Source organism: Microbacterium sp. (assembly GCF_047606385.1).
Classification (GTDB): domain Bacteria; phylum Actinomycetota; class Actinomycetes; order Actinomycetales; family Microbacteriaceae; genus Microbacterium.
On record NZ_JASGEL010000020.1, the window covers coordinates 1 to 57049 of the forward strand.

The window sequence follows — 57049 nt, forward strand, 5'->3', positions numbered from 1 at the left end:
CGTCGGCGCCGCCGTCGTGGCCGTGCGGGTTCGCCCCGCCGTCGGCCGGACCCTCGCCGCCGGCCGCGCCGGTGGTGGTGATGTCGTCGTCATTGATGCTCATACGGACCTCCCGAGGTATGGATGCGGCGCAACTGCGTCGTGGCCCACCATACGAGCGCATCGACGGCACCGGCCAGACCTTGACATCGCATCGCGACACCCGCGCGGCCGCCGCCGGCGGCGGCCCGACCTGCAGCGTCTAGAGTGCCCCTGTGAGCGATGAGCAGGCGCCGCCGTCCGAACGCGGCGAGAACGCCCGCACCCGGCGGTGGGAGCGGATGACCTACTGGCCGCTCACCGTCGCGGCCCTGGTCTTCCTCATCGTCTACACCGTGCACGTCATCGGCGACGTGCACGGGCTTGCGGCGGTCGTGACCCGCACGGTCATCACGATCATCTGGGTGATGTTCATCGTCGACTACCTGGTGCGGCTGCTGCTGGCCTCGCCCCCGCGCCGTCGGTGGGCGCTCCATCACCTGTTCGACCTCGCCGTCGTGCTCGTCCCCGCGCTGCGCCCGGTTCGGCTGCTCGGGGTGCTCACGCACGTCCGCGCGTTCACCCGGACCGCCGCGAGCTCGCTGCGCACCCGCCTGCTGATCTACGGCATCGGGGCGGCGATGCTGCTGATCTGGGACATCTCGCTGAGCGTGCTGCAGGCAGAGCGTCACGCCCCGGGCGCCTCGATCACCTCGTTCGGGGACGCCGTGTGGTGGGCGTTCTGCACCGTCACCACGGTCGGCTACGGGGATTACGTGCCGGTCACGGCGCAGGGCCGGGTCCTCGCGGTGCTCCTCATGGTCGGCGGCGTCGTGCTCGTCGGGATGATCGTCGCGACGTTCTCCTCCTGGGTCCTCGAGCGCGCGACGCGCGGGCACACGGACCAGCTGCCCGCGACCCGCGCGGACGTGGAGCGGCTGCTCCAGATGCTGAACGAGACGCCGCGCCGGAGCGATCCCCCGAGCGAGTGATCCGCGCCGGTCAGGCGGGCGGCAGCCGCAGCACCTCGGCCGCCTCGCCGATCGGGAGGTCGTCCACGACCCGCAGGGTGCGGGCGATCCGCTCCACGGGCTCGAGCACCGTGCCGAACCGCTCCCGATCGCCGCCGACGGCCTGCAGGTTCACGAGGTGGGAGCCGATGTCCCAGGTGTAGGTCGCGAACGGCGGGGTGGCGGGATTCGGCGGCAGGTCGACGACGAGCTTCTCGCCCGCGCCCAGGTGCGGGTTGCGGAACTCCTCGGTGTCGTCGAACCGCATCGGCATCATCGCGCGCGCCGCTCGCAGCTGCGGCGTGGCCTCCTGCAGCTGCGCCATCACGACCACGAGCGTCGGATCCGCCTGCCACATCCAGGCGAGCACCCGGCCGTCCGCTCGGCGCATGAGGAACGGCAGCGCCTGACTGGCCGCCCACGCGGTGAGCCCGCCGCCGCGAGCCTCACCGCCCATGGCGGCGTTCGCGCCGGCCAGCAGCATCCCGATCGCCTTGCGACGGTGCCGGCGTCCGCGCAAGCCCAGCGAGCCGGTGACCGCGATCCACTGGTCGGGGGAGGCGTCGGCCTGCAGTCGCAGCATGCTGCCAGGGTACGGCCGCGGCGCCGTGTGCAGGTTTACCTTGCACCCCGGACGCTCCTCGGGCGCGCCCGCGGCGGATAGCGTCGGGAGGTCGCCCGCGGCCGGAAGTGAAGGTGGAGAGCCCCATGCGCATCGCGAAGATCGCCCCCGAGGAGATGACCCCCCGTCAGAAGGAGGTCGCAGATCGCATCGCCGGCGGCCGTGGACGCCTCGGCGCCCCGTTCCAGGTGTGGCTGCAGAGCCCGGAGCTGTGCGACCGCGTCGAGCAGCTCGGCGCCTACCTGCGCTGGGACTCCAGTCTGCCGCTGCGCCTGCGCGAGCTCTCGCTGCTGATCGCCGCCCGCTACGTCGACGCCCAGTACTCGTGGAACGCGCACGTCGACGTCGCCGTCCGTGAGGGCATCTCGCCGGAGGCCGTCGACCAGCTCGCCCGCCACGAGCGCCCGATCCTCGAGCCCGAGGAGGACCAGGTCTTCTTCGACTTCTGCGACCAGGTTCTCCGCGAGCACTTCGTCTCGCAGGAGCTGTTCGACGCGATGGTGGCGCACTTCGGCGAGGTCGGCGTCGTCGACACGATCGCCTCGCTCGGCAACTTCACGATGCTCGGGATGCTGCTGAACAGCTTCGAGGTCGATCTGCAGGCCGATCGTCGCCCGCCGTACCCGGACATCCGCGGCTATCAGCGCGTCTCGCCCGTCGACGCGTGAGTCGCGGAGGGCTCGCGCGGGGCCTCGGGTAGACTCATGCTGCCGTATCGCGCGACCCTCCCCGCCGCACAGACAGGCTGACACCATCCCGTGACCCCCGACACGACGACCGACGATTCCGCCGAGCGCGCCGTGCCGAAGCGGCCCCTCACCGTCGTCATGGCGTGCGACACCTTCGCCCCGGACGTCAACGGCGCCTCGCGGTTCGCCGAGCGCCTCGCCGCAGGTCTCACCGCCCGCGGCCACGACGTGCACATCGTCACGCCCAGCGTCGGGCACCGCAACGGAGGCACCTTCACCGAGCAGATCGAGGGCGTCCCGCTCACCGTGCACCGCATCCCGGCCGTGCGCTGGAAGCCCCACGACTGGCTGCGCTTCGTCTGGCCGTGGCGGGCGAAGCACTACGCCCGCCAGGTGCTCGACGCGGTGCCCGCCGACGTGGTGCACAGCCAGTCGCACATCGTCCTCGGGCGAGCGCTCACCCGCATCGCACGAGCGCGCGGCATCCCGGTCGTGGCCACCAATCACGTGATGGCCGAGAACATCATCGACTTCACCACCCTGCCGCCGCTGCTGGACAAGATCTTCGTCAAGCTGGCGTGGGACGACGCGCGCCGCACGTTCCGCCTGTCGCGGGCGGTGACCACGCCCACCCGCAAGGCGGCGGAGTTCCTCGAGGCCACGATCGACATCCACGGGGTCATCGCGGTCAGCTGCGGCATCGACGCCGGCAACTACCGTCCCGACCTCACCCCGCGCGAGCAGAAGCGGGTGCTGTTCGTCGGGCGCCTCACGACCGAGAAGCACGTGAACGTGGTGCTGCAGGCCGTCGCGAAGCTCGCCCCCGAGCACGATCTCACCTTCGACGTGGTCGGCGGCGGCGACCAGCTCCACAACCTGCAGCAGCTGGCCGCCGAGCTCGGCATCGACGACCGCGTCACCTTCCACGGCCGCACGTCCGAGGAGGATCTGCGCGAGTTCCTCTCGCGCGCGAGCGTGTTCGCGATCGCCTCGATCGCCGAGCTGCAGTCGATCGCGACGATGGAGGCCATGGCGTCCGGCCTGCCGGTCGTGGCGGCGGACGCCGTCGCGCTGCCGCACCTCGTGCGCGACGGCGAGAACGGCTACCTGTTCGAGCCCGGCAACGCCGACGACCTCGCCGACAAGCTGGAGCTCGTGCTCACGGCGTCCCCCGAGGAGTACCGGCGGATGCAGCAGGCCTCGCTCGACGGCGTGAAGATCCACGACATCGAGCGCACCCTGGACACCTTCGAGAAGCTGTACCGCGGAGAGCCGCTCGAGGACTGACGATGCGGCTGTTCTTCGACGCACGCTACATCCGCACCGACTTCCACGACGGGATCAGCCGTTACTCGCAGGAGCTCGCCCACGCGGTCGCGGCTGCGGCCGCCGCGGACGTCGAGCTGACCTTCCTCATCCACGACCCGGCGCAGGCCCCCCTGCTGCCCGAGGGCGCTCGCACCCTGCTGCTGCACGCGCCGACCTCGGTGAGGGAGCCGTTCACCGCCCGCATCCTGAACCGCCATCGCCCCGACGTCGTCTACACGCCGATGCAGACGATGGGCTCGGCCGGACGCCGCTTCCGCCTGATCCTGACGCTGCACGACACGATCTACTACCGGCATCGCACCCCGCCGCGGAGCCTCTCCTGGCCGGTGCGGCTGGGTTGGCGGCTGTTCCACCTGTCGTACCTGCCGCAGCGGCTGACGCTGAACGCGGCCGATCTGGTCGTCACCGTCAGCGAGACCAGCAGACGGCAGTTCGCGGCCGCGCGGCTCACCGAGCGCCCGGTCGTGGTGGTGCCCAACGCCCCGCAACGGCTCGCCGATCTGCTGCCGGCGGGTGCGGTGACCGGCGGCGCGCCGCGGCACGTCGTCTACATGGGCTCGTTCATGGCGTACAAGAACGTCGAGACGATCGTGCGCGCCATGGCGGAGCTGCCCGGCCGCACGCTCCACCTGCTCAGCCGCATCGCGCCCGGCCGGCGCGCCGAGCTGCAGGCCCTCGCGCCGGCCGGCGCCGACATCGTGTTCCACGACGGGGTGACGGACGCCGAGTACGCCGCGCTGCTGGCCGACGACGGTGTGCTCGCCACGCTGAGCCTCGACGAGGGCTACGGCCTGCCGATCGCGGAGGCGCTCGCCCTCGGCGTCCCGGCCGTGGTCAGCGACCTGGAGATCTTCCACGAGGTCGCGGGCCTCGGCGCGGAGTACGTGCCGGCGACGGACGCCGCGGCCTTCGCGGCCGCGGTGCGAGCCCTCGACGACGACCGGACGCGCGCAGCCGTCATCGCCGCGGGGCGCGCGCACATCGCCCGGTTCACGTGGGCGCGCTCCGCCGGCATCCTGCTCGACGCCGTCGGGTCGCTCGCCGGGTGACGCCGCCGGCCGCGTGCGGTCAGCAGATCGGATCGGTGCCCAGCGTGCGCCGCGTGCGCCCCTGCTCGGCGTCGGCGTCCTCTCCGGCCGGCCGGGCCGGCTCGACGGAACGGGTCGGGCCGGGGTCGTCGCGCTCGCGGACGCGGCTCCAGTCGGTGGCGACCGAGCCGTAGCCGTCGGTGCGCACCGCGACGACGGTGGCGGCGACGCCGATCAGCGCCAGGACGCCGAGGATGCTGAGGAACACGACCATGGCAGAAAAGCTACGGCTAGGGGAAAAGCGCCACGAGTGGCAGAATGGACATGTATCAACGGATATCTGCCAAGTCCGTCTCGCGGAGGTCTCATGAGAAGCGTCGCCGTCGTCGTCCAGCCGGGCTTCGCGCCGTTCGAGTTCGGGGTCGCGTGCGAGGCGTTCGGCCTCGACCGCTCCGACGACGGCGTGCCCGGCTTCGAGTTCCACGTGTGCGCCGCCCAGCCGGGGGCCGTCGTCTCCAGCCTCGGCTTCTCCATCAACGTCGGCGAGGATCTCGCCGTCGCCGACGAGGCCGATCTCGTGGTGATCACGCCCGTGCCGCGCGAGTCGTGGACGCGGGTCGACACCCGGGTCGCTCGGGTCATCCGTGAGGCCGTGGCGCGCGACGCCTGGGTGCTCACGGTCTGCAGCGGCGCCTTCGTGGTGGCCGCGGCGGGCGTGCTCGACGGTCGGCGAGCCACGACGCACTGGAAGTACACCGACGCGATGGCGCGGATGTACCCCGCGATCGAGGTCGATCCCGATGTGCTCTACGTGCAGGACGGCAAGATCATCACGAGCGCCGGCACGGCCGCCGGCATCGACGCCTGCCTGCACCTGCTGCGGCAGGAGATCGGTGCCGAGCTCACCAACAAGGTCGCGCGCCGGATGGTGGTCCCGCCGCAGCGCGACGGCGGTCAGGCGCAGTTCATCGCCACGCCGATCGCGCAGACGGCATCGCTCTCGCTCGCGCCGGTGACCGACTGGATGGTGCAGAACCTCCGCCGTGAGCTCACGATCGCTCAGCTCGCGGCCAGGGCGCACATGTCGCCGCGCACGTTCGCGCGCCGGTTCAAGGCGGACCTCGGCATGACCCCCGCGGCATGGCTGAACCGCCAGCGCGTGCTCCATGCGCAGCGGATGCTGGAGCTGAGCGATCACGGCCTCGATCGCATCGCGCAGGAGTGCGGGTTCGGGTCGGCGGGCGTGCTGCGCCAGAGCTTCGTGCGCGTGCTCGGAACGACCCCCACCGCCTACCGCGCGCGCTTCGGCTGCGTCGCGGGCGACGGGGTCGACGCGTCCGCATCCGTCCCCGCCGCCTGAACGCCGGGCGCGTCCGGCCGCGCGCCTGGTCGCAGAATCACGCGAATGTCGCAGAGATCCGCCGGAATCCTGCGACCGTGGCGTGATCCTGCGACGTTCGTGCGCGCGTAGCAGTGCGCCCGACCGTGCCACGCGGCTCTTGCCCACGGCGCGAAGGCTTGCTAAACTTGAGCCTATAAGACTCAAGTTTGAGTCACCGAGATTTCAGGAGAACCATGAACGCCACGCAGCAGCCCGGGCAGGAGGAAGCGCAGAGCGCCCTCGAACAGTTCGGCATCAACCTCACCGAGCGTGCCCGAGCGGGCAAGCTCGACCCCGTCATCGGGCGCGACAACGAGATCCGGCGGGTCAGCCAGGTCCTGACCCGCCGCACCAAGAACAACCCCGTCCTGATCGGCGAGCCCGGCGTGGGCAAGACCGCCGTCGTCGAGGGCCTGGCGCAGCGCATCGTCGCCGGCGACGTCGCCGAGTCGCTCAAGAACAAGGAGCTCGTCTCGCTCGACATCTCCGCCCTGGTCGCCGGTGCCATGTACCGCGGCCAGTTCGAGGAGCGCCTCAAGAGCGTGCTCAAGGAGATCACCGAGTCCGAGGGCCGCATCATCACCTTCATCGACGAGCTGCACGTGCTCATGGGCGCGGGCGGCGGCGAGGGGTCGGTCGCGGCGTCCAACATGCTCAAGCCCATGCTCGCCCGCGGCGAGCTGCGCCTGATCGGCGCCACCACGCTCGACGAGTACCGCGAGTTCATCGAGAAGGACGCCGCGCTGGAGCGCCGCTTCCAGCAGGTCTACGTCGGCGAGCCGAGCGTCGAGGACACCATCGCGATCCTCCGCGGCCTCAAGGGCCGCTACGAGGCGCACCACGGCGTCACGATCAGCGACGGCGCGCTGGTGGCCGCGGCGGCCCTCTCGAACCGCTACATCCCGAGCCGCCAGCTGCCGGACAAGGCCATCGACCTGATCGACGAGGCCATGAGCCGCCTCAAGATGGAGATCGACTCCAGCCCGGTCGAGATCGACCAGCTCCGGCGCCAGGTGGACCGGATGCGCCTCGAGGACCTCGCCCTCAAGAAGGAGAAGGACGACGCGTCCCGGGAGCGTCGCGCCAAGCTGCGCGAGCAGATGGATGCCGCGGAGGCCGAGCTGAAGGGCCTCGAGGCCCGGTGGGAGCGGGAGCGGGCGGGCCTGAACCGCGTCGGCGAGCTGAAGAAGCAGTACGACGAGGCGGTCACCGAGCGCGACCGTGCCCTGCGCGAGGCCGACTACGCGCGCGCGTCCCGGCTCGAGTACGAGACCATCAAGCGCCTCCAGCGCGAGATCGACGAGGCCGAGCGGGCGGAGGCGAACCCTGCGGGCGAGCGCATGGTCAACGAGCAGGTCACCGACGAGGACATCGCGGCCGTCATCGCGGCGTGGACCGGCATCCCCGTCGGACGTCTGCTGCAGGGCGAGACCGAGAAGCTCGTGCACCTCGAGTCCGAGCTGGGCAAGCGCCTGATCGGGCAGAAGGATGCCGTCCGTGCCGTCGCCGACGCCGTGCGCCGCTCGCGTGCGGGCATCAGCGACCCGAACCGGCCGACCGGCTCGTTCCTGTTCCTCGGCCCCACCGGTGTCGGCAAGACCGAGCTGGCGAAGGCCCTCGCGGAGTTCCTGTTCGACGACGAGCGCGCCATGGTGCGCATCGACATGAGCGAGTACGGCGAGAAGCACTCCGTCGCGCGCCTGGTCGGCGCCCCTCCGGGCTACATCGGCTACGAGCAGGGCGGACAGCTGACCGAGGCCGTGCGCCGTCGCCCGTACTCGGTGGTGCTGCTCGACGAGGTCGAGAAGGCCCACCCCGAGGTGTTCGACATCCTGTTGCAGGTGCTCGACGACGGCCGGCTGACCGACGGTCAGGGCCGCACGGTGGACTTCACGAACACGATCCTGATCCTCACGAGCAACATCGGCTCGCCGATCCTCATCGACCCGACGCTGTCCCCCGACCAGAAGCGGGAGCAGGTGCAGGCGCTGCTGCGGCAGGTGTTCCGGCCCGAGTTCCTCAACCGGCTCGACGACATCGTCATGTTCCAGGCGCTGAGCGAGGACGACCTCGCCCAGATCGTGGAGCTGTCGGTCGACGCGCTGCAGCGCCGGCTCAAGGACCGTCGGCTCACGCTCGCGGTCACCCCGGACGCCCGGGCCTGGCTCGCCGAGCGCGGCTACGACCCGGTGTTCGGCGCGCGGCCGCTGCGCCGGCTCATCCAGAGCGAGATCCAGGACCGCCTCGCGATGGCGATCCTCTCCGGCGGCGTGCACGACGGCGACGTCGTGCGGGTCGACGTGGATGCCGCGGGGTCGCAGCTCGTGCTCACCAGCCAGGGACCCGTCTCGGAGCCCGGGTCCGGCTCCGATGAGGACGACGTCATCGAGGCGGAGCTGCTGGACGACTAGCGTCGGAGGGTGCCCACCGCTCTCCGCGTCGTCCGGGGCCTGTGGGCGTCCGCGCACCCGGGCCCGACGGCGGTGGTGACGGTCCTCGCCGTCGCCCTCGGGCTCGCCGCGGGGCTGCCGCCCTGGCAGCTGGCGCTGCTGGCGACCGCGGTCTTCACCGGGCAGCTGTCGGTCGGCATCTCGAACGACGCGATCGACGTCGTCCGCGACCGTGCCGTCGGCCGAGTCGACAAGCCGCTGGCTCGCGGCGAGGTGGCCGTGCGCACGGCCTGGGCGGCGGCGCTCGCGGCGCTCGTCGTCGCGCTCGCGGTCAGCGCCGTGCTCGGGCTCGGGATGCTGGTCGCTCACGCGATCGCCCTGGCCTCGGCGTGGGCCTACAACGGCGGCGTGAAGGCGACGCCGTTCTCGGTCGTGCCGTTCGTGGTGAGCTTCGGGCTGTTCCCGTCGCTCGCGACGCTCTCGGCATCCGACCCCGGCGTCGCGCCGTGGTGGGCGTGCCTCGCCGGAGCCGCGCTCGGCGCGGCGGTGCACCTCACGAACGTGCTCCCCGACCTCGACGACGACCGGCGCACCGGGATCCGCGGTCTGCCGCACCGCCTCGGTGCACGGCCGAGCGCCGTCGTCGCGGCGGCCGCGGTCGAAGCCGGCGCGGTCGCGGTGCTGCTCGGCGCGACCGGCGGCATCGGCGTCCTGTCGCTGGTCTTCTTCGTCGCGGTGACGGCGGTGGCGCTCGTCGCGGCCGTGCTCGTGGTGCGGGGCACGTCGGGGCGGATCGTGTTCCGGCTCGTCATGCTGGCGGCGCTGCTGCTGGCGGCGCAGCTCGTGGCGACGGGCGCCGCCCTCACCGCCTGACGCCGGGGGTTCCGAACTCCCGCCCTCACCGCGCGCGGCCGCGGGTTCAGAACTCAGGACGACAGGCCCGATCACTGCGACCGAGAGGCCGGGATGCGGCGTGTCGCCGAGGGCGTCCTGAGTTCTGCGCCCGCGAGGCGGTGTGCGTCATGTGGCGGTCCGCCGCCCGCAGATCAGGCGTCGCGGTCGAATCCCATCGCGTAGGCGTGCGCGAGCAGGCGCGCTGCGAGGGGCGTGAGCGCCGCGCGCAGCGCGTGTCGGCGCATCGCGTCCGCCGGCGTCGGCAGGGGACGGCCGATCGCCGTGTTCGCCGCAGCGATGACGGCAGCGATCCGGGCCGAGGCGACCCGGCGCCGTTCCCAGCGGCGCAGCTCGACCTCGCGCGGCTCGCCGCCGCGGACCCAGGCCGCCACGATCGGCGCGAGCGTGACGGCGTCGAGCAGCCCGAGGTTCATCCCCTGTCCGCCGATGGGGCTGATCTCGTGGGCCGCGTCGCCGACCACGATCAGGCGATCGCGGCGCAGCCGCGGCGCGACGGCGCGGCGCACCGCGAAGCCGGTCGCGGCGGTGATGCGCTCCGCTGCCTCCGCGAGACCGTGCGCCGCCACGGTCTCGCGCAATCGCTCCCGCCGAGAGGCCGGATCGTCCTCGTGCGGCCGGTGGTCCCAGGCGACGAACCGGCGCCGGCCGTGGGGAAGCGGGAAGGACTCCAGCACGCCCCCGTGCGCCAGGCGCACGGCCGCCACCGGGGAGTCGTCGCCGACGTCGGCATCGGTCATCAGATACCGGTCGCGGTAGCGCCGTGCTCTCACGGCGTCCTGCCGGTAGGCGAGGGCGCGTCCCGCCGCGCCGCCGGCGACCACGACGATCCGTGAGGCGACGTCGCCGTGTGCGGTGCGCACCAGCATCCCCTCGCCCCGTCGCCGCACTGCGGCGACCTCGACGCCGCGCCGCGCCGGCGGCGCCTCCAGGGCCAGCGCCGCCTCCGTGGCCGCCTGCGGCAGGGTGGCCACGAACGGGAAGCGCACGTCGAGCCGGTCGAAGCGCACGGTCCCGATCAGTCGGCGGCCGGCCCACGCCTCGCCGCGCGGCACCCGCACGGCGTCCGCCAGCAGGCGCTCGGTGAGCCCGGACGCCTCCAGCGCGGCCAGCACGGGGGCGTGGATGCCGATGGCTCGCGTGCCGCCGCCGGCCTGCGCGCGCCGCTCCAGCAGCAGCACGTCGATCCCGCGACGGCCCAGCTCCGCGCCGAGCAGCAGTCCCACCGGGCCCGCCCCGACCACGACGACCTCGGCGCTCGCCGGCAGTGCGGCACCCTCGTGCTCAGCCACGGCCGGCCGCCGCGGCGAGCAGGCGGAACGGGGCCGGCCGCGACACCGTCCAGCGGCCGCTCGGGGCCAGTGCGGCGGCGAGCTCGCCCGCCCGATAGCTGCGGCGGATCGAACGCAGCCCGTCGGTGCGCAGGAACGTGCCCCGGGCGAACGGGGTGATGCCCACCGCGTACAGGCCGTAGGCGAGCGCGCTGCGTTCGATGTCGGCGTGCAGCACGATGCCGGTGGCCAGGTGCAACGAGTCCTGGGCGAACCGGTGCAGCTCCCTGTCGCCGAGATGGTGCAGCACATGGTTGGAGAGCACGACGTCGAAGCGCTCGCCGCGCTCGGTCAGCGCGGTCGAGTCGGTGCAGCGGAACGTCACGTCCGAGCTCGCCCGCCGCTGCGCCACCGCGATGGCCCGGGGGTCCGGGTCGGCGCCCACCCATTCGGCGGGGATGCCGTCGGCGGCCGCGAGCGCGGCGAGCCGGGCGAGGACGTCCCCGCCGCCGCATCCGAGGTCGAGCACGCGCGCCGCGCGCGGCCGATCGCGCAACACGGGGCGCAGGATGCCGCGGTAGACGCGGCCCCAGCCCGAGACGAGCCGGTTGACCTCTCCGAACCTCTCGTAGGTGCTCGCCAGCCGCGCCGGGTCGCAGCCGGGATCGTCCATCAGCTCCCGCAGGACGACGTCCCGCCGGCGCAGGTTCATGCCGCATCCCGGGCCCGGCGGACCAGTCGAGCGGACTCCACCGTGAGACCGGGCCCGAACGCGAGCGCACCCACCGTCGCCCCGTCGGGCAGTCCGTCGTCGGCCAGCAGGTCGCGCAGGATGAACAGGATCGTCGCGCTGGACATGTTGCCGTAGTCGCGCAGCACGCGGCGCGACGGCGTCATGGCCTTCTCGTCGAGGGCCATCGCCTGCGCGACGCGGTCGAGGATGCTCCGTCCGCCGGGGTGCACCGCCCAGGCGTCCGACCCGGCGAGATGCGCCGCCGCCTCGCGCACCTCGCGGCCGACGAGGCGGGGGACCTCCGCCGAGAGCACCATGTCGAATCCGGCGTCGCCCACCGTCCAGGTCATCGCCTGCTCGCCCTCGGGGACCAGCACCGTGCCGAACCCCTGCAGCTCGAGGGCCCGGCGGTGCTCGTGCGTCCCACTCACGACGGCTGCGGCGGCGCCGTCGGCGAAGACGGAGGCCGCGACGATCTGCTGCGGGTCGTCCGAGACGCGGATGTGCAGCGAGCACAGCTCCGCGCACACCACGAGCACGACGGCATCCGGCTGTGCGGCGACGAGGCGAGAGGCGGCGCGCAGCGCAGGCAGCGCGGCCGCGCATCCCACGAACCCGTGGTGGTAGCGCTCGACGCGCGGGTCCAGGCCGAGGTCGCGCACGAGCAGCACGTCGGGGCCGGGCGCGAACACGCCGGTGCACGAGACGGTGATGACGTGCGTGACGGCGGCTGCGGACACGGCGGCTTCGCGCAGAGCCTGTCGTGCCGCATCGGCGAAGAGCCCGGGCGCGAGTCGCCGGTACTCGGCGCTTCGGGCGGCTGTTCCCGGGGAGAGGAGGACGCCGTCGGGCGCGCGGATGACGAGCGCGTCGTCGTCCGCATCGGCGCCGGCGAGTCCCCGCAGCACCGTGTGCCGGTGGTCGATGGCGGCGGCGTCGAACGCGGCATGCACGAGGCGGCGGGTGCGCCGGTCCAGGCCCGGCTGTGCCGCGAAGATGTCGCGGACCTGCTGCTGGTCGAGTCGTGTCGTGGGCACGGCGGTGCCGATCCCCACGATGCGGGGCACGACCGAGCTGGCGGGCATGCTTCACCCTAGGCAGATCGCGCCGTCACGGGGAGCGGCTGGTGATCCGTCCCGGCGCCGCCTAGAGTGCGGTCGTCTCAGTCGGCGGCGATGATCGTCTCGTCGAGGGGACGCCGGGTGCGCGGGGTCAGCTCGCGCTCGCGGATCTTCTCGGGAGCCTGCTCGGGGTCGCCGAGGGCGCCCACCGCCATGACGGCCAGCGGCTGCACGTGCTCGGGAAGGCCGAAGGCCTCGGCCAGCTGCTCGCGCTCGAACCCGCCCATCTGGTGGGTGAACAGGCCGCCGGCGTGCGCCTGCACGGTGAAGAACGCGGCGGCCTGGCCGGTGTCGTAGACCGCCCAGGGCAGCGGCTCGCCGTCCTCGCGTCGGGTGTCGGCGAGGAAGACGACGAGGGCGCCGGCGTCTCCGGCCCATGCCTGGTTGAAACCCATCAGCGCATCGAAGACCTTCTCGTGGGTGGCTGTGCCGCGGCGGCCGACGATGAGCCGCCAGGGCTGCGTGTTGCTGGCCGACGGCGCCCAGCGAGCGGCCTCGAGGGCACTCGCGAACGCCTCCTCGTCCAGCGGTGCGGCGGCATCGAACACGCGGGTGGACCAGCGCTCGGCGAACACGTCGAGCACGGGGACGTCGGTCACGGCATAACGGTCGGCGACGGCGAACATGGGGACTCCTTCAACGGCGGATCACGGCACGGGACGCCATCGGCCCGAGGGCTGCAACGCTACTCGCGCGGGCTGTGTTCCCGCTCTGGGCGCTGCGGTCGTCTCGCGATTCCGAGGAGATCCGGGTTGCTGAGGACATATGCCGCGCCGAGTCGCCTCGGCATCCGGGATCTCCTCGAGATCGAGGACGCCGGACCACCGCGGGCAGGACGATCCGTCGCGGTCAGGGCAGGGCGGGCCAGGATGGCCCCTCGGTGCCGGCCGCGTAGTGGTCCAGCGGAACCTCGCCGCGGTGCCACGCGTCCAGCACCGGCTGCACGATGCGCCAGCACTGCTCCGCGGCGTCGCCGCGCACCGCGAGCGCGGCGTCGCCGTCCAGGATGTTCGCGAGGACGTCCGCGTACGCCCGCAGCGCGCCGGTGCCGAGGTCCGAGGTCATCGTCGAGCGCGTCAGCTCGAGCGGATCCTCGCCGCCGTTGACGTTCAGCTCGAGCGACATCGTGTCGGGGCCGAGCGAGAACCGCAGGACGGAGCCGGGCGCGTCGCCCGTGAACCCGTCGGGCAGGTGCCGCACCGGTCGGAAGCGCAGCACGATCTCGTGCGTCGCCGCGCCGAGCGCCTTCCCGGACCGCAGTGTGAACGGCACGCCCGCCCAGCGCGTGGTCCGCACCTCGAACGCGGCCTGCGCGAGGGTCTCGGTGTGCCGCCGGGGATCCACGCCCGGCTCGTCGGCGTAGGCGGGCAGGTGCTCGCCGCCGGCATCGCCCGCCGTGTACTGCGCCCGCCACGAGAAGTGCACGGGGTTGTCCTCCCACACGTGCGTCGCGCGCAGCGCCGCCGTCGTGGCATCCCGGATGTCGACCTCGTGCAGAGTCGCCGGCTCCTCCATCGCGACGATCGCGAGCACCTGCAGCAGATGGCTCTGGATCATGTCGGCCAGCGCGCCGGCCCTGTCGTAGTAGCCGGCGCGGCCCTCCAGGCCGAGCGACTCGTCGTAGCGGATGAGCACGGACTCGACGTGCTCGGCCTTCCACACCGGTTCGAGCACGCGGTTCGCGAAGCGGACGCCGAGCAGGTTCAGCACCATCGAGCGTCCGAGGAAGTGGTCGACGCGGAAGATCTGGTTCTCCGGCAGCAGCCGCCGCAGCGTCAGGTTCAGCTCGTGGGCGCTGGCCTGGTCCGATCCGAACGGCTTCTCCAGCGCGAGGATCGTGCCCTCCGGCAGGTCGTCCGGCGACAGCGCCTCGCAGGCCGCCTGCGCGATGGCCGGAGGCACCGCGAAGTACAGCACGGGGCGGCCGGTGGCCTCGGCCAGCAGCGCCTTCAGGTCGGCCGGGTGCGTGATGTCCGTGCGTCGGTAGATCGTCGACGTGGCGATCTCGATCGCGCGCGGGCCGGCATCCGACCCGAACGCCTCTCCCACGTGCGAGCGCCACTTCGCGGTCGAGACCTCGTCGACGCCTGCGCCGATCAGCCGCACGGCCCGATCCGGCTCGTCGTCGAGCAGCTGGCCGAGGGCCGGGAGGAGCAGCCGGGAGGTGAGATCCCCCGTCGCTCCGAGGATCACGAGCGTCGCGTCGTCCGTCACGCTCTCACCGTAGCCCGCACCCCGTCCGCCGGCTCTGTTCGGAGATAAACGCCGGGCGAGACCTGTGGCACGGCACAATCGGATGGTGAGCGCCGCCATCGGGGACTATGCCGTCATCAGCGACTGCCGCACGGCCGCGCTCGTCTCCCGCTCCGGCAGCATCGACTGGTTCTGCGCGCCGCGCTACGACTCGGCGTCCCTGTTCGGGGGGCTGCTCGGCACCGACGAGCAGGGATGCTGGCGGCTCGCGCCGAGCGACCCGGATGCCGCGCCCACCCGCCGCTACGACGGCGACACGATGATCCTCGTGACGCGGTGGGAGACCGCATCCGGCATCGCCGAGGTGCACGAGTTCATGCCGACCTCGGGCGGCCGCGTCGACATCGTGCGGCGCATCGTCGGGGTCTCCGGCGAGGTCGAGTTCGCGACCGAGCTGCGGATGCGGTTCGACTACGCCCGCTCGATCCCGTGGGTGCGCCAGATCGGGGACGCCGACGCCCCCGCGCTGCGCGCGACCGCCGGCCCGGACACGCTCATCGTGCGCGGCATCCGTCTGCATCCGGCCGACCACGCCCACCGCGGCACCGTCGCCGTGCATGCCGGCGACGTCGTCGATGTGACCGCGACGTGGTTCCACTCCTACCGTCCAGACCCGGACCCGCTCGATGTCGGCGAGGCGCTGGCCGCCACGCGCGAGTGGTGGACGAGCTGGGTCGCGCAGCTCGACCACAGCGGCCCGCATCACGACGAGGTCGTGCGGTCGCTCCTCGTGCTGCGCGCGCTCACGCACGAGGACACCGGCGGCATCGTCGCGGCCGCGACCACCTCGCTGCCCGAGGAGTTCGGCGGGGAACGCAACTGGGACTATCGCTACGTCTGGCTGCGCGATGCGGCCTTGACCCTGGAGGCCCTGGTCGACCACGGGTTCCTCCGCGTCGCCGAGCATTGGCGCACCTGGCTGCTGCGAGCGATCGCCGGGGATCCCGGGCAGATGCAGATCATGTACGGGCTGGCGGGGGAGCGCGACCTCGCCGAGCGCGAGCTGAAGAGCCTGCCGGGCTATCAGGGCGCCGCGCCGGTGCGCGTGGGCAACGGCGCGGTCGACCAGTACCAGGCCGATGTCATCGGCGAGGTGCTCGTCGCGCTGGAGGCGGCACGACTGGCGGGGCTCGACGAGGACGACTTCTCGTGGGCGCTGCAGCGGGCCCTGCTCGACCGGGTCGAGCGGACCTTCGACCGGCCCGACAACGGCATCTGGGAGGTGCGCGGCCGGCAGCGCATGTTCACGCAGTCCCGCGCCATGATGTGGGCCGCGTTCGACCGCGGCATCCGCGCCGCGGAACGCTGGGGCATGGACGGCCCGGTCGAGCGATGGAAGCAGCTGCGCGCCCGGGTCGCCGCGGAGATCCACGAGCACGGCGTCGACCCCGAGCACGGCTTCTTCACGCAGTACTACGGCTCGCACGAGGTGGACGCCTCGCTCCTGCTGCTGCCGCAGGTGGGCTTCTGCGCGCCCGACGATCCCCGCATGCTCGCGACCGTCGCGGAGATCGAGCGCACGCTCATGCCGCACGGCATCGTGCATCGGTACCGCGTCTCGACCGGCGTCGACGGGGTCTCGGGCGGCGAGAACGCCTTCATCGCCTGCACGTTCTGGCTCGTCGAGCAGTACGCCTGCACAGGCCGCCACGAGGATGCCGCGGCCCTCATGGCCCGCGCGTGCGCGGCCGCGAACGACGTCGGGCTGATCGCCGAGGAGTACGACCCCCAGACCCGGCAGCAGGCGGGAAACATGCCGCAGGCGCTGTCCCACCTCGCGCTCGTGCGCGCGGCGGACGCGCTCGCCGGACACCCGGGACGCGCCGCACACCGCCGGCGCTGAGCCGACCGGTCCCGCCTGCGCGACGGGGCCTCTGGCCGTCCCCGTTCCGGTTCCGGTTCCGGAGGCAATCAGGTGGAAGCCCGCTTTCAACGCGTTCACGATCACCTTCGCGGGCCGGTTCGAGAAGAACCACTCACTGAAACCGTCGGGCGCCACACATTGTTTAACTGACAGACCCTTTCGTGGCCGAACCGGGGCAACTGCACGTCGTATGGTCTTGGTGTAACGTCGCCGCAGCGGTGCGTCGGGGTCGGGGCAGAGCAAATGTCCGCGATCGGCTCCTGATTTCCCGCGGGCGCGTGCAACTCGTCTTAGTGTGGGGGTATGAGCGATAGCACCCTGCTGGACGCGATCGCGATCCTTGCCGACTGGCGGCGGATTCGCGCGTTCTCCTGCATTGCTCTCTTACGGATGGGCGAAGACGCAGCGACGGAGTATGACCTTCACGCCGAGCCGAACCATTCTTCGTATCTGTGTGTTGAGCGGATCACTGGTCGACGTTTCTCCTACGACGACTACGCGCGCACTCGAGAGACAGCCGGGCTCCCGGACGCCGCAGTCCCGTACCAGTTCAATTCGGAGATGTGGGCGGCACGGCTAGCTTTCCCGATGTCACTGAATATATGGGGCCGCCCCGGCGACACCTATCGGATGGTCGAAGCCAGCAGGACGGATGACCTTATCCACGTGCGTCTGGAGGCTCCGTCTCATCCCGGTCTAGAAGGGATCCTGATCGTGGACGAGAAGCACGGTATCGCGCGGGAGTTGGATACTCCGGAACTGTCCTTGCAGTACCGGAATATCCAACAGCCCGTTCCGAATCGGTTCTGGCCCCGCTCCTAAAGCCCTGCTTCCTGGCCGTCCGGGTAATAGCAGCGTTCTTGCTCCGAATCGCATGTGAATCGCGGAGTGGTCATGCCATCGACGTTCACGGTCGCGTCGAAGGAGTAGTCGTAGTCAGTGACTTTCAGATCGGCATAGCGCACCGAATGAGATCCATCCGAACTGACGTTTCCGACGAGCCAATCGGTCTCGGCAAAGCCGGAGCGGAGTTCGACTACTGACGAGCTAATAGCAGACGGAGGGAGAATACCGTTTTGCTTTTGGAGGGTGAGCGTGCCCCACAGGATCACGCCACTCGCGTAAGCTGAAATAGTTCGCAGCCGGTTTTGCACGGACGGGTAACCCGGGTAAGACGTCCACTCGACGCTGAGGCTGCGAGCCCAACTACCGTTGACCGGGTCACCGTTCTGACCGTAGATGATGCAGAAGTCGATGTTCACCTGGAGCTCACTCACAATCGTCCGGGTCGGCTCGCTCTCCAAGTTGCAGGATTCGGCGGCGATGGACATCGTGTCATCGGTTGCGGCGCTGGACACAATACCTGAGTAGGTTTCAGTCGAGCCGTCTGCGTTGTTCACGCTGACGACCACCGAGCCAGCCGAACAAGTGAAGTCGTAGCCTTCATCGGCGGTCACTTGCTCCTGCGACAGCAGCGCACTCGCTGCTGTTGCGCACGTCCCGTCAGATGACTGCACAGTCGGCGATTCGTCCTCATCGGCCGCATGCGCCGCCGGAGAAATCCCTAGGACAAGCACGGCGCTGAGGGCCAGGAACGACAGAAACTTTGGTGTGGATCTCATGCGATATGCCTCTCATAGATTGCCCTCAGCTTTCTCCACCGTCTACGGATTCTTCTAGTGAGATTTCTCTCATCATCGGACCAGAAAGGTGGAGAATCGACGCGTGTCACAATTGGCCTGAAGCCTTACGTGAGGCCGCCGAGGAGTACGACCCCCAGACCCGGCAGCAGGCGGGAAACATGCCGCAGGCGCTGTCCCACCTCGCGCTCGTGCGCGCGGCGGACGCGCTCGCCGGACACCCAGGACGCGCCGCACACCGCCGGCGCTGAGCCGACCGGAGCGCGGCAAGACATTGACACGGTGCCCGATGTCGGGGAGCGTCGGATGCGGACGGTGGCTGCGCCGTCGGCATCCGATGGAGGAGGCGTGATGATCCGCACCAGGACGACGGTCGCGTCATGACCGGCCGGATCACGATCGACATCTTCACCACGCTCGACGGTGTCGCACAGGCCCCGGGCGGTCCCGAGGAGGACACGTCCGGCGGCTTCCGGTTCGGCGGCTGGCAGGCGCCGTTCACGGACGAGGTCAGCGGCACGCAGATCGTCGAGGGCATCCGGGGCCTGGACGCGCTGCTGCTCGGCCGGCGGACCTATGACATCTTCGCGGCCTACTGGCCGAGCCATGTCGGCCAGGACGACGTGATCGCCGAGGTGTTCAACCGGGTGCCGAAGTACGTGGCGTCACGGGGCGCCCCCGTGCTCGACTGGGCCGGGTCGTCGCTGCTGGGCCCGGACCTCGCGGCCGACATCGCCGCACTCCGCGCCCGGCATCGAGACATCCACGTCATCGGCAGCATCGACTTCGCGCACACGCTGCTGGACTCGGGGCTGTACGACGAGCTGAACCTCTGGGTCTACCCCCTCGTGCTCGGCCGCGGCAAGCGCGTGTTCCCCGAGGGACTCGTCCCGGCGACCCTGCGGCTGGTCGCTCCGCCGGTCGCCTCCACGACCGGCGCGATCCGGATGCGCTACGCGCCGGCCGGCGACGTCCGCCTCGGCGACATGACCCGCGACGACCGCGGCCGCTGATCACGGCGCCCCGCACGAACAGGAGAACTCAGGTGAGCGACTACACCATCGGCTACATCGTCGGCAGCATCTCGAGCACATCGATCAACCGACGTCTCGCCCGGGCGCTCGTCGCAGTCGCACCCGCCGGGGTCGACATGGTGGAGATCCCGATCGAGCAGCTGCCGTTCTACCGCCAGGACTTCGACGAGGACTATCCGCAGGTCGGCCGTGATTTCAAACAGGCCATCGAGGATGCCGACGGCGTGGTCATCGTGACACCCGAGTACAGCCGGTCGATCCCCGGGGTGCTCAAGAACGCGCTGGACTGGGCGGCGCGCCCCCACGGGCAGGGCGCGTTCCAGGGGAAGCCGACCGCGATGATCGGCACCTCGCGCGGCGCGGTGTCGACCGCGGCGGCGCAGCAGCACCTGCGCGACATCCTCGGCACGCTCGATGCGCCCACGCTCGGCCAGCCCGAGGGCTTCATCCGCACGACGCCCGGCCTGTTCGGCGAGGACGGCGAGATCGGCGACGAGGGCACGGCGGCGTTCCTGCGGTCCTACCTGGAGGCGTTCCTCGCGCTCGTCGACCGCTACCGCCCCTGATCCCCGTCCCCCTGCGCCCGACCCTTCTCCGCGAGCCCGTATTCCCGCCGCGAGCCCGTGCTCGATTTGCGTGAATGCGATACGGGGTCGCGTATCGAACACGGGTTCGCGGGCGGGGGGTCAGCCGAAGATCATCGGGCGGTCGTCGTCGTCCGGGCCCGAGAGGTCGAGGTCGACGACGACGGGCACGTGGTCGCTCGGCACCTCGCCCTTGCGCTCGTCGCGGTGGATCGCCGCTCCCGCGACCGCTTCCGCGAACGCGTGCGAGCCGAGCACGAAGTCGATGCGCATCCCCTCGTTGCGCGGGAAACGCAGCTGCTTGTAGTCCCAGTACGTGTACCCGGTCGGCACGAGGGGGCGCACGGCGTCCGCGAGCCCGGCATCCAGCAGCGCGGCGAACGCCTCGCGCTCCGGCGGCGAGACGTGGGTCGTGACGCCCTCGATCACGGACGGGTCGCCGTTGTCGGCATCCGTCGGCGCGATGTTGAAGTCGCCGGCCAGCGCGAGGGCGAGGTCGGGGTCGGTCCTCAGCGCGCCGCGGGTGTACTCGGCCAGCGCCGAGAGCCAGTCGAGCTTGTACACGTAGTGCGGGTCGTCGAGCCCGCGCCCGTTGGGCACGTACAGGCTCCACACCTTCACCCCGCCGACCGTGGCGCCGATGGCGCGCGCCTCCTGCGGGGCGCCCGGGCCGTCATGGCCCTTCAGGAACCCGGGCATGCCGGGGAAGGCCAGCTCGACGTCCTCGATCGGCTCGCGGCTGGCGATCGCGACGCCGTTCCACTGATTGAGGCCGTGCGCGACGACGTGATAGCCGGCGTCCTCGAACGGCCCGTAGGGGAACTGCTCCGGCTTGCACTTGATCTCCTGCATCGCGAGCACGTCGACGCTCTCGCGCACGCAGAAATCGACGGTGCGCACGACCCGGGCGCGGATCGAGTTGACGTTCCAGGTGGCAAGCCGCATGGGATCAGCCTAGGACGGCGCGCCGACGTGGAGCCCCGGCGTCGCCCCCCGGGCGGGATGTCGCCGTGTTAGCGTGTGCTCGTCCCGACTCGGAGGGGAGGCCAGCGTGCTCGCGTCGGTGCTGCAGCTGCTCGCCGCCCTCGGGTTGTTCGCCGTCCCGCCCGAGCCCGCGGGGCTCGCGCTCGCCCTCGTCGTCGTCGCGGTCGCGGCGCTGGCGCTCGTCCGGTTCTCGTGCGCCGCGCGTACCGAGGCGTCCTCGCACGCGCGGCAGCGCGGGGCAGTCGACGTCTCCGTCCCGCTGACGCAGAGCGACCCGGACGCGGCGGGCCACCAGCGCCCGCGAGCCCCGGGTCGCGCGATCCCGGCCGCCTAGGGCCGCGGTCGCGCCGCTCCGTTGCGACGGAGGCGGTGCCGTTCCGCGTCCGTTCGGCCGATCCGAGATCGCCACCCGACATCGAGAACGGACACCCCATGGACATCTACGCCTTCCCACCCGTCGCCGCGCTTCTGGACGCGGCCTCCCGCGGTCTGCTCTGGCTCGCGGCATCCCTCGAGCCCGTCACCGGCGCGGCCTCGGCCGCAGCGGCCATCGTGCTCGTCACCCTGCTGGTGCGTGCGGCGCTGATCCCGGTCGGGATCTCGCAGGCCCGCGCCGACCAGGCCCGCGCCCGGCTCGCGCCCCGGCTGCGCGCGTTGCGGGACCGCCACGGCGCGGACCGCGAGCGGCTGCAGCGCGAGACCATGAAGCTCTACGCCGACGAGAACGTCTCGCCGTTCGCAGGATGCCTGCCGATGCTGCTGCAGGCGCCGATCGTCGGCGTCATCTACGCGCTGTTCCTGCACGCGACGGTCGCCGGGCACCCGAATCCGCTCCTGGATCACGCGCTCGGCGGCGCGTCCCTGGGCACGAGCCTCGTGAGCGCGCTCGCCCACGGCCCGTACGACGTGGCGGCGCTCGGCGTCCCCGCCGCGATCGTCGTGCTGATCGCCGTCGTCGCAAAGCTCACGCGGCGCACGCTCCGGCCGGCCCTCGCGGCGGATGCGGGCGAGTCGTCCGGCACGGCGGGCGGCGTCGTCGGGGGGCCGTGGGTGCAGCGGACGCTCGGCCTGCTGCAGTTCGCCTCCGCGGTCTTCGCGGCGTTCGTGCCGCTGGCGGCGTCGCTGTACGTCGCCGTGACCGTGACGTGGACGCTCGCCCAGCGGCTGATCCTCCGCCGCCACTACCCGCTGCCGGGGTGAGTCGTGACGTGCGGGGCGGCCCGTGACGGACCGGCCCGCCTGTGACACGGCCCGCGTCCGTCCTTCGCGTGCCGCCGCCTCGTTAGCGTGGCGGTATGGATGCCGCACCCGCGATCGCCCGGTGGCCGGGCATCGCCCTCCAGCCCGTCGCGTGGTTCAACCTGGTGTCGGCGTCCGTCGGCATGGTGGGGCTGACGCTCGGCGGCGGCATGGGGATCCCGGCGGACTGGCTCGACGGATCGATCTTCGACTCGTACCTCTGGCCGGGCGTGATCCTCGGCGTCGTGGTCGGCGGCACGCAGGCGCTCGCGCTGATCGCTCAGTACCGCCGGTTCGACCTCGCCTGGGGCCTGCACGCCGCCGCCGGCCTGGTCATGATGATCTGGATCTTCGTCGAGATCGCGATCATGCTCGTGTGGTCGCCGCTGCACGGCGTGTACTTCGCGACGGGGCTCGCCCAGACGGTGCTGGCCGTCCTCGCGCTGGGCGCCTGGCCGCGGCCGTTCCTCCGGCGTACCCGGCGTCCGTAGACTCGTCGTCGTGACCGCCGCATCCACACCCGAGATCGAAGCCGACCGCCAGGCCCTCATCGCCCTCATCACGGACGAGGCCGTGTTCCACGGCGACTTCACCCTGGCCAGCGGCAAGCACGCCACGTACTACGTCGACATGCGCAAGCTCACCCTCGACCATCGCGCCGCGCCCGCGATCGGGCGCATCGTGCTCGACCTCATCCGCGACATCGACGGCGTCGCCGCGGTCGGTGGGTTGACGCTCGGCGCCGACCCCATCGCCAACGCCGTGCTGCACGAGTCGGTGCGCGCCGGCACCCCGCTCGACGCGTTCGTCGTGCGCAAGGAGCCGAAGGACCACGGCCGGGGCCGGCAGATCGAGGGCGCCGACGTCGTGGGCAAGCGGGTCGTCGTCGTCGAGGACACCTCGACGACCGGCGGCTCGCCGCTGAAGGCGGTCGAGGTGCTGCGCGCGGCCGGGGCCGAGCCGGTCGCGGTGGTGTCGATCGTCGACCGCAGGACGGGCGCCCAGGCGGCGGTCGAGGCTGAGGGGCTGCGCTGGCTCGCGGCGATCGACCTCGACGACCTGGGCCTGGACCCGCAGTAGCCCCCGCGCGCGGCCCCCGGCCGCACTGGCCGTGCCCCGTCCCGCCCCCTCGCGCGCCCCGCTCCTGCTCGCGCGCTCCCGAGCTCACACGTCTGAGACGATTTCGTGCAATACGCAGCCATATATGCGGCGCGATTACACGAAATCGTCGCGGACATGGTGGGGGATGCCGGGGCGGCGATGCCGACCGCTGGCCCGCGCGGACCCGGGTCAGCGGCGCACGAGGTCGGCGACCGATTCGAGCACCTCGTCGGGGCGGAACGGGTAGCGCTCGATCTCGGAGCGGTCGCTGATCCCGGTCATCACCAGCACGGTGTGCAGGCCCGCCTCGATGCCGGCCACCACGTCGGTGTCCATCCGGTCGCCGATCATGCCGGTGGTCTCGGAGTGCGCGCCGATGCGGTTGAGCGCCGACCGGAACATCATCGGATTCGGCTTGCCCACGACGTAGGGCGACTTGCCCGTCGCGTGGGTGATCATCGCGGCGAACGACCCGGTGGCCGGGACGATGCCGGACGGCGTCGGGCCGGTGGCGTCCGGGTTGGTGACGATGAAGCGGGCGCCCGCGTCGATGAACCGGATCGCCTGCGTGATCGCCTCGAAGGAGTAGTGCCGCGTCTCGCCGACGACCACGTAGTCGGGCTGGGTCTCGGTCATGATGATCCCGGCCTCGTACAGTGCCGTCGTCAGCCCCGCCTCGCCGATGACGAACGCCGAGGATCCGGGCATCTGCGAGTCCAGGAACTGCGCCGTCGCCAGCGCCGAGGTCCAGATCCGCTCCTCCGGCACGTCGAGGCCGGAACGGGCGAGCCGGGCGCTCAGATCCCGCGGCGTGAAGATCGGGTTGTTCGTCAGGACGAGGAACGGCGTGCCGGCGTCGCGCCACTGCGTGAGCAGCTCCGCGGCTCCGGGGATCGGCCGGTTCTCGTGGACGAGCACGCCATCCATGTCGGTCAGCCAGCACTCGATGTCCTCGCGGGTGCGCATGCGCCCACCCTACGCGCGAGGGGTGGACGGCGCGGGTCTAGGCTCGACGCGTGAGCGCTCGCGCGGCGGACTGGAATCCGCGCCACCTTCCCGATCTGAACGGCCGCACCTACCTCGTCACGGGCGCCAACCGCGGTCTCGGTTACTTCGCCTCGGAGCAGCTGGTCGCCGCCGGCGCACACGTCATCATGACCGGCCGCAACCCCAACCGGCTCGCCGCCGCGCGCGCCGCGGCGACCGCGCGGCTGGTGGACAACGACCGCGTTCTCGGCGGGCTCGAGACGCTGCTGCTCGACACCAGCAATCTCGGCTCGGTGCGCGCGGCCGCCGCCACGGTCCGTCAGCGCGGCCGGCTCGACGGCATCCTGCTCAACGCCGGTGTGGTCCACCCGCCCGCGCATCGCGAGACGACCCGCGACGGGAACGAGGTCGTGTTCGCGACGAACGTGCTGGGGCACTTCGCCCTCGCCGGCGCGCTGTTGACGGCCCTCGCCGCCGCGCGGGGACGGATGGTGTGGCTCGGCAGCATGGCGATCTCGCTCGCCCGCGTCGACCCGGTGGATCCCCAGCTGGTCGAGGGGTACTCGGCCTGGCGCGCCTATGTGCAGTCGAAGATCGCGACGACCGCCCTCGGCCTGGAGGCCGACCGGCGGCTCCGCGCGGCACGGGTGCCCGTCGCGAGCGTGGTCGCCCATCCCGGATACTCGACGAGCGGCCGCACCCGCGGCATCCAGGGGGTGAACGAGCCGACCCGGCTGGGTCGGTTCGCGGACAACCTGCAGTCGCCGATCACGCAGTCCAAGGAGCACGGGGCCTGGTCGCTCGTACGCGCGCTCGCCGACCCCGCGGTCGCCGGCGGGGAGATGTGGGGACCGCGATACGTCGCGCACGGCACGCCGCGTCGCGCGACGCCTTCCCGCACCTCGCGCGACGAGGCGGTGGGCGAGCGCCTGTGGGTCACGTGCGAGAACGCGACCCGGATGCGGTGGCCGTTCGAGGCCGCGCGGCGCTGAGCAGCGGCCGGGGGCTCAGGCCGTCAGCCACACGGCGTCGGCGGTTCCGGGGGGCAGCGTCACGCTGTGTTCGTCCAGCCGCAGGGTGGCGCCGTCCACGACGCGCACCTCGCGGCCGACGTCGACGCCGAGCTGGTCCAGGTCCCGCAGCAGGTCGGGATCGCGGTCGTCGACCCGCAGGATGCGGCCGGCATGGCCGGGCGCGGCATCCCGCAGCCGCACGAACGGCACGCGCTCGGTGGAGCCGTCCGCCGCCGGGATCGCGTCGCCGTGGGGATCGAACCGCGGGTGGCCGAGCCGCTCGTCGATGCGGGCGAGCAGCCGGTCGCTGAGCGCGTGCTCGAGCACCTCGGCCTCGTCGTGCACCTCGTCCCAGGTGTAGCCGTACTCGCGCACGAGCCACGTCTCGATGAGCCGGTGCCGGCGCACGATGGCCGCCGCACGCTGCTGCCCCTCGATCGTCAACGAGATGGGCCCGTACCGGCGGTGGCTGACCAGCCCCTGGGTCGCGAGCTTCTGCACCATCTCGGTCACGCTCGAGGGCGCGAGCCCCAGCTCGGTCGCCAGTTGCGACGGGGTGATGCGCTCGTCCTGCCACTCGGTGTGGTGGTAGATCGACTTCAGGTAGTCGTCGACGACGGCGGAGGTGGCCACCGGCCCAGGCTACCCGCCGGTGACGACGAGCCCGATGAGAACGACGTTGAGCGCGACCAGCGCCGCCGCCACCAGGACGGCCACGACGGTGGTCGGCCGACGGTTGCGGAACGCGCCCAGCACCTCCCGCCGCGCCGTCAGCCACACCAGGGGCACCAGCGCGAACGGGATGCCGAAGCTCAGCACGACCTGGCTGAGCACGAGCGCCTGCGTGGGATCGGCGCCGACCGCCAGCAGCGCGATCGCGGGCACGAGCGTGACGACCCGCCGGGCGAGCGGGGGGAAGCGCGGCCGCAGCAGCCCGGCCATGATCTCCGACCCGGCATAGGCGCCGACGGCGGTGGAGGCCAGGCCGCTCGCGAGCAGGCCCAGAGCGAACAGCGTCGCGATGACCGGGCCCAGACCCTGGCGCAGCGCGGTGTAGGCGCCCTCGAGCGTGTCGGTGCCGGGGATCCCGGCGAGGGCGGAGGCCGCCAGCAGCAGCATCACGAGGTTCACGGTGCCGGCGACCGCCATCGCGATGGTGACGTCCCAGCGGGTGGCGCGCAGCAGCCGGCGGACCGGCGGTCCGCCCGTGCGCCCGGCGTCCGGCCCGGGATGGAAGCGGTCGCGCGCGAGCGCCGAGTGCGCGTAGATCGCGTGCGGCATGATCGTCGCGCCGAGGATGGATGCCGCCAGCAGCACCGAGTCGGTGCCTTCGAAGCGCGGCAGCAGGCCGGTCAGGGCGGCAGTCGGCTCGGGCGGCGCGAGGAAGACGCCGGCGCAGAAGCCGATCGTGATGATCAGCAGCATCCCGATCACGATGACCTCGAACGCGCGTGCGCCGCGCCGCGACTGGTAGACCAGCAGCAGGGTGGAGACGACGCCGGTCACCACTGCGCCCCACACCAGCGGCAGCGTGAACAGGAGGTTCAGCGCCACGGCGCCGCCGATCACCTCGGCGACGTCCGTGGCCATCGCGACGACCTCGGCCTGCAGCCAGTACGCCCGCCGGCCCCATGGGCTGCGCATGCGTGCGCCCAGCAGCTGCGGCAGGCTCTGCCCGGTGACGACGCCGAGCTTGGCCGAGAGGTACTGGACGAGCCACGCCGCGAGGTTCGCGGCGACCACGACCCAGACCAGCAGGTAGCCGAACCGGGCGCCCGCGGTCATGTTGCTCGCGACGTTGCCGGGATCGAGGTAGGCGACGCCGGCGACCAGCGCGGGCCCGAGCAGCCAGTACAGCCGTCGCGACCGGGGCGCGGCGGGGCACGGCGGAGCGGCCTCCTCGCGCGCATTTTTCGGCATACCGAAAACCCTACTCGCTTTTCGGGCGCCCGAAATCTCTCTCCCGCGCGGTCTGGCGCCTCTTTCGTACGATGGCTCCTGTTATTCGTGTCGCCATCGCCGGAAAGTGGCGCCAAACCGAGGTGCGGAGGGCGGGGGCGAGGATGCCGGGGCGCGGCTAGTCTGTCTCGGTGAGCGAGCCCCAGTCCGCGGCGGAGCCCGAGGACGACACCGCCCCGGAGCACGGCGTCGGGCCCTGGCCCGGCGGCGCGGCGGCGTGGCCCGACGACCCGCGCTACGACCCGGAGCTGCTCGCCCACGGCGACCGTCGCAACGTGGTCGACCGTTATCGGTACTGGGCCATGCCGGCGATCGTCGCGGACCTCGACGCCCGGCGGCACGGCTTCCACGTCGCCATCGAGAACTGGCAGCACGATCTGAACATCGGCTCGATCGTGCGCAGCGCCAACGCCTTCCTGGCGCAGACCGTGCACATCATCGGACGCCGGCGCTGGAACCGCCGCGGCGCCATGGTGACCGATCGCTATCAGCACGTCCGGCATCACGAGGACGTCGCCGCGTTCGCCTCGTGGGCGGCGGGCGAGCAGCTGCCGGTCATCGCCGTCGACAACCTGCCCGGCGCGGTGCCGGTGGATCGCGCCGACCTGCCCGAGCGATGCGTGCTGCTGTTCGGGCAGGAGGGGCCCGGCCTCTCGGATGCGGCGCTGGCCGCGGCGTCCGGTCACATCGAGATCACCCAGTACGGCTCGACGCGCTCGATCAACGCGGCCGCCGCGGCCGCCATCGTCATGCACGAGTGGTGCCGCCGCTGGGCGTGAGACCGACGCGCGGAGGAGACGCTCACGCCCCGACGGCCAGCCACCGGTCGCCGCGGACGCGCACGCCGAGCGTGGTGAACCGCGCGAGCATGTACACGCCGAAGAATGCGACCGCGAGCCAGGCGAGACCCGCCGCACCCGTCACCCCCGCCGCGGCGACCAGCAGCACCGCGGGCACGAACGGCAGGAGCGTCGCGAATCCGGCGATCCCGAGGTAACGGCCGTCGCCGGCGCCGATGAGCACGCCGTCCAGCACGAACACCGCCCCGCACAGCGGCTGCGCGAGCGCGAGGACGATCAGGGCGGGCTGCGCGAGCGCCGCGATGGCCGTGTCGCTCGTGAACAGGAGGCCGATCACGCCGGACAGGCAGCCGATCACCAGCCCGACGGCCACGCCGAACCACACGCCCCAGCCGAGGGTGCGGCGGAGCACGCGTCGCACCGCCGGCTCGTCGCCCGCGCCGAGGGCGTGCCCGATCAGCGCCTGCGCCGCGATCGCCAGCGCGTCCAGGGCGAACGCGGCGGTGGAGAAGATCGTGTAGGACACCTGCCAACCGGCCAGCTCCACGGTGCCGACGCGGCTCGCGACCGCGACCGTCGTCAGCAGCGCGACCTGCAGCCAGACCGACCGGAGGAACATCCACCCTCCGGCCCGCGCGCTCCCGCCCACGCTCGCGAGGTGCGGGCGGAGGGATGCCGCGTGCCGCCGCGCGAGGCGTCCCACCACGATCACGTAGGCCACGACCATGGCCCACTGCGCGACGACGGTGCCTGCCGCGGACCCCGCGATGCCCCATCCCAGTCCGTAGATGAACAGCGCGTTCAGCCCGGCGTTCGCCGCGAAGCCCGCGACGGCGACCCGCAGCGGGGTGACGGTGTCCTGCATCCCGCGCAACAGCCCGGTGGCGGCGAACACGATGAGCATCGCCGGCAGTCCCCACACCGAGATGCCGAGATAGATCCGTGCCTGCGCGGTCACGTCGGGCGCCGCGGCGAACAGGCTCGCCGCCCACGGTGCCGCGAGGCATCCCGCGACTGCGAGCAGCGCGCCCAGGCCCGCGGCCAGCCACATCCCGTCGATGCCGGCAGACACGGCGCCCCCGTGCTCCCCGGCGCCGAGACGCCGGGCGACCGCCGGGGTCGTCGAGTAGGCGAGGAACACCATCAGGCCGACCACCGTCTGCAGCACCGCCGAGGCGATGCTCATCCCCGCCAGCGGCACGACGCCGAGGTGGCCGACGAGCGCGGCGTCGACGAGGAGGAAGACCGGCTCCGCGATCAGCGCGCCCAGCGCCGGCACCGCCAGGCGCAGGATCTGCCGGTTCAGATCCTGCGCGTTCGCCATCCCCCGAGCCTACGAGGGCACGGCGGCATCCGCTCGTGCCGGCGTCGGCGCCCACGCGCTCCCGGCGCAAAGGACAGGACGGCTCGGAGCGACACGCCGCATCGGACGTCCCGGTGAGCGCCCGGACGCCGAATGTCCGGAGAATTGCGCCGCGGCGGGCGTCCGGACGCCCCGCGGGGCGCACCGGCATATCCTGGAGCGCATGACCGATTCCCCCCGCTCCGGTCTGGCGCTCGACGAGCTGAGCGACAGCATCCGCCCGCAGGACGACCTGTTCCGCTACGTCAACGGCAACTGGATCGCCCGCACCGAGATCCCCGACGACAAGGCGCGGTGGGGATCGTTCCACGAGCTGGCCGAGCAGGCCGAGAAGCACGTGCAGGAGATCGTCGAGCAGTCGCAGGATGCCGAGCCCGGCACCGAGGCGCGCAAGATCGGCGACCTGTTCACCAGCTTCATGGACGAGGCCCGCATCGCCGAGCTCGGCGCCGAGCCGTTGCGCGACCAGCTCGCGCGCGTCGACGCGGTCGACTCGATCCCGTCGTTCCTGCGCACCGTGGGCGAGCTCGAGCGCGAGGGCGTCGGCGGCATCATCGACCTCTATGTCGAGCCCGACCCCGGCGACCCGCAGCGGTACGTGCCGTTCCTGCTGCAGTCCGGCCTGTCGATGCCGGACGAGAGCTACTACCGGCTCGAGCCGTTCCAGGAGACGCGCGTCGCCTACCGCGGACACATCGAGCGGATCCTGGGCCTGGCCGGCATCGCCGACGCGGATGCCGCGGCCGACCGCGTCGTCGCGCTCGAGACCGACATCGCCACCCATCACTGGGACAACGTGCGCAGCCGGGACGCCGTGGCCACGTACAACCTGAAGAGCTGGGACGAGGTCGTGGCCCTGGCCGGCGTCGATCTGCAGCCGTGGCGCGAGGGCGTCGCGCCGGATCATGTCGACGCGCTGGCTGAGGTCGTGGTCTCGCAGCCGAGCTTCCTGGAAGGGCTCGGGGCGCTGCTGACCGACGAGCACCTCGACGACTGGAAGGCGTGGCTGCGCTTCAAGGTCGTGCACGGCGCCGCGGCGTTCCTGACCGACGACTTCGTGGCCGAGAACTTCGCGTTCTACGGCACGCAGCTCACCGGCGTTCCCGTCAACCGCGAGCGGTGGAAGCGCGGCGTCAGCCTCGTGCAGGCCGCCCTCGGCGAGGCGGTGGGCAAGGTGTACGTCGAGCGCCATTTCCCGCCGGCGGCCAAGGAGGCCATGGACGCGCTGGTCGCGAACCTCATCGAGGCGTACCGCCGGTCGATCGGCGAGCTCGCGTGGATGAGCCCCGAGACCCGCGAGCGAGCCCTCGCCAAGCTCGACGCGTTCACCCCCAAGATCGGCTATCCCGTGAAATGGCGGGACTACGGCGCGATCGAGGTCGACGCCGCCGACCTGGTCGGCAACGTCCGTCGCGCGCACGTGCACGAGCACGACCGCCAGCTCGGCAAGGTCGGTCAGCCCATCGACCGCGACGAGTGGCACATGACCCCGCAGACGGTCAACGCGTACTACAACCCGCTGATGAACGAGATCGTCTTCCCCGCGGCGATCCTGCAGTACCCCTTCTTCGACGCCGAGCGGGATGCCGCCGCGAACTACGGCGGCATCGGCGCGGTCATCGGGCACGAGATCGGACACGGGTTCGACGACCAGGGGAGCCGCTTCGACGGCGACGGGTCGTTGCGCGACTGGTGGACCGACGACGACCGGGCCGCGTTCGAGGAGCGCACGAAGAGCCTGATCGCCCAGTACGACGCGCTCGTCCCCGAGGGGCTGAGCGCCGAGCACCACGTCAACGGAGCGCTTACGATCGGCGAGAACATCGGCGACCTCGGGGGCCTCGGCATCGCGCTGAAAGCGTACGCGCTGTCCCTCGAGGACGAGCCGGCGCCGGAGATCGACGAGCTCACCGGCATCCAGCGCCTGCTGCTGAGCTGGGCGCAGATCTGGCAGCAGAAGGGACGGGACGCCGAGACGCTGCGGCTGCTGACGATCGACCCGCACTCGCCGAACGAGTTCCGCTGCAACCAGATCGTGCGCAACATCGACGCGTTCTACGACGCGTTCGGCGTGACCGAGGCCGACGGCCTGTGGCTCGCCCCCGACGAGCGCGTCACCATCTGGTAACCCCGCGGCCGATCAGGCGGCGTAGGGTCGCAGGGCTCATCCGCACGACATCGAAGGGACGCATGATGGCAACGCCGTCGGAGCCGACCCGGGGGACGGATGCTGCGCGCCGGGGCCGGCGCGGCGGCACGAGACCCGTCCGCCGGGCCGCCGCGGGCCGGCGCACCTTCACGTCGACGCTGAAGACGCTCGAGGCGCTGGCCTCCTCGGGCGCGCAGGTGTCCGTGCACGTGGCGGACCTCGACGGCGGCTCGGTGGTCGTCGCCGGCGACGACTTCACGAGCGTCCCGATCGCGGGGCTGGGCGTCGTGCCGCTGCTGATCGAGCTCGCCGCCCGTTTCGAGTCCGGCGCGCTGAGCCCGCTGGAGATCGTGGAGCGGTCGTCGCTCGAGCCGGTGACCGTGTCCGGGGTGTGGCGGCACCTGCTGGCTCCCGCGCTGCCGCTGTCCGATCTGGCCGTGCTCGCGGCGTCCGCCGGCGACGCGCTGGCCGCCAACGCCCTGCTGTCGCGGGTGGGGCTGCCCGCGGTGCGGGCCCGGATCGACGCGCTCGGGCTCACCCGGTCGGCGGTGATGGACAGCTTCCGCGACCAGCGTGGCCCGGACGACGCGCCGCACGTCGCGGTGGGCTCGGCCCGCGAGTACGCGCAGCTGTTCGCCGCGCTGGTGAACGCGGAGGCGGTCAGTCCTGCCGTCAGCGCGCAGGTCTCCGAGTGGCTGAGCTTCGGCCACGACCTGTCGCTGGTCGCCTCCGCCACCGGGCTCGACCCGTTCGGGCATGACGACGACGAGCACGGACTGCTGTTCGTGAACAAGACCGGCCGGGCCAGCGGCATCCGCGCCGAGGCCGGCGTGCTCGCGGGGCCCCGCGCCGGCATCGCCTACGCCCTGTTCGTCTGCTTCGACGACCTGTCGATCGCGCATCGGCTGCGCGCGCACGACGCCTTCCGCACCCTCGGCACGGAGCTCATGGAGTTCGTGTTCTGAGAGCGGGCGCGCCGACGGGGACGCGAGCACGTCATAATTGAATCGTTTTCTCGCGACTCAATTGGATTGTTCACGTCCCCACTCGTCGCACCGGAGCCTGATCGCTTAAGGTGCCGTGAAGTCGCCGTAGCACAACGTCGAGGCAGCGCACTTCGCCCTGAACTTGGTGGTCGCTGCGACGTTGCCCCAAGGGACTGAACCGCCGCCGGTATAGTTCTGAGCCGCCGAGGTGAGCCCGTACCACGCCGACCAAGTGCCGAATGAGCTGCCGTTATATCCCACGTAGTAGCCCAACCCTTGCCCCGCGTTCACCTGTGACGTTCCTACGCCAACTGTGAAGGAGTAGTACGCCGTGGCACTCGAATCCCATCCGATCAACGAGCCTCCGGTGTAGGCGCCGGACCACCCCGTCGAAGTTGCGGAATACGAGGACGTCAAGAACGGCGTGACAGTATCACTCGGGGCGATTTCGGTCGTGGAACTCTCCTCGACGCCCGCCCGGCGCTCCGCGACATACGTCTGGAGTTCGCTCTCGGTGATCCCTCCTGGCAGACTGCCATCCGCTTCGGCGATAACGACGAGGGTGTCAGGCGAGATGTTGCCCGTCGGATAGAACGTGCCGTGGTCGGTTTCGACCGCATCCGACGGCCCGACGATGATGTACCCAGCCGCGTCTGCTGCGGCAGCGTCCGGCACCGTCGTAGCGCTCGAGGCGGATGTCTGATCCGGACTGTCCGCGTATGCCATCTCAGTTCCCGCCAGCGACAGCGTCAACACGCCGACGGCGAGGAGCGCGAACTTCTTTCCTGTTTTATTCATTGCCGTAAACCGTTCCGTATGTTCGGTGCGGCAGCATGAACGGCCTTCTTCGTGGATCGTCGTCCTCACTGACGCGTCATCTCGGTACGAGAACATACGCGGGGTTCTCAAAGAATTCAACTAGGTTACTTACTTTAATGAGCTACTGGATGGAGCCAAACCGTGAATGATGGCGAGAACGCCTAAGCCGAGTAATGAGCCCACGCTCGTGAGCGCCGACAGGAACGCAAGCAGCGGCGCCGCCGCGGTCGGATCCGGGTTCGGGATGGCCGCGAATACGCTGTCGATGACGCGCACTGTTGTGATTGCGGCTAGGCACCACGCCGGCGTCCAGTTCCACGGTCGAGGCACGATGCGTGCTCGCCCGATCATGACGACGGCGACCAGTGCGAGGGCGAAGGACACGACGCCATCAGTGATCGAGAATGCCTGCAGTGCCTCTAGCGATCCGCCCAGAACGATCATGACGACGGCCGCGACCGGCGTCCAGACGCCGAGAAGAATGAGAGCGCCCGTGCCGACGGGCCGTCGGGCGGTGATGCTTTCCGTGTCGGAGAATCCCCATGCGAAGACGATGCACGCCGCCCCGAACGCGAGTGGTGAGAGCAGTCCTACCCAGGCGGCGACAGGTTGGAACGACTCGGTCGTGTAGGCGAGGAGAACGGCGGCAAGCAGCAATACGCCGCCGACGACCCAGCTTCTTTGTGTGATTCGAACATCAGTAGTGTCCATGGCCCCATCTTCGCGAGCCGCCCGACCTCGGGCAACCAACCACCGAACACGGACGTCGCGGCGAGCGTGTTCGCGTGCCGGCTCACCGACGTGACACGGACAGCGGCACGACCGTCGCGATCGCGTCGAAGTCGGCGTCGTGGTGGAGCACCGAGGCGCCGCCCCGGACGGCGATCGCAGCGATCAGGCAGTCGACCAGCGTGCGGATCGTCACGCCCTGGCGCCGGCCCGTGCGGTAGATGCGTGCCGCATCCTCCCAGTCGGTCGGTGCGGTGCGCAGCAGTTCGGCGAGGGCTAGACACCGAACATACATCTCCTCGCCTGGTCCGAATCGGGATCCCTCACGTACGCGCGTGCGCGATGGGCCGCGGACGAGCCGCGAGGCGGCACCACGCCGTCGCGAAAACGGCCAGCGCCAGGCCGTAGGTGAGCCAGCTCACGAACGACCCGGGTGCGCCTCCGAGCAGGAGGCCCGCCAGGGCGGACCCGACCCATGCGAGCACGACGACCAGGACGTTGGCGAGCCCGAGCAGCGCCGACCTGCCCGGATGCCGGCGCAGCAGGCGCAGTCCGTCCCGCATCCCGCCGGCGGCGAGCGCCGGGCAGCCGGCCGCGGCGAGCACGACCGCGATCGGCGGGAGGACGGTCGCGGCAGCGGTCACCACGGCGAGGACCGCGACGGTCCACGCGGCTCGCGCCGCGACGCGGCCGGGTGCTCCGGTGGCCGCAGCGGCCAGCGCCCATGCGGCTGCCGCGGAGGCCAGGACCACGAGCGCCGAGACGGCCGCGAGCAGCAGCGAGGCCGCGTCGAACGGGTCACGCGGGGCGACCCAGACCAGCCCCGCCTGCGCCAGCGCCTGCACGACGACGAGCACCGCGAGCAGTGCGACGGCCCGCCCTCTCACGGCGTCGATCCCGGTGTCGGTCGCGACGCCTCTCCGATGACGTCGGCGACGGTCCCGGTGAACACGGTGGTCCCAGCGATCGACACCTCCAGCGGAGAGTCCGCCGCGGTCGTGGCCTGCGCCTCGATCTGCTCCCCGTCCGCCGTCGTGCCGGTGCAGCGGATGGTCTCGTCCGTCGACGCGCATTGTGGAGCCTCGCCCAGCTCCACCCCCTGCGCCAGCAGGACGTCGATCGTGGCGATCCGCGCCGCGGCCTCGGCATCCCCTCCCACCGGGGCGAGCGCGGCGACCTGCGAGCACCCGGCGAGCAGCAGCGGGAGCGCGACGGCGCAGAGCGCCGCCCGGCGCGCCCGGCTCACAGCGTCGCCTCGTGCTGCAGGATCCGCGCGCCGGCGACCAGACGCTGCGCCTCGAGCGCGGCATCCGTGATCGTCCCCAGGTCGAACGGTGCGGGCAGCAGCAGCTCGGTGTTGCGGTCCAGCAGCGAGCCGCGCCGCATCAGCGGCGTCTCGACCCAGTCGTTGGCGGCGAGCTCACGGCTGCGCGCGGCGAGCGCGAGATAGTCGCCGCCCGTGCCGGGCGATGCGTCGGCGGCGTGGTCCACCGCGGTCGTGAAGATCGACAGCGTCCCGTCCCGGTTGTCGACGAGCTCGACGACCCGCTGCTGCTGCGGGAAGTCGATGCAGGACGCCGTCGTGATCTCCCAGAACCCGCCGCTCGCGCCCCGGTGCGCGAGCACCTGGTTGATGTGGGTGTGCCCGTTGAGCCACGCGACCACCACCGGGAACTCGAGCAGCATCGCGACGAACTCGTCGGCACCGTGCAGCACCTCGTCCTGCCACGGCCGCTGGGCCCGGTTCTCGAGCGTCATGCTGTTGTGGTGGCTGAGCACGAGGGCGATCCGGCGCTCGCGCTGGGCGGTCTCCAGCTCGGCGCGCAGCCAGCGGAACTGCGTGTCGGGCACCGCGCCGTCGGGTCCCGCGACCTGGTTGCAGGTGTCGAGGCCGAATGCGCGGACGTTCGGCGACAGGTCGGCCTTCCACCAGGTCTCGCCCGAGTCGAGGTTGTGCTGGGTGAATCCATGACCGATCGGACCGGGCGTGTCCCGGGTGTCGAAGTGCTGCGCCATGAACTCGGCGTTCTCGAACAGACGGCGTTCGGCGGCCGGCGTCACACTGCGGAAGCCCGGTCGGAGCCCCGCCTGGATCGCGAAGGCGTCGAGCGTGCGCTGCAGCGCGCTCGTGGCGGCGGCGTAGCCGCCGACGGCCATGCCGGCGGTCGCCTCCAGCGTGTAGGCCTTGCGGCCGCCCGTCGCGAGGGACGCCAGCTGCGAGTCGATGTCGAACGTGCCCAGCAGGAGCATGTCGTGGTTGCCGTAGATCGTGTACCAGGGGGCGGGCAGGCCCACCGACGGCACCGGCTGCGCGATCGCCTGGTCGAGCAGGTCCGGCAGGGTGGGGAAGCCGTAGTCGCCGAACGAGCCGCCCGCCGGCGCGCCGGGACGGTACGCCCACACCGCATCGGCCCAGGCCTGCACCCCCTCGAAGGCGTCGCTCGTGCGCGGATCGACCGTGAGGCCGTCGAGCAGATCGATGTACCAGCGCAGCTCGCGCAGCGAGTGCATGTCGGCGCTGTCGCCGGTGACCACCGCCGCGGCCATGGGCGCGCCGGTCAGCGGGCTGTAGCGCAGGTCGGAGAGCGAGGTGACCATGGCGGCGGTCACATGCGGGCTGAGCGGGTCCTGCGGTCGGAACGCCCCGCCCCACGATGAATGATCCAGCACGATCATCGGCTCGATGCGCCCCGGCGACTGCGCGTCGATCACGTGCATGTCGGAGAGGTGCCCGAGGTACAGCAGCGAACGCCGGGCGGTCGCCCGGTCGGCGGCCGGAGCGCGTCCGAGGATGTCGGTGCGCGCGAGGTAGGGCTCGCCGGGGCCGGGGGTCAGGGTGCGGTACTGCCCCGACAGCACGCTACCCGCCAGGATCGTCCGTCCCAGCGTGCTCGGCACGTCCGCCGGCACGGCACGCGCGGCGAGGGCGTCGCCCAGCACCGTCGCCGGGATCGCCGTCGACGCGGCGAGTGCGCTGACCACGGCGAGGAACTGGCGACGAGACAGCCCCGGCATAGCCCGCCTTTCTCCGCGCGGCACGCTCTCCCCGGTGCGCGCAGGCCGAGAGTATCCGCTGCCGGGCCCGATCACGGGATCTGCGACGGGACGTCGTCGATTCACGCCCCCCGATGCGACGGCGTGTTGCGCTCCGCGCCTCCGCCGGCCTCCGCCGGCGTACGATCGGCGCGTGACCGATCGACCCCCGTTCCGCGCCGACATCGTCGGCAGCTTCCTCCGTCCCGCGGCGCTCGCCGAGGCGCGTGCCGCGCACGCCGCCGGCATCCTCGACGACGAGGGGCTCCGCGCCGCCGAGGACGCGGCCATCGCCGATCTCATCGCCGCCGAGGCCGCCGCCGGACTGAAGGTCGCCGCCGACGGCGAGTTCCGCCGCTCGTGGTGGCATTTCGACTTCTTCGGCTTCCTCGACGGCGTCGACATCGTCGAGCTCGATCACGGCATCCAGTTCCAGGGGGTGCAGACGAAACCGCGCGGCATCCGCATCACCGGCCCCATCGGGTTCAGCGACACGCACCCATTCCTCGCGCACTTCCGGGCGCTGCAGGACGCCGCGGCGGTCACCGGCGCGACCCCGAAGTTCACGATCCCCGCCCCGACCGTGCTCGACTTCCGGCTCGAGCCGGACAGCATCGACCCGGCGTACTACGACGGGCACGCCGCGATCGCCGACGACCTCGTGCGGGCCTACCGCGATGCGCTCGGGGCGTTCTACGCCGCCGGCGCCCGATACCTGCAGTTCGACGACACCGCGTGGGCGTATCTGTGCTCCGACGTCGAGCTGGCCAAGGCGCGTGAGCGCGGCCTCGACACCGACGGCATCGCCGAGCGCTACGCGGCCCTGCTGGGCCGCATCCTCGACGGCAAGCCCGACGACCTCGTCGTCACGACCCACGTCTGCCGCGGCAACTTCCGCTCCACGTGGATCTCGTCCGGCGGCTACGAGCCGGTCGCCGAGCAGCTGCTCGGGAACACCCCTTACGACGGCTTCTTCCTCGAGTACGACTCCGAGCGCGCGGGCGGGTTCGAGCCGCTGCGCTTCCTGCCGACGGGCGACCAGATCGCCGTGCTGGGGCTGGTGACGACCAAGACGGGCGAGCTCGAGGACGCGGACGCCGTGCGTCGCCGCATCGACGAGGCGGCCGCGTTCGCGCCGCTGGACCAGCTCGCGCTGAGCCCGCAGTGCGGCTTCGCGTCGACCGAGGAGGGCAACGCGCTCACCGAGGCCGAGCAGTGGGCGAAGATCCGGCTGGTCGTCGACACCGCCGCCTCCGTCTGGGGCTGACCCGCCCCCGCACCGTCGGCACCCCCGGCATTCGCTCGCGGGAACGGGAAGGAAGGACGCTACTCGGACTCCTCGTCGTAGTCGGTCGGCTCGTAGGGCACGCCCGCGAGCGCTGCGGCGTCGATCGCCTCCTGGTTCGCCACATACGGGGTGCCGTGCGTGTGGAAGGTCGCCACGGTCTTCATGCCCCACGCCTGTCCCTTGGCTCGCTCGGCCTGGCTCCATTCGACGACCGGCCAGTCGGGGTCCAGGATCAGGCGCGCCTGCGCGCTCGCGAACTCGATGCGGTTGCCGCCGGGCTCCCACACGTACAGGAAGAACGTCTGGTTGATCGCGTGCTTGTACGGGCCGTACTCGATGTAGACGCCGTTCTCGAGGCAGATGTCGGCGGCCTTGAGGATGTCCTCGCGGTTGTCCGGGGCGAAGGCGAGGTGGTGGAAGCGGCCGCGCTCGCGCGTCCAGTCGTCCGAGTACACCACGTCGTACGACTTCTGGTGGAACCGGAACCACCAGGCGCCGTAGCCGCCGGCGTCCAGCTTCACCCGTTCGGACTCGCGGCTCATCATGACATCGCGCCAGAACTCGCCGGCCGCGTTCACGTCCGCCGCGAGGTAGTTGATGTGGTCGAGCCGGCGCACGTTGATGCCGCGCCCCGGGAAGCGCGCCGCCTGGTTCTTCAGGGCGGGGCGGTCCTCGTCGTCCGGCACATAGTGCTCGGTGTCGTAGTAGATCGCCATGAGGTGGCCGTCCGGGTCCTCGAACTCGTACGACCGGCCGACGCCCACCTCCGGGTCGCGCCAGCCATGCCCGAGGCCGGCGGCGTCGATCGCGGCGACGCGGCGGTCCAGCGCCTCGGGGCTCGAGGCGCGGTAGAGGGTGCGGCCGACGCCGTTCGTGTCGGATGCCGTGAGCTTGATCGAGTAGAGCTGGTACTCGTCCCAGCACCGCAGGTAGGCGGAGTCGCCGATCCGGGCGACCTCGCGCATCGCAAGCAGGTCGCGGAAGAAGTGGAGGCTCTCATCGAACCTCGGGGTGAACAGCTCGATGGCGCCCAGGTGGGCGATGTCGAAGTTCTCGGGTACGGCCATGTCGTGTCCTCTCTGACGTGCCTACAGTCGGGGCCGGGGGAAGACCCGGCCGTCGAAGATCTTGCGGGCGGTGCGCAGCGACAGGGAGGCGGCGTGCCAGACCCCCTCGGCATCCTGCTCCACCCTCACCTCGGCGGGGAAGACTCCGCTCGGGTGCTCGATGCCGGTCGGCTCCCCCTCCGGCGGCAGCACGGCCAGCTCGGTGCCGACGGCGCCGGGGATGCGGATGCCGGCGGCGACGGACGCGGCCATCAGCACTCCGACCGACGTGTGCACCCGGTGGGGGATGAACGCCCGCGTCGAGATCGCTCCGCCGCCGCTCGGCGCGGACAGCAGGAACATCTTCGGGACCGTCTGGCTCGTCACGTCTCCGAGACCCATGAGCTCGCCCGCGCCCAGCCGCACCTGCTCGATCGCGGCCGCCAGCTCGGGGCGCGCCTCCAGCTCGGCCGGGGACTCGGTCCCGGCGACGCCGAACTCGCCGGCGTCCAGCAGCACGACCGGCATCCCGTTGTCGATGAGCGTCGCACGATGGCCGGCGATCTCGTCGACGACGTCGCCGGTGGGCAGCAGCGCCTTGCCGGGCGCGGCCGTGAGCTCCAGGTCGACGGGGCAGGCGGTGCCGGGCACGCCGTCGATGGTCGCCGTGCCGTCGTAGTCGACGCGGCCGCCGGGGGTCGCGAAGACGGCGGTCGCCACGTCCCCGGTGTTCAGGAGCCGGATGCGCACGGTCGTCGACTCGGCGCCGGCGGGGATCAGCCCGCGCTCGACGGCGAACGGCCCGACCCCGGCCAGCAGGTTGCCGCACGTCTGCGTGTCGCTGACGACGGGCTCGTCGACGACGACCTGCAGGAAGAGGTAGTCGATGTCGATGTCGGCGGCGGTCGAGGGCGAGACGATCGCGACCTTGCTGGTGAGCGGATGCGCCCCGCCCAGCCCGTCGATCTCGGTCGGGTCCGGGCTGCCCATGATCCGCAGCATGAGCGCGTCGCGCTCCTCGCGATCGGCGGGGACGTCGTCGGCGAGGAAGTACGCGCCCTTCGAGGTCCCCCCGCGCATGAGCAGGCAGGGGATGCCGTCGTGCACCGGGTCAGCGACGACCATGGTCGTATTCCGCCTGGGTCACCGTGCGCACGCCGAGATCGGCCAGCACCGGGCGCAGCCCGTTGATGTCCATGGAGATCTCGCCCGCCTCGTAGCGCTTCCGGTTCGCCGCCTCCTTCGCGGCCCGGGCCTCCGCGGCGGCGAGCACCCGGGCGGCGTCCGCCCGGGGAACGATCGTGACGCCGTCGTCGTCGGCGACCACGATGTCGCCGGCGTTCACGACGGCGCCGCCGAGCACGACCGGCACGTTCACCGATCCGGGGGTGTCCTTCACGCATCCCTCCGCGGCGATGTGTGTCGCCCAGGCCGGGAAGCCCATCGACCGCAGCTCGGCCGTGTCGCGCACGCCGGCCGAGGTGACATAGCCGCGGACGCCGCGCACCTGCATCTGGGTGGCCATGAGCTCGCCGATGTGCCCGTAGGGCGAGTCGCCCCGCGGCACCACGACGATCACGTCGCCGGCCTGCGACTGCTCGATCGCCACGTGCACCATGAGGTTGTCGCCGGGGGCGGTGAGCACCGTCACGGCGCTGCCCGCGACCGCGGCTCCCTGCTGGATCGGCCGCACGCCCGGGCCGACGTAGCCGGTACGGCCCTGCGCCTCGTGCACCGTCGCCGACCCCAGGCGCCCGAGGGAGGCGACGACCTCCGCATCCGCCCGAGCGATCTCTGTCACCACGATGCCGGTCATACCGCTGTTCCTTCCGGGCCGGGGAGACGGTCGTCATCGATCACCGTCAGCGCTACTATAACCGCCATTATTGTCGACAATCTGCGATCGACCGAGCCGCGAGCGGACCTCGCCTGCGGTGCGGCAGAATCGGACCGCGGTCGGAGAAGAGGGAACGATGTCGGAGATGACGGATGCGGCATCCACGTCCGAGCCGATCGATGTGCGGTTGGCGCTGCGCGATGCGATCGTCGGTGGCCGCTACGTTCCCCGGCAGCGCTTGATCGAGGCCGATCTGGCGGTCGAGTTCGGGGCGAGCCGCTTCGCGCTGCGCAATGCGCTGATCGCGCTGGCCGCCGAGGGATTGGTCGAGCTGCAGCCGAACCGCGGCGCCCGCGTGCGGGAGATCTCGCTCGCCGAGGCGGTCGAGATCACCGAGGTGCGCCGGGCGGTGGAGTCGCTCGTGGCCGCGCGGGCGGCAGAGAACGTCACGACGGCCGCCGCCGCACGGCTGCGCGAGATCGGCGACGGCATGCGCGCGGCGGTCGAGACGGGCGAGCTGCTGCGCTACTCCGAGCTGAACGCCGCGCTGCACGCCGCCCTGCGCGAGCTGGCCGCGCACACGACCGCGACCGCGATGCTCGAGAACCTGCGCGGCCAGGTCGTGCGTCATCAGTTCCGGCTCTCGCTCGTCGCCGGGCGTCCCGCGGTGTCGCTGCCGGAGCATCTCGCGATCATCGACGCGGTGTGCGCGGGCGACGCGGATGCCGCTGCCGTGGCGATGAGCGCCCATGTCGGCAGCGTCATCGGGGCGCTGCGCGAGTCCGCCCGCGGCTGAGGCGATCACATCCAGGCGGCCAGCCCGGGATACACGCGGCGGGCGTTGGTCTCCTCGATCCGTTCCAGGTCCGCCGCCGAGAGCCCGGCGGCCTCGACGTAGCGCCGGGTGTCGTCGAAGTGGTGCCCGGTGCGCGGGTCGATGTCGCGGACCGCGCCGATCATCTCGGAGGCGAACAGGATGTTCTCGGTCGGGATGACCTCGGTGAGCAGATCGATGCCCGGCTGGTGGTACACGCACGTGTCGAAGAACACGTTGCCGAGGATGTGCTCGCCGAGCTCCGGCTTGCCGAGGGCCATCGCCAGGCCCCGGAACCGACCCCAGTGGTACGGTGCGGCGCCCCCGCCGTGCGGGATCACCAGCCGGAGCCGGGGGAAGCGCGTGAACAGGTCGCCCTCGATCAGCTGCATCACCGCGGTGGTGTCGGCGTTGAGGTAGTGCGCGCCGGTGGTGTGGAACGCCTTGTTCACGCTCGTGGACACGTGGACCATGGCGGGGATGTCGTACTCGATCATCGCCTCGTAGACCGGGAACCACGACTCGTCGGTCAGCGGCGGCGAGGTCCAGTGCCCGCCGGAGGGATCGGGATTGAGGTTGATGGCGACGGCGCCCAGCTCCGCCACGGCGCGCCGGATCTCGGGCACGCACGTCGCCGGGTCGACCCCCGGCGACTGCGGCAGCATCGCGGCGGGGGCGAAGCGACCGGGGTAGAGACGTGCGACCCGCGCGCACAGGTCGTTGCAGATACGCGCCCAGCGCTCCGACACCGCGAAGTCGCCGATGTGGTGCGCCATGAACGACGCCCGCGGCGAGAACACGGTGAGGTCGATGCCGCGCTCGTCCATCAGACGGAGCTGGTTCGGCTCGATGCTCGCCCGGATCTCGTCGTCCGTGATCACGGGGCCGGATGCCGGCGCCCCGGCCCCGGCGTCGAACGCCGCGATCTGTGCGTCCCGCCACGCCTGCAGCGGTGCCGGCGCGGTCGTGTAATGACCGTGGATGTCGATGATCACGTCGACCCCGTTCCCGGCCGCCGGCCGATCGAAGCTATTGTCGCCAATTCTGTCGCCGAGCTGCCCTCTGGTCAAATCGTTGGGGTACGGAGTATGCTGGGACGGCGCCCGCGAGCGCGGGTTCGAAGGAGAACGAGGTGCAGTTCTATCGAGACGGCTACCGTCCGGGGGACCCGGACATCCATCCGGCGGCGCGTCAGGCCGCGGCTCGGACCGGCGGCATCCCGGACGAGCTCGACGTGCTCATCGTCGGCACCGGCCCCGCCGGGACCGTGCTCGCCGCGCAGCTCGCGGCCTTCCCCGGCATCGAGACGTGCATCGTCGAGCGCCGCGAGATCCCGTTGGAGCTCGGACACGCCGACGGGGTCGCCTGCCGCACGGTCGAGATGTTCGAGGCGTTCGGCCTGGCCGACGCACTGCTGCGCGAGGCGTACTGGGTGAACGAGGTGCGGTTCTGGGGGCCGTCCGAGCGGGACCGTTCGCGGATCGTGCGTGCTGGCTGGGTCGCGGACACCCCGGCGGGGCTCAGCGAGTTCCCCCACGTCATCGTCAACCAGGCCCGGCTGCAGCAGTACCTCCTCGACCATGCCGCGAACTCATCCGCCAAGCTCGAAGCCGACTACGGTGTCGAGTTCGTCACGCTGACCGTCGGCGACGGCGAGTATCCGGTCGAGGTGACGCTGCGGCGCGTCGCCACCGGAGAGGAGCTCGTCGTGAGGGCCCGCTACGTCGTCGGGTGCGACGGTGCGCGCTCCGCCGTGCGCCGGGCGATCGGCCGCCAGCTCGAGGGCGATGCCGCGAACCACGCGTGGGGCGTCATGGACGTGCTCGCCGTCACCGACTTCCCCGACTGGCGCACGAAGAACGTCATCCAGTCGGCAGGCAGGGGCAGCATGATCATGATCCCCCGCGAGGGCGGCAACATGGTGCGCTGCTACGTCGACCTCGGCGAGGTGCCGGCGGGCGACTCCCAGATCCGGCACACGACGGTTGAGCGGCTCACGGCCGTGGCCAATGGCATCCTGCACCCGTATTCCATCGATGTGCGCTCGGTCGCCTGGTCCTCCGTCTACGAGGTCGGGCAGCGCCTGACCGACAGGTTCGACGATGTGCCGGAGGGGGACGAGAGCGGGCGGCTGCCGCACGTCTTCATCGCCGGCGACGCCTGCCACACGCACTCGGCGAAGGCCGGGCAGGGCATGAACGTGTCCATGCAGGACGCGTTCAACCTCGGCTGGAAGCTCGCCGCGGTGCTCGAGGGCCGTGCCGACGCGGAACTGCTGCGGTCCTACTCGGCCGAGCGTCACGGCGTGGCGAAGGACCTCATCGCCTTCGACCGGTTCTGGTCGGCGTTCGTCGCGCAGCCGACGGTCGACCCGGACCACCCGGAACGCGGCGGCGTGACCCCGGAGGCCATGCAGGCCGAGTTCTCGCGACAGGGCCGCTATACGGCGGGCCTCGCCACCCGGTACGCGCCGTCGGCGCTCACCGGTGCCGGCGAGCACCAGCATCTCGCGCGAGGGTTCGAGATCGGCACCCGGTTCCACTCGGCACCGGTGGTGCGGGTCGCCGACGCGAAGCGGATGCAGCTCGGTCATGCGCATCGCGCCGATGGCCGGTGGCGCCTCTACGCCTTCGGCGACGCCGACGGCAGGGGGCTGCACGCCCTCGCGCGCTGGCTCGGCGAGGCGGTCGAGTCGCCGCTGCGGCGCTTCGCGCGCCCCGGCGACGACGTCGATGGTGTGATCGACGTGCACGGGGTGTTCCGCGCCGGGCACCACGACATCGACGTGCCCGACCTGCCCGCGGTGCTCCTGCCGCGTACCGGCGCGCTCGGACTGCAGGACTGGGAGAAGGCGTGGGCTCGGGACCCGGCCGCCGACATCTTCGCCGAGCGCGGCATCGATCCGGCGGGTGCGATCGTGATCGTGCGCCCGGACCAGTACGTCGCGCAGGTGCTGCCGCTGGCCGCCCGCGCCGAGATCGGCGATTTCTTCGCGGGGTTCCTGCGAGAGCAGGCGGCCGCCTTGGCATGATGGGCGGATGCCGCATCCTGTGACCTCCGAAGACCGCGAACCCGAACGCCATGTCGGCTATCTCATCCGCCGCGCTCAGCAGCGTCACGTCGCGCTGTGGGCCGAGACCGTCTCGACCGAGATCACGAGCGTGCAGTACGCGGCGCTCGCCGTGCTCGACCGGTCGGATGCGAGTCAGCGCGAGCTCGGCGACGCGGTCGACCTCGATCGGTCCACGATCGCGGACCTGGTCGCGCGCATGGAGCGCCGCGGGCTGGTCGAACGTCGACGGTCGTCGACGGACGCGCGACGCAACGCCGTGTCGCTGACCGGGTTCGGGCGTGCCGAGCGGCTGCGGCTGCGGCCCGCCGTCGAGACCCTGCAGGAGCGCCTGACCGCCGGTCTGGACGCCGCGGAGCTCGACGGGCTGGTACGGGGGCTGCACGCGCTGCTTCGGTAGCCCGCCCGCTCGCTCGCCCGCCGCTGCTGCGCGCTCGCTCGCGCTCCGTGAGTCGTGCGGCCACCGCGGGACGCGAAGGCGGCGGCCGGTCAGCGGCCGGGCAGCGGGACGTAGCGCGGCACGTACCGCCAGAAGCCCACGGCGCCGGCGAGGCCGATGACGCCCACCACGGCCGTCGCGATCGGCAGCGTCGCCACCGCGCTGACCGCCGCGATGATCACCGGGATCGCGGCACCACCGGCATCCGTCAGCGTCCGCCACGACCCCAGGAACGGGGCCGGCTCGCTCACCGGCGCGACATCCGCGCCGATCGTCATCAGGATGCCGCTGGACAGCCCGTTGCCGATGCCCACCAAGATCGCCACCACGACGAACCAGGCCACCGCGGAGTCGAGGTCGTGGGTGAACGCGAGCCCCAGGAACGCGCCGCTCATGATCACCATCGACGGCAGGCACGCCCACAGGCGTCCCCACCGGTCCATGATCTGACCGCTCGAGTAGAACAGCAGGAACTCCAGTGCTCCCGTGAGCCCCACCACCAGCGAGATCGTGGAGGCGTCCATCGTCAGGGAGACGCCCCACAGCGGCAGCAGATACACCCGGGCCTGACGGATGCCGGACAGCGTCGCCGCCGACAGGCCCAATCGTGCGAGCACCGCCCGGTTGCGCCACATGGTGCGGAACACCCCCTGACGCTCCGCGGTCGGGATCGAACCGGTCGTCGACTCGCCGGTGTCGTCGGCGAGGTCGTCGGCGACGCGCAGCTCCGCCGACGGCGTGAGTCCCTCCGCCGCGAGCTCCTCCTCCGGGTCGCGACCGAGCAGCACGAGCAGGATCAGCAGGATCAGTGTCGCGGCGAAGAACCACGCCGCCGACATGTCGGTCGCGGTCCACACCAGCAGCAGTGCGCCGGCGAAGGGTCCGACGAACAGGCCGAGCCGGAACGATCCGCCCAGCATCGACAGCGCGCGGGCGCGGTAGCCCAGCGGGACGCGGGTCGTCATGAACGCGTGCCGCGCCAGGCCGAAGGCGGCGGCGGACAGGCCCACGCCGAACACCGCGACGGACATGACGGCGACGCTGGGCGCGAGGATGACCCCGACCGTGCCCAGCAGTGCGACCGCGCCGGCGATCGCCATCGTGTAGCGCTCGCCGATCCGGTCGACGAGCCAGCCGGCGGGAAGGTTGCCGATCATGCGCGCGACCACGATCACGGATGCCACGAACGCGGCCTCCGACACGTCGGCGCCCATGCCGCTCGCGATCGAGGGCAGCACCGGCAGCAGCGCGCCCTCACCGAGGCCGAACAGCAGCGTCGGCCCGTAGATCATCGGGGCGAAGCGCCACAGCATCCGGCGGGTCTGCGCATCCAGCCCCGACCCGCTCACGACCCGGCCTCGCGAGACTTCACATATGTCACGCAGACGACCCTGGAGCGTGACATATGTGAAGTCTCGCACGGGAACGGACTCATGTGCCGGCTGCGGCGAGCACCTCACGCGCCCACTCGACGCCGAGCGCGACGTGATCCTTCCCGGAGATCTCGTCGTGCTGCCCGAACGGCCCGATGCGCGTCGCGCCGAGCGAGGCCAGCAGCTCGTCGAACTGCGTCGATCCGCGGTTGTACTTCTCCGCGTACGACGAGTCGCCGAGCCCGAACATCGCGTAGGTCACCGCGGTCAGATCGGGATGCAGCTCCCGCAGGTCGTCGTGGAGGAACTGCGCGAATCCGGGCAGCTCGCCCCCGCCGTGCGTGGCGCACGAGATCAGGTAGAGCGCCCCCGGCTCGAATATGCCGGTATCGGCATCCGCCATGTCGACGACCTCGATCGCCCGATCCGGGAACGCCTCCGCGATGCCCTTCGCGACGGCCTCCGCCCGACCGGACTCGGTGCCGTAGAGAGCGACGATGCGCATGCGCGGGCTCAGTGCGTCCGGACGGCGACCGTCTTGATCCGGGTGTAGAAGGCCAGCGCCGCCGTGCCCTGCTCCTTGAAGGCGGAGCCCGACTCCTTGAACCCGCCGAAGCCCTGGTGGATGTCCCAGCCGCTGGTGGGCTGGTTCACCGACACCTGCCCGGTGTCGACCTCCGCGACGAACCGGTGCGCCGCACCGAGGTCGCGGGTGAAGATCGCCGCGGACAGGCCGTAGTTCGAGTCGTTGACCCTCTCGATGGCCTCGTCCAGGTCGTCGACCTCGATCATGCTCAGCACCGGGCCGAAGACCTCCTCGCGCCACAGGCTGTTCTCGGTGTCGACCGAGACGAAGAGCGGCTGCACGAACGCGCCCCGCTCGACCAGACCGTCGCTCAGCGCCGCGCCGGCGATGATCGTGGCGCCTTCGGCCAGGCCTGCGGCGACCCGGCTCCGGATGTCGGTCTGCTGCGCGCGGCTGACGACGGGGCCGAGGTCGACCTGGTCCGAGCCGGGGCCGACCCGCAGCTTCCCGGTCGCCGCGGCGATGCGCTCGCGCAGCTCGGCGGCGATCTCCCGCTGCACGATGAGGCGGCTGGTCGCGGTGCAGCGCTGGCCGGCCTGGCCGAACGCGCCCGCGACGACGACGGATGCCGCGAGGTCGAGGTCGGCGTCGGCGAGCACGACGGCGGCGTTCTTGCCGCCCATCTCGGTCTGCACGCGCACGCCGGAGCCGGCGAGCTTGCGCTGGATGCCGAGGCCCACCGATGTCGAGCCCGTGAACGACACGGCGGCGAACCGCGGGTCGGTGGTCAGCAGGTCGCCGATCTGCGAGCCGCGGCCGGTGACGGTGCCGAGCACGCCGGCGGGCAGGCCCGCGCGGGTGAGGACCTCAGCCAGGCGCAGCGTGATGATCGGAGTCTCGGTGGCCGGCTTGATGACCACGGCGTTGCCGGCGATCAGCGCCGGCGCCATCTTGCGCGCGGGGGTGAGAAGCGGGTCGTTCCACGGGGTGACCAGCAGCACGACGCCGATCGGCTCGTGCAGCTGCAGGGCGAACGTCCCCGGGCGGGCGTCGGGGACGACGTCGCCGAACGAGTTGCGGCCCATGCCGCCGTAGTACTCGAAGAACTCCGCCGTCTTGCCGACCTCGCCTCGTGCCTCCGTGGTGGTCTTGCCCATCTCGGTGACGATGAGCGCGGCGAGGTCGTCGGCGTCCGCGCGGATGAGGGCGGCGGCGTTCAGCAGCACGCGTCCCCGCTCGATCGGGCCGGTGCGGCGCCACGCTCTCGCACCCTCGAGAGCCGCGTTCAGGACCGCGTCGACGTCTGCCGGCCCCATGCCGGGGACGTGGCCGATGACGGTGTCGTCGGCGGGATTGCGGACCTCGATCGGGTCACCCGTCGCCTCGGTGGTGAAACGGCCCCCGACGAGGTTGGCCTCGACACTGATGCTCACGTGAATCCTCCTGGGCGCGCCGCCGCGCGCAGACGATGGGCAGACCTCCCCAGCCTGCTCGTGGCTGCGGGCTCAGACAATCGGATCGACCGACCGATCACGCAAGCGTTGGTTGCGCGGCTGGTCGTGCTCGCGACCACCGGGATGCCGCGCACGGGCGATTGCGTGGCACTCGATACAGATTAGGTGAGCCTTGCCTAATATCTTTTCAGCGGCTACCGTGGTCATGCACGCGGTTCTCCCAGCTTCGGCGGACGCCGCGATGCCTACCCGACCCGGTCCTTGAGGTGACGTGGGCGCAAAAAACCGGGACGAGAGATCTTGACGGAGGTCTCGTCCCGGCCGCCGCGCGACCTCAAGGCGGCGTCACGGATTGTGGCGCCGCTGGATGGGGGTACAGCCGCGCGGCTGCGCCCCACTTTACCGAGAGGTGAAAGTGATGAAGATCAAGAAGAACATGTGGCGCGGGGGTGCGGCGGTGCTCGCCGCGGCCTTCCTGGCGGTGGCGATGCCGCTCAGCGCCCAGGCCGCGACGACGTACACCGTGAGCGCGGTCTCGCCCACCCTCGGCTACACCACGAACACGACGATCACGGTGGCCGATGGTGACTCAGCCGTCGTAGAGGGGTCTGGATTCGCCGCTGGTTCGACGGTCTTCGTCGGCGTGTGCGACCAGAGCACGCTCGGGACGGCCTGCGACGAGGACGCGACGGTCGAGGTCACCGCCAGCACCGCGGGCACGTTCACCGTCACCGTCCCGCTGTCGGAGGAGTTCGCCTCGTGGAACCCGCACACCGACACCACGAGCGGCACGATCACCTGCGCCAGCGTGGGATCGACCAGCTGCGCGATCCTGATCGTGCAGCACTCGGGCACCTACCCCTACGTCATCCAGCCGCTCACCTTCTGACCTCTGCGGGCGGGGCGGCAGCCCGCCCCGCCCGCTCTTCCGTTCCTGCGCACACCTCACCCGAGAGAGTCTCCCCATGCCCCTGGTCGCCCGGCCCCTCCGCGCCTGGACGGCGGTCCTCGCCGTCCTCGCCCTGCTCCTCACCCTGTCCATCGCGGGCGCCGCACCGGCTCGCGCCGACGACGCCGGCACGGCGGGGCTCGACTGGGGCTTCAAGCAGTCGTTCCGCAACTACATCGGCGACGCCGGCATCGAGCTCAGCGACGGTGTCACCCGCAACGACGACGGCACCTTCCACTTCCCGGTCGACACCGCCGCCTACGACGAGGACACGTCGACAACGGCCGTGAGCCTCACCGGGTCGGTGCGATTCACGAAGTACGCCACGAGCACCGGCGAATACCTGTTGGAGATCGTGCTGTCCAACCCACGGCTGCAGATCGACGAGGACGAGCAGACCCTGTACGCGGACGTGTCGGCGCGGGCGGCCGCGTTCAGCGAGCCCGCCGAGCCCCTGGTCGACGCGGGCGAGATCGCGGTCGCGACCCTCGACATCACCGACGCCGTGGTGACCACCGCGGACGGCGTGACGAGCTGGAGCGGGGTATCCAGCTATCTGACCGCGGATTTCGCGGAGGTCTTCTCGAACTTCTATGCGACCGGGCAGCCGCTCGACGACCTGTCGTTCGCCTACGAGGGGGAGGGCGGCAAGCCCGACCTCGGCGACCCGACCTGGACCGAGCCGGGCACCCCGGAGCTCCAGCTCGCCGCCGAGACCACGCTGAGCGCGACGACCGCGCTGCCGGTGACGATGGTGGACGTCGACGAGGACGACGGCATCGTCTACGGCACGAGCCAAAGCTCCTCCGCCATCTACACCTACGACGCCGAGACGCTGGAGGCGCTGACCGGCGCCTACACGCCCGCGAACACGGCGAGCATCCTCACCGATGCGGGGACGAGAACCTTCGACCCGGAGACCGGCACCGTCTTCACCGCGTCGCTCGGCACGCTCCAGAACGCGACGACGGGGATCGGGGTGGACGGCAATATCGTCGCGAGCCGGTGGGACCGCGACGCGGGAGAGTGGGTCTCCGAGGTGGTCGCCACCCCCGCGGAGCTCGCTCAGCGGCAGCGCACCCCTTCCCGGGAATACCGCGTGGGCCTCGCCTGGATGGTGTGGGACGCGGCCAACGACCGTCTCGTCGCGCTGCTGGCCGGGTCGTCGCTGCAGTCCTCCGACGTGTCGGAACGGTTCCGCGTGGTCACCTGGCAGCGGGTCGACGGCGAATGGACCGAGACTTCGAGCACCGTGGTCAGCCAGCCCGGCACGACCGACGACTCCTGGTTCGGCGCGAACACCGTGGGGGACTACAGCGGCTGGCTCGGCCGGGGCGAGGCCCTCGCAGCAGAGGACGGATCGATCGTCGTGGTGCGCCCGACGGTCTACGGCTACGGCGAATCGGGAGCGTCGCAGGCGTTGAGCGCGCTGCGCCTCATCGTCGACGAGGACGGCGACGTGCAGACCGAGGAGATCACCGGCACCGAGTCCGCCTACTATGTGCGGGCGGGCACGGAGCATCTCTGGCTGTTCCCGTACCCCAGTAGCACGGCGTCGACTGTCGCGTACCCGCTCGACCTTGCGGCCGGCGAGGCGGCGGTGGTCGGCGAGGCCACGGCCTACCCGGAGGACTCCGGGGCGAACAGCGGCGTCGTCATCGACGATGACGCGGGCACGTTCCAGATGGGTGACCTGCTGGCAGACCAGTTCGAGCTGTCGAGGGACGGCACCGTCCTCGCCTCGCTCGACGTGCCCGACATCAGCCTCGTTCTCGGCGCGAGCGAGACGTGGGGCACCTATGTGCTCGCGAGCACGCTGAGCTACACGACGTTCACCTACTCGCACACGCTGATGCGCGTCGAGATGGTCGGCGCATCGCCGACCATCACCGAGCAGCCCGCGTCGGCGGGCGTCGTGCTCGACTCCTCCGACGGCACCGGCACGGTCACCTTCACCGCGGCGGCCGAGGGCGACCCGACGCCGACCGTGCAGTGGCAGTCGAAGGCCGCGGGCTCGGCGTCGTTCGCCGACATCGACGGCGCGACCGACACGTCGCTGACCCTCGACGTCACCGCCGACGACAACGGCCGGCAGTTCCGCGCCGTGTTCACCAACGACGCGGGGTCGATCGCGACCACGACGGCCGACCTGACCGTGCTCACCCCGCCCGAGGTGGCGGCCCAGCCGCAGGACACGACGGTCCTCGCCGGCGGATCGACCCAGCTGCTCGTGATGCCCACCGGCAACCCCGAGCCGACCGTCACGTGGCAGTGGGACCTGGACGGCTCATGGGCAGACGTCCCGGCATCGGACAACGTCTCTTCCGACGGCGGGTACCTGAACCTGACGGACGTGCCGGCGGAATGGGACGGCGTCGCGTTCCGTGCCGTGCTGACCAACGATGTGGGCACCGCGTACTCCGACCCGGCCACGCTCACCGTGACCTCGCCGACCACGCCCGAGGAGCCGACGACCTACGACGGTGTGGCGTTCGACTGGACGGTCAGCGCGGACGCGCAGCACCGGCCGCCGAACGGCAGCACCGCGCACTACTTCTCCGCGGGCATGTCCGACGGCACCGAGGCGACGTATGCGGCCGAGACCGACGGCGTCGTGATCTGGCAGCGCGACGGCTCGGGCGGTGAAGAGATCGCGACGTGGGACACCCGCGGTCAGCACGTGACGCTGGGCGGCTCGGCGACGCAGGCCGTCGAGCTGACCGAGGGCACCGCGGTGGTCGAGCCGGACGGCTCGGCGGTGATCAGCTGGCCGGTGTCGTTCAGCATCAACTACTACGACGGGCTGGTGCCGTTCACCCTGTCGAACCTGGTGTTGACGGTGGACGCCGACGGTGTCGGCACGCTGACCGCCGATCTGTCGGGCTACGAGGGCGACATCTCCGACCCGTATGCCGACAAGGCGGCGCTGGACCCGGTGTCCGAGGTCACGGTCGCGACGTTCTCCGGCGTGGTCGTCGACACGGCCGGCAGCATCTCGGTGACGCCCGACTACGCCGGCGTGGAGGTCACGGTGCCCGACGGGACGACCGCGCAGGACCAGACGTCATCGGGGTGGGGTGCGTGGCCGCAGGGCTTCGTCGACTTCCACCAGGGCACGGGCCTGGCCGCCTACTTCTACTCCACCGGCGGCACGCTGGACGTCTACAAGGCGCCCGCCTCGTTCACCGTCGACTTCACGGATGCGGCGGCGGAGACGACCGCCCCCACCGTGACCGCGCAGCCGGTCTCGGTGTCGGTGACGGAGGGCGAGGACGCGGTGTTCACCGCGTCGGCCGACGGCACCCCGGTCCCGACCGTGCAGTGGCAGTCCAAGCTCGCGGATGCGGGCGACTGGGTGGACATCGCGGGCGCGACCGACGCCTCGTACACGGCGGCGGCGGTGACGGCCTCGGCATCCGGCACGCAGTACCGTGCCGTGTTCACCAACTCGGCCGGCACGGCGACGACGGACGCCGCGACCCTCACGGTGGCCGAGCTGCCCTCGACCGGGGGCGACGACGGCGACTCGGACTCGGGTTCCGACGACTCGGGTTCGGGCGGGACGGGGTCCGGCTCGTCGTGGTCGGCGTCGGAGGACGACCTGACGGGCGTCGACCAGGGCGGGGTGTCGGTGCCCTCGAGCGCTGCGGCGGGCGCCACGATCCTCGTGACGGTGGGCGGTGACCACGAAGGCGAGACCGTGCACGCCTATCTGTTCTCGGATCCGGTCAGCCTGGGCTCGCACGTGGTGTCCACGGCGGGCACGATCTCGGTGACGTTGCCGTCGGATGTGACCGGCGAGCACCGCATCGCGGTGTATGCCGCCGACGGCACGCTGATCGGCTGGGCGCCGATCACCATCACCGACCCCGGGGCCCTGGCGGTCACCGGCGGCGGCTTCCCAGCCGGGGCCGTCTGGGCCGGCGGCGTCCTGGTGCTGCTCGGCGCAGCCGCCGTCGGAGCCGGCCTGCGTCGCCGGGCCGTGTGACGCCGGCCCGGCTGAGGCGGTTCCTCGACGAGCTCGGGGCCCGCCTCAGCCCGCCTCGGTCGCGGCGACGCGCGCAGCGATGTCGCCGCGGTACTGACCGCCGGCCAGCGAGATCTCGCCGATGGCGCGGTAGGCGCGGTCCCGAGCCTCGCCGAAGGTGGTTCCGAGCGCGACGACATTCAGCACCCGGCCGCCGGTCGCGACCAGCCCGCCATCGCGTTCGGCGGTCGCCGCGTGCGCGAGGTGGACGCCGTCGACGGCGGTCGCGGCGTCCAGCCCCGACAGCGCGCGCCCGGCGATCGGCGCCTGCGGGTACCCCTCGCTGGCCAGCACGACCGTGACCGCCGTCGCCTCGGCGAAGGCGGGACGCGGCACGTCCTCGAGTGTGCCGACCGCCGCCGCGAGCAGAAGCCCGGACAGCGGGTCGACCAGGCGGGGGAGGACGACCTGGGTCTCGGGATCGCCGAAGCGCGCATTGAACTCGATGACCTTGACACCGTCGTCGGTGATGATCAGGCCCGCGTACAGCAGGCCGATGAAGGGGGTGCCCTCGGCATCCAGCTGCCGGATGACCGGTTCGGCGACGGTGCGGGTCACGAGGTCGACGAAGGCCTCCTCGCTGCCGAACCGGCCGTCGAGCCACGGCAGCGGCGAATAGGCGCCCATGCCGCCGGTGTTCGGGCCCTCGTCGCCGTCGCGCAGACGCTTGTAGTCCTGGGCCGGGCTGAGCGGGCGGACCGTGTCGCCGTCGCTGAGGAAGAACAGCGAGACCTCGGGACCGGACAGGAACTCCTCGATCAGCACCGAGCCGCCGGGCAGGTACTCCTCGGCGTGGGCGAGGGCGGCGGCCCGATCGGAGGTGACGATGACGCCCTTGCCGGCGGCCAGCCCGTCGGCCTTGACCACGTGCGGAGCGCCGAGCTCGTCGAGGGCGGTCTCCACCTCGGCGGTGCTGCGGGCATGGATCGCGCGCCCCGTCGGGACGCCGGCGGCATCCATGATCCGCTTCGCGAACGCCTTCGAGCCCTCGAGCTGCGCCGCCGCCCTGCCGGGGCCGAACACCGGGATGCCGCGCTCGCGCAGCGCGTCGGCGACGCCGGCGACCAGCGGCGCCTCGGGGCCGATGACGACGAGGTCGATCGCATGCGTGCCCACGTGGTCGGCGACCGCGACCGGGTCGTTCGCATCCAGCGGGAGGGTCGTCGCATCGCGCGCGATCCCGGCGTTGCCCGGAGCCGCGAAGATCTCGTGCGGCGTCTGCTCCGAGCGGAGGGCGAGGATGATGGCGTGCTCGCGCGCGCCCGAGCCGAGGACGAGGATTCTCACCCGCTCAGCCTAATCGGCGCCCTTCGCGGCGTCCCTCGCCCGCTATGTCCCACTTCGGCGCGGTTGATGTCCCACTTCGGCGCGGTATCGCCGCCTCATACCGCGCCGAAGTGGGACATACCCGCTGCGGTCCCGCTGCGGTCGCCCGCGTAGCCTGGGGCCATGGCGCGCGGCAGCATCTCCACCGAGGACGGGCGCGCGGCGCTGGCCGCGGCGACGGATGCCGGTGCCTCCCGCTCGGACCGCGCCACCGCGGTGCGCTATCTCCTGCAGCTGCTCGAGGAGAAGGCGCCCGGGCACACCGTGGAGGTGCGCGTGCCGCCGTTCGGCGCCGTGCAGGTCGTCGAGGGGCCGCGCCACACGCGCGGCACCCCGCCGAACGTCGTCGAGACCGATCCGATCACCTGGATCGCGTTGGCGACGGGCGCCCAGACCTGGGCGGATGCCGTGGCCGCCGGCCGCATCCTCGTCTCCGGCACGCGCGCGGATCTCCACGGGCTGCTTCCGCTGCGACCGTGAGGCGCCGCCCACATCGGGTACTGTGGATGTTGGTTAGGCATTCCTAACCTGCTCCCGAGTCATCTTCCCGAAGGATCGGTCGTCAGCTATGCGCCGACTCAGCACGATCACCGCGGTCTCGGCCGTCGCCGCCATCGCCGTCCCGCTGCTCCTCGCCGGACCCGCCTCCGCGGCCGGGTCCGTCGCCGCCGAGACCTCCGCCGGCGAATGCACCGTCGCCGGAGGCGACCTCACCTGGGGCTTCAAGGAGTCGTTCCGCGCCTATATCTCCGGCACCATCGCCAACGGCACCTGGACGGAGATCGCGCCCGCGACGTACTCGACCCCTGACTTCTCCTGGCCGGCCACCGACGGCTCGTACGATCCTGCGACGGGTGCCGGCGAGATCTCCTTCTCCGGCGGCATCGAGTTCACCGGCCACGACGGTCTGCTCGACACGACCATCGCCAACCCCACCCTCGTCCTCGCCGCCGACGGCACCGCGCAACTTCTGCTCGACATCAGCGGACTCTCGATGGACGACGCCCTCGCGGGCAACACCGACAACGTGCAGACGTACGTGCAGACCCCGTTCGTGTCCCTCGACGTCACCTCGACTCCGCTGACGGTCGGCGATGACACGATCTCCGGCACCGCGGTGCCGACCGCGATCACGGCCGAGGGCTTCGAGGCGTTCGGCAACTACGAGGCCGGCACTGCCTTCGACCCGGTCACCTTCACCATCGCGCTGAGCTGCGCGGCGGCGGAGACCGCCACGCCGACCGCGAGTGCGACCGAGACCCTGCTCGCCGACGACGACATGACCGTCGACCTCGCCGCCACCGCCTGGGTCTGGCTGGCACCCGTGCTCATCGCCGCGATCGTCGTCGCCGCGGTGGTCGTGGTCGTGTTCCTCGTCGCGCGCCGCCGAGGGCGCGCCGGAGGTCCGCGCGACGGCGGCGACGCGAAGTGAGGCGTCGGCTCGGCGCGCTGATCGCCGCATCCGCGATCGCCCTCGTGCTCGCCGGATGCTCCGGCTCCGCCGCGCAGACCGCGGACACGAGCGCCGCCGTCGACACGACCCCGCTCACGCAGCTCGACGACATCCTGAGCGACCCGAAGTCCTACCAGGGGCCGTCGACCGCCGTGATGGCGGACGCGGCGGTCGAGGTCGTCGACGCCGACCGCACGCAGACGCTGCCGGCGACCGTCACCTCGCACGACCAGGCCGGTGACACGCAGGTCACCGTCACCGACACCTCCCGTGTCATCGCCATGGACCTCGCGGGATCGCTCGCCGCGACCGTCTGGGGTCTCGGCTTCGGCGACACCCTCGTGGGCCGCGACGTCTCGACGACATTCGAGGGCACCGAGGATCTGCCGCTGGTCACCAGCGACGG

At 71.6% G+C, this 57049-nt stretch carries 55 protein-coding genes (1 of these 55 cut by a window edge); 28 read left to right on the plus strand and 27 right to left on the minus strand.

The genetic code is table 11. The annotated features are described in order from the left end of the window. The first annotated feature begins 254 nt into the window (after positions 1 to 254). Positions 255 to 1010: a potassium channel family protein gene (locus QM626_RS01890; protein WP_415073375.1), complete on the plus strand. Its 756-nt coding sequence runs from the start codon at positions 255 to 257 to the stop codon at positions 1008 to 1010. A 10-nt stretch (positions 1011 to 1020) separates the two neighbouring features. Here QM626_RS01890 and QM626_RS01895 read toward each other — a convergent pair whose 3' ends face one another. Continuing rightward, the gene (locus tag QM626_RS01895; protein ID WP_415073377.1) at positions 1021 to 1611 is read right to left on the minus strand and encodes a hypothetical protein; all 591 of its coding nucleotides are present in this window, start codon (positions 1609 to 1611) and stop codon (positions 1021 to 1023) included. A gap of 125 nt (positions 1612 to 1736) precedes the next feature. On the opposite strand from QM626_RS01895, the gene QM626_RS01900 reads away from it, so the two are divergent. From QM626_RS01900 to QM626_RS01910, 3 genes are all read left to right on the plus strand, one after another. Next, positions 1737 to 2318: a carboxymuconolactone decarboxylase family protein gene (locus QM626_RS01900; protein ID WP_415073379.1), complete on the plus strand. Its 582-nt coding sequence runs from the start codon at positions 1737 to 1739 to the stop codon at positions 2316 to 2318. Positions 2319 to 2477: 159 nt separating this feature from the next. After that, positions 2478 to 3626 (plus strand): glycosyltransferase, encoded by a 1149-nt coding sequence (locus QM626_RS01905; protein ID WP_415073506.1) that lies wholly within the window; start codon positions 2478 to 2480, stop codon positions 3624 to 3626. Between the two features lie 2 nt (positions 3627 to 3628). Continuing rightward, complete coding sequence (locus tag QM626_RS01910) at positions 3629 to 4717, plus strand: glycosyltransferase (protein ID WP_415073381.1); 1089 nt, start codon at positions 3629 to 3631, stop codon at positions 4715 to 4717. A gap of 19 nt (positions 4718 to 4736) precedes the next feature. Here QM626_RS01910 and QM626_RS01915 read toward each other — a convergent pair whose 3' ends face one another. Next, a complete protein-coding gene (locus tag QM626_RS01915; protein WP_415073383.1) occupies positions 4737 to 4970 on the minus strand; it encodes a hypothetical protein in 234 nt (77 codons plus the stop codon). A 93-nt stretch (positions 4971 to 5063) separates the two neighbouring features. Between QM626_RS01915 and QM626_RS01920 the strand changes: the two genes are divergently transcribed. The 3 genes from QM626_RS01920 (at position 5064) to QM626_RS01930 (ending at position 9340) form a co-directional block, all read left to right on the plus strand. Continuing rightward, positions 5064 to 6056, plus strand: coding sequence for a helix-turn-helix domain-containing protein (locus QM626_RS01920; protein ID WP_415073385.1), 993 nt, complete (start codon positions 5064 to 5066; stop codon positions 6054 to 6056). A 215-nt stretch (positions 6057 to 6271) separates the two neighbouring features. After that, a complete protein-coding gene (locus QM626_RS01925) occupies positions 6272 to 8488 on the plus strand; it encodes an ATP-dependent Clp protease ATP-binding subunit (protein WP_415073387.1) in 2217 nt (738 codons plus the stop codon). A 9-nt stretch (positions 8489 to 8497) separates the two neighbouring features. Beyond that, positions 8498 to 9340, plus strand: a complete 843-nt coding sequence (locus QM626_RS01930; RefSeq protein WP_415073389.1) for a UbiA family prenyltransferase — start codon at positions 8498 to 8500, stop codon at positions 9338 to 9340. Positions 9341 to 9513: 173 nt separating this feature from the next. On the opposite strand, the gene QM626_RS01935 is transcribed toward QM626_RS01930, so the two are convergent. The 5 genes from QM626_RS01935 to QM626_RS01955 form a co-directional block, all read right to left on the minus strand. After that, positions 9514 to 10671 (minus strand): FAD-dependent oxidoreductase, encoded by a 1158-nt coding sequence (locus QM626_RS01935; protein WP_415073391.1) that lies wholly within the window; start codon positions 10669 to 10671, stop codon positions 9514 to 9516. Then, entirely contained in the window at positions 10664 to 11362 is a 699-nt protein-coding gene (locus QM626_RS01940; RefSeq protein WP_415073393.1) for a methyltransferase domain-containing protein, read from the minus strand. The genes QM626_RS01935 and QM626_RS01940 overlap by 8 nt, the downstream gene beginning before the upstream one ends. Then, positions 11359 to 12468: a type III polyketide synthase gene (locus QM626_RS01945; protein ID WP_415073395.1), complete on the minus strand. Its 1110-nt coding sequence runs from the start codon at positions 12466 to 12468 to the stop codon at positions 11359 to 11361. Before QM626_RS01945 ends, QM626_RS01940 begins: the two co-directional genes overlap by 4 nt. Before the next feature lie 77 nt (positions 12469 to 12545). After that, positions 12546 to 13130: a nitroreductase family protein gene (locus QM626_RS01950; protein WP_415073397.1), complete on the minus strand. Its 585-nt coding sequence runs from the start codon at positions 13128 to 13130 to the stop codon at positions 12546 to 12548. 223 nt (positions 13131 to 13353) lie between these two features. Further along, positions 13354 to 14718, minus strand: a complete 1365-nt coding sequence (locus tag QM626_RS01955; protein ID WP_415073399.1) for a glucose-6-phosphate dehydrogenase — start codon at positions 14716 to 14718, stop codon at positions 13354 to 13356. Between the two features lie 82 nt (positions 14719 to 14800). Between QM626_RS01955 and QM626_RS01960 the strand changes: the two genes are divergently transcribed. Continuing rightward, positions 14801 to 16600, plus strand: coding sequence for a glycoside hydrolase family 15 protein (locus tag QM626_RS01960; RefSeq protein WP_415073401.1), 1800 nt, complete (start codon positions 14801 to 14803; stop codon positions 16598 to 16600). A 324-nt stretch (positions 16601 to 16924) separates the two neighbouring features. Next, positions 16925 to 17443, plus strand: coding sequence for a hypothetical protein (locus QM626_RS01965; protein ID WP_415073403.1), 519 nt, complete (start codon positions 16925 to 16927; stop codon positions 17441 to 17443). On the opposite strand, the gene QM626_RS01970 is transcribed toward QM626_RS01965, so the two are convergent. Continuing rightward, a complete protein-coding gene (locus tag QM626_RS01970) occupies positions 17440 to 18243 on the minus strand; it encodes a hypothetical protein (protein ID WP_415073405.1) in 804 nt (267 codons plus the stop codon). The genes QM626_RS01965 and QM626_RS01970 overlap by 4 nt on opposite strands. 398 nt (positions 18244 to 18641) lie before the next feature. Here QM626_RS01970 and QM626_RS01975 point away from each other — a divergent pair, with 398 nt between their 5' ends. After that, the gene (locus tag QM626_RS01975; RefSeq protein ID WP_415073407.1) at positions 18642 to 19274 is read left to right on the plus strand and encodes a dihydrofolate reductase family protein; all 633 of its coding nucleotides are present in this window, start codon (positions 18642 to 18644) and stop codon (positions 19272 to 19274) included. Between the two features lie 32 nt (positions 19275 to 19306). Next, positions 19307 to 19861, plus strand: coding sequence for an NADPH-dependent FMN reductase (locus QM626_RS01980; RefSeq protein WP_415073409.1), 555 nt, complete (start codon positions 19307 to 19309; stop codon positions 19859 to 19861). Between the two features lie 120 nt (positions 19862 to 19981). Here the strand turns inward: QM626_RS01980 and QM626_RS01985 are convergent, their stop codons facing one another. Next, positions 19982 to 20824: an exodeoxyribonuclease III gene (locus tag QM626_RS01985; protein ID WP_415073411.1), complete on the minus strand. Its 843-nt coding sequence runs from the start codon at positions 20822 to 20824 to the stop codon at positions 19982 to 19984. Between the two features lie 106 nt (positions 20825 to 20930). On the opposite strand from QM626_RS01985, the gene QM626_RS01990 reads away from it, so the two are divergent. The 4 genes from QM626_RS01990 to pyrE all read left to right on the plus strand — a co-directional run bounded on the left by QM626_RS01990 (position 20931) and on the right by pyrE (position 23182). Then, positions 20931 to 21197 carry a DUF6412 domain-containing protein gene (locus QM626_RS01990; RefSeq protein WP_415073413.1) on the plus strand — a complete coding sequence of 89 codons (267 nt, stop codon included), beginning with the start codon at positions 20931 to 20933 and terminating at the stop codon, positions 21195 to 21197. A gap of 98 nt (positions 21198 to 21295) precedes the next feature. Then, positions 21296 to 22063 carry a YidC/Oxa1 family membrane protein insertase gene (locus QM626_RS01995; RefSeq protein WP_415073415.1) on the plus strand — a complete coding sequence of 256 codons (768 nt, stop codon included), beginning with the start codon at positions 21296 to 21298 and terminating at the stop codon, positions 22061 to 22063. A 95-nt stretch (positions 22064 to 22158) separates the two neighbouring features. Continuing rightward, entirely contained in the window at positions 22159 to 22593 is a 435-nt protein-coding gene (locus QM626_RS02000; RefSeq protein WP_415073417.1) for a hypothetical protein, read from the plus strand. 10 nt (positions 22594 to 22603) lie between these two features. Beyond that, a complete protein-coding gene (gene pyrE / locus QM626_RS02005; RefSeq protein WP_415073419.1) occupies positions 22604 to 23182 on the plus strand; it encodes an orotate phosphoribosyltransferase in 579 nt (192 codons plus the stop codon). Positions 23183 to 23392: 210 nt separating this feature from the next. Here pyrE and QM626_RS02010 read toward each other — a convergent pair whose 3' ends face one another. Further along, positions 23393 to 24169 (minus strand): HAD-IIA family hydrolase, encoded by a 777-nt coding sequence (locus QM626_RS02010; RefSeq protein WP_415073421.1) that lies wholly within the window; start codon positions 24167 to 24169, stop codon positions 23393 to 23395. Between the two features lie 50 nt (positions 24170 to 24219). On the opposite strand from QM626_RS02010, the gene QM626_RS02015 reads away from it, so the two are divergent. Next, positions 24220 to 25182 carry an SDR family NAD(P)-dependent oxidoreductase gene (locus QM626_RS02015; protein ID WP_415073423.1) on the plus strand — a complete coding sequence of 321 codons (963 nt, stop codon included), beginning with the start codon at positions 24220 to 24222 and terminating at the stop codon, positions 25180 to 25182. 15 nt (positions 25183 to 25197) lie between these two features. Here QM626_RS02015 and QM626_RS02020 read toward each other — a convergent pair whose 3' ends face one another. Next, positions 25198 to 25836: a metal-dependent transcriptional regulator gene (locus tag QM626_RS02020; RefSeq protein WP_415073425.1), complete on the minus strand. Its 639-nt coding sequence runs from the start codon at positions 25834 to 25836 to the stop codon at positions 25198 to 25200. 9 nt (positions 25837 to 25845) lie between these two features. Then, positions 25846 to 27123 (minus strand): Nramp family divalent metal transporter, encoded by a 1278-nt coding sequence (locus QM626_RS02025; protein ID WP_415073427.1) that lies wholly within the window; start codon positions 27121 to 27123, stop codon positions 25846 to 25848. 170 nt (positions 27124 to 27293) lie between these two features. On the opposite strand from QM626_RS02025, the gene QM626_RS02030 reads away from it, so the two are divergent. After that, positions 27294 to 27941, plus strand: a complete 648-nt coding sequence (locus tag QM626_RS02030) for a TrmH family RNA methyltransferase (protein ID WP_415073429.1) — start codon at positions 27294 to 27296, stop codon at positions 27939 to 27941. 22 nt (positions 27942 to 27963) lie between these two features. On the opposite strand, the gene QM626_RS02035 is transcribed toward QM626_RS02030, so the two are convergent. Then, on the minus strand, positions 27964 to 29286 hold the full coding sequence (locus QM626_RS02035) for an MATE family efflux transporter (protein ID WP_415073431.1): 1323 nt from the start codon (positions 29284 to 29286) through the stop codon (positions 27964 to 27966). Positions 29287 to 29488: 202 nt separating this feature from the next. Between QM626_RS02035 and QM626_RS02040 the strand changes: the two genes are divergently transcribed. Both QM626_RS02040 and QM626_RS02045 read left to right on the plus strand, forming a co-directional pair. Beyond that, a complete protein-coding gene (locus tag QM626_RS02040) occupies positions 29489 to 31453 on the plus strand; it encodes a M13 family metallopeptidase (protein ID WP_415073433.1) in 1965 nt (654 codons plus the stop codon). A 65-nt stretch (positions 31454 to 31518) separates the two neighbouring features. After that, complete coding sequence (locus QM626_RS02045; RefSeq protein ID WP_415073435.1) at positions 31519 to 32439, plus strand: serine hydrolase; 921 nt, start codon at positions 31519 to 31521, stop codon at positions 32437 to 32439. 105 nt (positions 32440 to 32544) lie between these two features. Here QM626_RS02045 and QM626_RS02050 read toward each other — a convergent pair whose 3' ends face one another. From QM626_RS02050 to QM626_RS02075, 6 genes are all read right to left on the minus strand, one after another. Next, positions 32545 to 33327, minus strand: a complete 783-nt coding sequence (locus QM626_RS02050) for a hypothetical protein (protein WP_415073437.1) — start codon at positions 33325 to 33327, stop codon at positions 32545 to 32547. Positions 33328 to 33387: 60 nt separating this feature from the next. Continuing rightward, positions 33388 to 33990, minus strand: a complete 603-nt coding sequence (locus QM626_RS02055) for a hypothetical protein (RefSeq protein WP_415073439.1) — start codon at positions 33988 to 33990, stop codon at positions 33388 to 33390. Between the two features lie 82 nt (positions 33991 to 34072). Next, positions 34073 to 34303: a PIN domain-containing protein gene (locus tag QM626_RS02060; RefSeq protein ID WP_415073441.1), complete on the minus strand. Its 231-nt coding sequence runs from the start codon at positions 34301 to 34303 to the stop codon at positions 34073 to 34075. 28 nt (positions 34304 to 34331) lie between these two features. Continuing rightward, a complete protein-coding gene (locus tag QM626_RS02065; RefSeq protein ID WP_415073443.1) occupies positions 34332 to 34895 on the minus strand; it encodes a hypothetical protein in 564 nt (187 codons plus the stop codon). Continuing rightward, positions 34892 to 35254, minus strand: coding sequence for a hypothetical protein (locus tag QM626_RS02070; RefSeq protein WP_415073445.1), 363 nt, complete (start codon positions 35252 to 35254; stop codon positions 34892 to 34894). The genes QM626_RS02065 and QM626_RS02070 overlap by 4 nt, the downstream gene beginning before the upstream one ends. Further along, positions 35251 to 37023: a TIGR03767 family metallophosphoesterase gene (locus tag QM626_RS02075; RefSeq protein ID WP_415073447.1), complete on the minus strand. Its 1773-nt coding sequence runs from the start codon at positions 37021 to 37023 to the stop codon at positions 35251 to 35253. Before QM626_RS02075 ends, QM626_RS02070 begins: the two co-directional genes overlap by 4 nt. Positions 37024 to 37195: 172 nt before the next feature. Between QM626_RS02075 and QM626_RS02080 the strand changes: the two genes are divergently transcribed. After that, positions 37196 to 38308: a 5-methyltetrahydropteroyltriglutamate--homocysteine S-methyltransferase gene (locus QM626_RS02080; protein ID WP_415073449.1), complete on the plus strand. Its 1113-nt coding sequence runs from the start codon at positions 37196 to 37198 to the stop codon at positions 38306 to 38308. Positions 38309 to 38367: 59 nt separating this feature from the next. On the opposite strand, the gene QM626_RS02085 is transcribed toward QM626_RS02080, so the two are convergent. From QM626_RS02085 to QM626_RS02095, 3 genes are read right to left on the minus strand one after another with little or no spacing between them, the layout of a single operon-like run. Further along, positions 38368 to 39396: a VOC family protein gene (locus QM626_RS02085; RefSeq protein WP_415073451.1), complete on the minus strand. Its 1029-nt coding sequence runs from the start codon at positions 39394 to 39396 to the stop codon at positions 38368 to 38370. A gap of 21 nt (positions 39397 to 39417) precedes the next feature. Then, positions 39418 to 40500, minus strand: coding sequence for a 4-oxalomesaconate tautomerase (locus QM626_RS02090; RefSeq protein WP_415073453.1), 1083 nt, complete (start codon positions 40498 to 40500; stop codon positions 39418 to 39420). Further along, positions 40487 to 41191, minus strand: a complete 705-nt coding sequence (locus QM626_RS02095; RefSeq protein WP_415073455.1) for a 4-carboxy-4-hydroxy-2-oxoadipate aldolase/oxaloacetate decarboxylase — start codon at positions 41189 to 41191, stop codon at positions 40487 to 40489. The genes QM626_RS02090 and QM626_RS02095 overlap by 14 nt, the downstream gene beginning before the upstream one ends. Positions 41192 to 41348: 157 nt before the next feature. Here QM626_RS02095 and QM626_RS02100 point away from each other — a divergent pair, with 157 nt between their 5' ends. Then, positions 41349 to 42008: a GntR family transcriptional regulator gene (locus tag QM626_RS02100; protein ID WP_415073457.1), complete on the plus strand. Its 660-nt coding sequence runs from the start codon at positions 41349 to 41351 to the stop codon at positions 42006 to 42008. Between the two features lie 5 nt (positions 42009 to 42013). Here the strand turns inward: QM626_RS02100 and QM626_RS02105 are convergent, their stop codons facing one another. Beyond that, complete coding sequence (locus tag QM626_RS02105; protein WP_415073508.1) at positions 42014 to 43021, minus strand: amidohydrolase family protein; 1008 nt, start codon at positions 43019 to 43021, stop codon at positions 42014 to 42016. A 137-nt stretch (positions 43022 to 43158) separates the two neighbouring features. Between QM626_RS02105 and QM626_RS02110 the strand changes: the two genes are divergently transcribed. Then, positions 43159 to 45057 (plus strand): FAD-dependent monooxygenase, encoded by a 1899-nt coding sequence (locus QM626_RS02110; protein WP_415073459.1) that lies wholly within the window; start codon positions 43159 to 43161, stop codon positions 45055 to 45057. A 7-nt stretch (positions 45058 to 45064) separates the two neighbouring features. After that, the gene (locus tag QM626_RS02115) at positions 45065 to 45496 is read left to right on the plus strand and encodes a MarR family winged helix-turn-helix transcriptional regulator (RefSeq protein WP_415073461.1); all 432 of its coding nucleotides are present in this window, start codon (positions 45065 to 45067) and stop codon (positions 45494 to 45496) included. 89 nt (positions 45497 to 45585) lie between these two features. Here the strand turns inward: QM626_RS02115 and QM626_RS02120 are convergent, their stop codons facing one another. The 3 genes from QM626_RS02120 to QM626_RS02130 form a co-directional block, all read right to left on the minus strand. Continuing rightward, positions 45586 to 46884: an MFS transporter gene (locus QM626_RS02120; protein ID WP_415073463.1), complete on the minus strand. Its 1299-nt coding sequence runs from the start codon at positions 46882 to 46884 to the stop codon at positions 45586 to 45588. Between the two features lie 82 nt (positions 46885 to 46966). Further along, positions 46967 to 47413, minus strand: a complete 447-nt coding sequence (locus QM626_RS02125) for a flavodoxin domain-containing protein (protein ID WP_415073465.1) — start codon at positions 47411 to 47413, stop codon at positions 46967 to 46969. Between the two features lie 8 nt (positions 47414 to 47421). Then, positions 47422 to 48867, minus strand: coding sequence for an aldehyde dehydrogenase family protein (locus QM626_RS02130; RefSeq protein WP_415073482.1), 1446 nt, complete (start codon positions 48865 to 48867; stop codon positions 47422 to 47424). 439 nt (positions 48868 to 49306) lie between these two features. Between QM626_RS02130 and QM626_RS02135 the strand changes: the two genes are divergently transcribed. Together QM626_RS02135 and QM626_RS02140 are read left to right on the plus strand one after the other, a co-directional pair. Beyond that, complete coding sequence (locus QM626_RS02135) at positions 49307 to 49777, plus strand: neocarzinostatin apoprotein domain-containing protein (RefSeq protein WP_415073488.1); 471 nt, start codon at positions 49307 to 49309, stop codon at positions 49775 to 49777. A gap of 76 nt (positions 49778 to 49853) precedes the next feature. After that, on the plus strand, positions 49854 to 53825 hold the full coding sequence (locus QM626_RS02140; RefSeq protein WP_415073490.1) for an HtaA domain-containing protein: 3972 nt from the start codon (positions 49854 to 49856) through the stop codon (positions 53823 to 53825). 45 nt (positions 53826 to 53870) lie between these two features. Here the strand turns inward: QM626_RS02140 and purD are convergent, their stop codons facing one another. Continuing rightward, positions 53871 to 55151, minus strand: coding sequence for a phosphoribosylamine--glycine ligase (gene purD / locus QM626_RS02145; protein ID WP_415073492.1), 1281 nt, complete (start codon positions 55149 to 55151; stop codon positions 53871 to 53873). A gap of 162 nt (positions 55152 to 55313) precedes the next feature. Here purD and QM626_RS02150 point away from each other — a divergent pair, with 162 nt between their 5' ends. The 3 genes from QM626_RS02150 to QM626_RS02160 form a co-directional block, all read left to right on the plus strand. Further along, a complete protein-coding gene (locus tag QM626_RS02150; protein WP_415073494.1) occupies positions 55314 to 55670 on the plus strand; it encodes a sterol carrier family protein in 357 nt (118 codons plus the stop codon). 88 nt (positions 55671 to 55758) lie between these two features. Then, positions 55759 to 56622: an HtaA domain-containing protein gene (locus QM626_RS02155; RefSeq protein ID WP_415073496.1), complete on the plus strand. Its 864-nt coding sequence runs from the start codon at positions 55759 to 55761 to the stop codon at positions 56620 to 56622. Beyond that, a protein-coding gene (locus QM626_RS02160; protein ID WP_415073498.1) for a heme/hemin ABC transporter substrate-binding protein crosses the window boundary here: on the plus strand, positions 56619 to 57049 show its 5' end (the start). 670 nt of this gene lie beyond the right edge of the window; only the first 431 of its 1101 coding nucleotides appear in the window; its start codon is at positions 56619 to 56621; the stop codon falls past the right edge of the window. Before QM626_RS02155 ends, QM626_RS02160 begins: the two co-directional genes overlap by 4 nt.

Coding starts and splice junctions, on each gene's coding strand:
- QM626_RS01895 (WP_415073377.1), bottom strand. CDS start 1,611: ATGCTGCGACTGCAGGCCGACGCCTCCCCCGACCAGTGGATCGCGGTC.
- QM626_RS01900 (WP_415073379.1), top strand. CDS start 1,737: ATGCGCATCGCGAAGATCGCCCCCGAGGAGATGACCCCCCGTCAGAAG.
- QM626_RS01905 (WP_415073506.1), top strand. CDS start 2,478: ATGGCGTGCGACACCTTCGCCCCGGACGTCAACGGCGCCTCGCGGTTC.
- QM626_RS01910 (WP_415073381.1), top strand. CDS start 3,629: ATGCGGCTGTTCTTCGACGCACGCTACATCCGCACCGACTTCCACGAC.
- QM626_RS01915 (WP_415073383.1), bottom strand. CDS start 4,970: ATGGTCGTGTTCCTCAGCATCCTCGGCGTCCTGGCGCTGATCGGCGTC.
- QM626_RS01920 (WP_415073385.1), top strand. CDS start 5,064: ATGAGAAGCGTCGCCGTCGTCGTCCAGCCGGGCTTCGCGCCGTTCGAG.
- QM626_RS01925 (WP_415073387.1), top strand. CDS start 6,272: ATGAACGCCACGCAGCAGCCCGGGCAGGAGGAAGCGCAGAGCGCCCTC.
- QM626_RS01940 (WP_415073393.1), bottom strand. CDS start 11,362: ATGAACCTGCGCCGGCGGGACGTCGTCCTGCGGGAGCTGATGGACGAT.
- QM626_RS01945 (WP_415073395.1), bottom strand. CDS start 12,468: ATGCCCGCCAGCTCGGTCGTGCCCCGCATCGTGGGGATCGGCACCGCC.
- QM626_RS01950 (WP_415073397.1), bottom strand. CDS start 13,130: ATGTTCGCCGTCGCCGACCGTTATGCCGTGACCGACGTCCCCGTGCTC.
- QM626_RS01960 (WP_415073401.1), top strand. CDS start 14,801: ATGGTGAGCGCCGCCATCGGGGACTATGCCGTCATCAGCGACTGCCGC.
- QM626_RS01965 (WP_415073403.1), top strand. CDS start 16,925: ATGAGCGATAGCACCCTGCTGGACGCGATCGCGATCCTTGCCGACTGG.
- QM626_RS01970 (WP_415073405.1), bottom strand. CDS start 18,243: ATGAGATCCACACCAAAGTTTCTGTCGTTCCTGGCCCTCAGCGCCGTG.
- QM626_RS01975 (WP_415073407.1), top strand. CDS start 18,642: ATGACCGGCCGGATCACGATCGACATCTTCACCACGCTCGACGGTGTC.
- QM626_RS01985 (WP_415073411.1), bottom strand. CDS start 20,824: ATGCGGCTTGCCACCTGGAACGTCAACTCGATCCGCGCCCGGGTCGTG.
- QM626_RS01995 (WP_415073415.1), top strand. CDS start 21,296: ATGGACATCTACGCCTTCCCACCCGTCGCCGCGCTTCTGGACGCGGCC.
- QM626_RS02000 (WP_415073417.1), top strand. CDS start 22,159: ATGGATGCCGCACCCGCGATCGCCCGGTGGCCGGGCATCGCCCTCCAG.
- QM626_RS02010 (WP_415073421.1), bottom strand. CDS start 24,169: ATGCGCACCCGCGAGGACATCGAGTGCTGGCTGACCGACATGGATGGC.
- QM626_RS02025 (WP_415073427.1), bottom strand. CDS start 27,123: ATGCCGAAAAATGCGCGCGAGGAGGCCGCTCCGCCGTGCCCCGCCGCG.
- QM626_RS02035 (WP_415073431.1), bottom strand. CDS start 29,286: ATGGCGAACGCGCAGGATCTGAACCGGCAGATCCTGCGCCTGGCGGTG.
- QM626_RS02040 (WP_415073433.1), top strand. CDS start 29,489: ATGACCGATTCCCCCCGCTCCGGTCTGGCGCTCGACGAGCTGAGCGAC.
- QM626_RS02045 (WP_415073435.1), top strand. CDS start 31,519: ATGGCAACGCCGTCGGAGCCGACCCGGGGGACGGATGCTGCGCGCCGG.
- QM626_RS02055 (WP_415073439.1), bottom strand. CDS start 33,990: ATGGACACTACTGATGTTCGAATCACACAAAGAAGCTGGGTCGTCGGC.
- QM626_RS02060 (WP_415073441.1), bottom strand. CDS start 34,303: ATGTATGTTCGGTGTCTAGCCCTCGCCGAACTGCTGCGCACCGCACCG.
- QM626_RS02075 (WP_415073447.1), bottom strand. CDS start 37,023: ATGCCGGGGCTGTCTCGTCGCCAGTTCCTCGCCGTGGTCAGCGCACTC.
- QM626_RS02085 (WP_415073451.1), bottom strand. CDS start 39,396: ATGGCCGTACCCGAGAACTTCGACATCGCCCACCTGGGCGCCATCGAG.
- QM626_RS02090 (WP_415073453.1), bottom strand. CDS start 40,500: ATGGTCGTCGCTGACCCGGTGCACGACGGCATCCCCTGCCTGCTCATG.
- QM626_RS02095 (WP_415073455.1), bottom strand. CDS start 41,191: ATGACCGGCATCGTGGTGACAGAGATCGCTCGGGCGGATGCGGAGGTC.
- QM626_RS02100 (WP_415073457.1), top strand. CDS start 41,349: ATGTCGGAGATGACGGATGCGGCATCCACGTCCGAGCCGATCGATGTG.
- QM626_RS02115 (WP_415073461.1), top strand. CDS start 45,065: ATGCCGCATCCTGTGACCTCCGAAGACCGCGAACCCGAACGCCATGTC.
- QM626_RS02125 (WP_415073465.1), bottom strand. CDS start 47,413: ATGCGCATCGTCGCTCTCTACGGCACCGAGTCCGGTCGGGCGGAGGCC.
- QM626_RS02135 (WP_415073488.1), top strand. CDS start 49,307: ATGAAGATCAAGAAGAACATGTGGCGCGGGGGTGCGGCGGTGCTCGCC.
- QM626_RS02140 (WP_415073490.1), top strand. CDS start 49,854: ATGCCCCTGGTCGCCCGGCCCCTCCGCGCCTGGACGGCGGTCCTCGCC.
- QM626_RS02150 (WP_415073494.1), top strand. CDS start 55,314: ATGGCGCGCGGCAGCATCTCCACCGAGGACGGGCGCGCGGCGCTGGCC.
- QM626_RS02155 (WP_415073496.1), top strand. CDS start 55,759: ATGCGCCGACTCAGCACGATCACCGCGGTCTCGGCCGTCGCCGCCATC.